Origin of the sequence: Streptomyces sp. NPDC048565, assembly GCF_040650935.1 — a bacterium.
Taxonomy (GTDB): domain Bacteria; phylum Actinomycetota; class Actinomycetes; order Streptomycetales; family Streptomycetaceae; genus Streptomyces.
Genome location: NZ_JBEZIH010000006.1, coordinates 56,924 through 113,961 on the forward strand (window position 1 = coordinate 56,924; position 57,038 = coordinate 113,961).

General features: G+C 70.7%; 51 protein-coding genes, 1 pseudogene and 1 riboswitch (2 of these 53 running past the window's edge). Of the genes and pseudogenes, 42 read left to right on the top strand and 10 right to left on the bottom strand.

Going from position 1 to position 57,038, the window contains the following annotated elements:
- The 6 genes from AB0C75_RS09655 to AB0C75_RS09680 form a co-directional block, all read left to right on the top strand.
- Positions 1–538, top strand: the 3' end of a protein-coding gene (locus AB0C75_RS09655) for a DUF4192 domain-containing protein (protein ID WP_362888770.1). 806 nt of this gene lie to the left of the window's left edge; the window shows 538 of its 1,344 coding nt (coding positions 807–1,344); its start codon lies off the left edge, out of view; it ends in the stop codon at positions 536–538.
- 74 nt (positions 539–612) lie between these two features.
- On the top strand, positions 613–1,377 hold the full coding sequence (locus AB0C75_RS09660; protein ID WP_362888772.1) for an NUDIX domain-containing protein: 765 nt from the start codon (positions 613–615) through the stop codon (positions 1,375–1,377).
- Positions 1,378–1,523: 146 nt separating this feature from the next.
- Positions 1,524–3,284, top strand: coding sequence for an ATP-binding cassette domain-containing protein (locus tag AB0C75_RS09665; protein WP_362888774.1), 1,761 nt, complete (start codon positions 1,524–1,526; stop codon positions 3,282–3,284).
- Between the two features lie 182 nt (positions 3,285–3,466).
- A complete protein-coding gene (locus AB0C75_RS09670; RefSeq protein ID WP_362889161.1) occupies positions 3,467–4,333 on the top strand; it encodes a FadR/GntR family transcriptional regulator in 867 nt (288 codons plus the stop codon).
- A 323-nt stretch (positions 4,334–4,656) separates the two neighbouring features.
- Positions 4,657–6,204, top strand: a complete 1,548-nt coding sequence (locus AB0C75_RS09675; protein WP_362888776.1) for an RNA polymerase sigma factor — start codon at positions 4,657–4,659, stop codon at positions 6,202–6,204.
- Positions 6,205–6,334: 130 nt separating this feature from the next.
- A complete protein-coding gene (locus AB0C75_RS09680) occupies positions 6,335–7,165 on the top strand; it encodes a serine protease (protein WP_362888778.1) in 831 nt (276 codons plus the stop codon).
- Between the two features lie 113 nt (positions 7,166–7,278).
- On the opposite strand, the gene AB0C75_RS09685 is transcribed toward AB0C75_RS09680, so the two are convergent.
- A complete protein-coding gene (locus tag AB0C75_RS09685; RefSeq protein WP_104789587.1) occupies positions 7,279–7,512 on the bottom strand; it encodes a hypothetical protein in 234 nt (77 codons plus the stop codon).
- Between the two features lie 433 nt (positions 7,513–7,945).
- On the opposite strand from AB0C75_RS09685, the gene AB0C75_RS09690 reads away from it, so the two are divergent.
- From AB0C75_RS09690 to AB0C75_RS09720, 7 genes are all read left to right on the top strand, one after another.
- Positions 7,946–10,072 carry a DNA topoisomerase IV subunit B gene (locus AB0C75_RS09690; protein ID WP_362888780.1) on the top strand — a complete coding sequence of 709 codons (2,127 nt, stop codon included), beginning with the start codon at positions 7,946–7,948 and terminating at the stop codon, positions 10,070–10,072.
- Between the two features lie 118 nt (positions 10,073–10,190).
- On the top strand, positions 10,191–10,730 hold the full coding sequence (locus AB0C75_RS09695) for a DUF1453 domain-containing protein (protein ID WP_362888782.1): 540 nt from the start codon (positions 10,191–10,193) through the stop codon (positions 10,728–10,730).
- Positions 10,727–11,890 carry a histidine kinase gene (locus AB0C75_RS09700; protein ID WP_362888784.1) on the top strand — a complete coding sequence of 388 codons (1,164 nt, stop codon included), beginning with the start codon at positions 10,727–10,729 and terminating at the stop codon, positions 11,888–11,890. Before AB0C75_RS09695 ends, AB0C75_RS09700 begins: the two co-directional genes overlap by 4 nt.
- Positions 11,887–12,570, top strand: a complete 684-nt coding sequence (locus AB0C75_RS09705; RefSeq protein ID WP_362888786.1) for a response regulator transcription factor — start codon at positions 11,887–11,889, stop codon at positions 12,568–12,570. The genes AB0C75_RS09700 and AB0C75_RS09705 overlap by 4 nt, the downstream gene beginning before the upstream one ends.
- A 129-nt stretch (positions 12,571–12,699) precedes the next feature.
- Positions 12,700–13,140, top strand: a complete 441-nt coding sequence (locus AB0C75_RS09710; RefSeq protein ID WP_362889163.1) for a DUF485 domain-containing protein — start codon at positions 12,700–12,702, stop codon at positions 13,138–13,140.
- Positions 13,137–14,729: a cation acetate symporter gene (locus tag AB0C75_RS09715; protein ID WP_362888788.1), complete on the top strand. Its 1,593-nt coding sequence runs from the start codon at positions 13,137–13,139 to the stop codon at positions 14,727–14,729. Before AB0C75_RS09710 ends, AB0C75_RS09715 begins: the two co-directional genes overlap by 4 nt.
- A 150-nt stretch (positions 14,730–14,879) precedes the next feature.
- Positions 14,880–15,899 (top strand): LacI family DNA-binding transcriptional regulator, encoded by a 1,020-nt coding sequence (locus AB0C75_RS09720; RefSeq protein ID WP_362888790.1) that lies wholly within the window; start codon positions 14,880–14,882, stop codon positions 15,897–15,899.
- A 19-nt stretch (positions 15,900–15,918) separates the two neighbouring features.
- Here the strand turns inward: AB0C75_RS09720 and AB0C75_RS09725 are convergent, their stop codons facing one another.
- A complete protein-coding gene (locus AB0C75_RS09725) occupies positions 15,919–17,232 on the bottom strand; it encodes a citrate synthase (RefSeq protein ID WP_362888792.1) in 1,314 nt (437 codons plus the stop codon).
- Between the two features lie 138 nt (positions 17,233–17,370).
- Here AB0C75_RS09725 and AB0C75_RS09730 point away from each other — a divergent pair, with 138 nt between their 5' ends.
- Together AB0C75_RS09730 and AB0C75_RS09735 are read left to right on the top strand one after the other, a co-directional pair.
- A complete protein-coding gene (locus AB0C75_RS09730; RefSeq protein ID WP_362888794.1) occupies positions 17,371–18,534 on the top strand; it encodes a citrate synthase/methylcitrate synthase in 1,164 nt (387 codons plus the stop codon).
- Between the two features lie 20 nt (positions 18,535–18,554).
- Positions 18,555–19,694, top strand: coding sequence for a GTP-binding protein (locus tag AB0C75_RS09735; RefSeq protein WP_362888796.1), 1,140 nt, complete (start codon positions 18,555–18,557; stop codon positions 19,692–19,694).
- Between the two features lie 31 nt (positions 19,695–19,725).
- Here the strand turns inward: AB0C75_RS09735 and AB0C75_RS09740 are convergent, their stop codons facing one another.
- Positions 19,726–22,176: a DNA topoisomerase IV subunit A gene (locus AB0C75_RS09740; protein ID WP_362888798.1), complete on the bottom strand. Its 2,451-nt coding sequence runs from the start codon at positions 22,174–22,176 to the stop codon at positions 19,726–19,728.
- A gap of 277 nt (positions 22,177–22,453) precedes the next feature.
- Between AB0C75_RS09740 and AB0C75_RS09745 the strand changes: the two genes are divergently transcribed.
- The 4 genes from AB0C75_RS09745 (at position 22,454) to AB0C75_RS09760 (ending at position 27,264) form a co-directional block, all read left to right on the top strand.
- Entirely contained in the window at positions 22,454–23,806 is a 1,353-nt protein-coding gene (locus AB0C75_RS09745; protein ID WP_362888800.1) for a pitrilysin family protein, read from the top strand.
- Between the two features lie 26 nt (positions 23,807–23,832).
- Positions 23,833–25,215: a pitrilysin family protein gene (locus AB0C75_RS09750; RefSeq protein ID WP_362889165.1), complete on the top strand. Its 1,383-nt coding sequence runs from the start codon at positions 23,833–23,835 to the stop codon at positions 25,213–25,215.
- Between the two features lie 190 nt (positions 25,216–25,405).
- Positions 25,406–25,574: riboswitch (cyclic di-AMP (ydaO/yuaA leader) on the top strand.
- A 12-nt stretch (positions 25,575–25,586) separates the two neighbouring features.
- Positions 25,587–26,375, top strand: a complete 789-nt coding sequence (locus AB0C75_RS09755; protein ID WP_362888802.1) for a M23 family metallopeptidase — start codon at positions 25,587–25,589, stop codon at positions 26,373–26,375.
- Positions 26,376–26,550: 175 nt separating this feature from the next.
- Entirely contained in the window at positions 26,551–27,264 is a 714-nt protein-coding gene (locus AB0C75_RS09760; RefSeq protein WP_362888804.1) for a GntR family transcriptional regulator, read from the top strand.
- Between the two features lie 170 nt (positions 27,265–27,434).
- Here AB0C75_RS09760 and AB0C75_RS09765 read toward each other — a convergent pair whose 3' ends face one another.
- The gene (locus AB0C75_RS09765; protein WP_018520603.1) at positions 27,435–27,716 is read right to left on the bottom strand and encodes an HPr family phosphocarrier protein; all 282 of its coding nucleotides are present in this window, start codon (positions 27,714–27,716) and stop codon (positions 27,435–27,437) included.
- A gap of 164 nt (positions 27,717–27,880) precedes the next feature.
- Here AB0C75_RS09765 and AB0C75_RS09770 point away from each other — a divergent pair, with 164 nt between their 5' ends.
- From AB0C75_RS09770 to AB0C75_RS09785, 4 genes are all read left to right on the top strand, one after another.
- Positions 27,881–30,871 (top strand): GNAT family N-acetyltransferase, encoded by a 2,991-nt coding sequence (locus AB0C75_RS09770; protein WP_362888806.1) that lies wholly within the window; start codon positions 27,881–27,883, stop codon positions 30,869–30,871.
- Between the two features lie 61 nt (positions 30,872–30,932).
- The gene (locus AB0C75_RS09775; protein WP_362888809.1) at positions 30,933–31,529 is read left to right on the top strand and encodes a DUF5998 family protein; all 597 of its coding nucleotides are present in this window, start codon (positions 30,933–30,935) and stop codon (positions 31,527–31,529) included.
- Positions 31,529–32,716, top strand: a complete 1,188-nt coding sequence (locus tag AB0C75_RS09780) for a nucleotide pyrophosphatase/phosphodiesterase family protein (protein WP_362888811.1) — start codon at positions 31,529–31,531, stop codon at positions 32,714–32,716. The genes AB0C75_RS09775 and AB0C75_RS09780 overlap by 1 nt, the downstream gene beginning before the upstream one ends.
- A 74-nt stretch (positions 32,717–32,790) precedes the next feature.
- Positions 32,791–33,441, top strand: coding sequence for a thymidine kinase (locus AB0C75_RS09785; RefSeq protein WP_362888813.1), 651 nt, complete (start codon positions 32,791–32,793; stop codon positions 33,439–33,441).
- A 134-nt stretch (positions 33,442–33,575) separates the two neighbouring features.
- On the opposite strand, the pseudogene AB0C75_RS09790 reads toward AB0C75_RS09785, so the two are convergent.
- Positions 33,576–34,745 (bottom strand): annotated as a pseudogene (locus AB0C75_RS09790) (family 16 glycosylhydrolase); the annotation flags it as partial.
- 434 nt (positions 34,746–35,179) lie between these two features.
- Between AB0C75_RS09790 and AB0C75_RS09795 the strand changes: the two are divergent.
- The 4 genes from AB0C75_RS09795 to AB0C75_RS09810 all read left to right on the top strand — a co-directional run bounded on the left by AB0C75_RS09795 (position 35,180) and on the right by AB0C75_RS09810 (position 38,992).
- Complete coding sequence (locus tag AB0C75_RS09795; RefSeq protein WP_362888815.1) at positions 35,180–36,079, top strand: alpha/beta hydrolase; 900 nt, start codon at positions 35,180–35,182, stop codon at positions 36,077–36,079.
- 204 nt (positions 36,080–36,283) lie between these two features.
- Positions 36,284–37,498, top strand: coding sequence for an MFS transporter (locus tag AB0C75_RS09800; RefSeq protein WP_362888817.1), 1,215 nt, complete (start codon positions 36,284–36,286; stop codon positions 37,496–37,498).
- 100 nt (positions 37,499–37,598) lie between these two features.
- Entirely contained in the window at positions 37,599–38,459 is an 861-nt protein-coding gene (locus AB0C75_RS09805) for an LLM class flavin-dependent oxidoreductase (RefSeq protein ID WP_362888819.1), read from the top strand.
- Positions 38,460–38,461: 2 nt separating this feature from the next.
- The gene (locus AB0C75_RS09810; RefSeq protein WP_362888820.1) at positions 38,462–38,992 is read left to right on the top strand and encodes a nucleoside deaminase; all 531 of its coding nucleotides are present in this window, start codon (positions 38,462–38,464) and stop codon (positions 38,990–38,992) included.
- A gap of 198 nt (positions 38,993–39,190) precedes the next feature.
- Here the strand turns inward: AB0C75_RS09810 and AB0C75_RS09815 are convergent, their stop codons facing one another.
- Positions 39,191–39,967: a VOC family protein gene (locus AB0C75_RS09815; protein ID WP_362888822.1), complete on the bottom strand. Its 777-nt coding sequence runs from the start codon at positions 39,965–39,967 to the stop codon at positions 39,191–39,193.
- 234 nt (positions 39,968–40,201) lie between these two features.
- On the opposite strand from AB0C75_RS09815, the gene AB0C75_RS09820 reads away from it, so the two are divergent.
- Positions 40,202–41,029 (top strand): sulfurtransferase, encoded by an 828-nt coding sequence (locus AB0C75_RS09820; protein ID WP_362888824.1) that lies wholly within the window; start codon positions 40,202–40,204, stop codon positions 41,027–41,029.
- A gap of 96 nt (positions 41,030–41,125) precedes the next feature.
- Here the strand turns inward: AB0C75_RS09820 and sepH are convergent, their stop codons facing one another.
- Positions 41,126–42,190, bottom strand: coding sequence for a septation protein SepH (sepH, locus tag AB0C75_RS09825; RefSeq protein ID WP_362888826.1), 1,065 nt, complete (start codon positions 42,188–42,190; stop codon positions 41,126–41,128).
- 497 nt (positions 42,191–42,687) lie between these two features.
- Between sepH and AB0C75_RS09830 the strand changes: the two genes are divergently transcribed.
- Complete coding sequence (locus AB0C75_RS09830; RefSeq protein WP_362888828.1) at positions 42,688–43,749, top strand: hypothetical protein; 1,062 nt, start codon at positions 42,688–42,690, stop codon at positions 43,747–43,749.
- A gap of 34 nt (positions 43,750–43,783) precedes the next feature.
- Here AB0C75_RS09830 and AB0C75_RS09835 read toward each other — a convergent pair whose 3' ends face one another.
- On the bottom strand, positions 43,784–45,103 hold the full coding sequence (locus AB0C75_RS09835) for a D-arabinono-1,4-lactone oxidase (protein WP_362888830.1): 1,320 nt from the start codon (positions 45,101–45,103) through the stop codon (positions 43,784–43,786).
- A 129-nt stretch (positions 45,104–45,232) separates the two neighbouring features.
- On the opposite strand from AB0C75_RS09835, the gene AB0C75_RS09840 reads away from it, so the two are divergent.
- Entirely contained in the window at positions 45,233–46,357 is a 1,125-nt protein-coding gene (locus AB0C75_RS09840; RefSeq protein ID WP_362888833.1) for a ferrochelatase, read from the top strand.
- Positions 46,358–46,409: 52 nt separating this feature from the next.
- A complete protein-coding gene (locus AB0C75_RS09845; protein WP_362888835.1) occupies positions 46,410–47,210 on the top strand; it encodes an inositol monophosphatase family protein in 801 nt (266 codons plus the stop codon).
- A 101-nt stretch (positions 47,211–47,311) separates the two neighbouring features.
- On the opposite strand, the gene AB0C75_RS09850 is transcribed toward AB0C75_RS09845, so the two are convergent.
- Positions 47,312–47,485: a hypothetical protein gene (locus AB0C75_RS09850; protein ID WP_167359495.1), complete on the bottom strand. Its 174-nt coding sequence runs from the start codon at positions 47,483–47,485 to the stop codon at positions 47,312–47,314.
- A gap of 381 nt (positions 47,486–47,866) precedes the next feature.
- Here AB0C75_RS09850 and AB0C75_RS09855 point away from each other — a divergent pair, with 381 nt between their 5' ends.
- From AB0C75_RS09855 to AB0C75_RS09870, 4 genes are all read left to right on the top strand, one after another.
- Positions 47,867–48,520, top strand: a complete 654-nt coding sequence (locus AB0C75_RS09855; RefSeq protein ID WP_031089418.1) for a response regulator transcription factor — start codon at positions 47,867–47,869, stop codon at positions 48,518–48,520.
- 6 nt (positions 48,521–48,526) lie between these two features.
- Positions 48,527–49,768, top strand: a complete 1,242-nt coding sequence (locus tag AB0C75_RS09860) for an ATP-binding protein (RefSeq protein WP_362889167.1) — start codon at positions 48,527–48,529, stop codon at positions 49,766–49,768.
- A 404-nt stretch (positions 49,769–50,172) separates the two neighbouring features.
- Entirely contained in the window at positions 50,173–50,469 is a 297-nt protein-coding gene (locus AB0C75_RS09865) for a DUF4193 domain-containing protein (RefSeq protein ID WP_003965732.1), read from the top strand.
- Positions 50,470–50,482: 13 nt separating this feature from the next.
- Positions 50,483–51,439, top strand: a complete 957-nt coding sequence (locus AB0C75_RS09870; protein ID WP_362888838.1) for a hypothetical protein — start codon at positions 50,483–50,485, stop codon at positions 51,437–51,439.
- A gap of 41 nt (positions 51,440–51,480) precedes the next feature.
- On the opposite strand, the gene AB0C75_RS09875 is transcribed toward AB0C75_RS09870, so the two are convergent.
- A complete protein-coding gene (locus tag AB0C75_RS09875; RefSeq protein WP_362888840.1) occupies positions 51,481–51,936 on the bottom strand; it encodes a DUF3093 domain-containing protein in 456 nt (151 codons plus the stop codon).
- A gap of 58 nt (positions 51,937–51,994) precedes the next feature.
- On the opposite strand from AB0C75_RS09875, the gene AB0C75_RS09880 reads away from it, so the two are divergent.
- The 7 genes from AB0C75_RS09880 to kdpB form a co-directional block, all read left to right on the top strand.
- Positions 51,995–52,579 carry a PaaI family thioesterase gene (locus AB0C75_RS09880; RefSeq protein ID WP_362888842.1) on the top strand — a complete coding sequence of 195 codons (585 nt, stop codon included), beginning with the start codon at positions 51,995–51,997 and terminating at the stop codon, positions 52,577–52,579.
- Positions 52,579–53,106, top strand: coding sequence for a dUTP diphosphatase (dut, locus tag AB0C75_RS09885; RefSeq protein ID WP_362888843.1), 528 nt, complete (start codon positions 52,579–52,581; stop codon positions 53,104–53,106). Before AB0C75_RS09880 ends, dut begins: the two co-directional genes overlap by 1 nt.
- 1 nt (position 53,107) lies before the next feature.
- Positions 53,108–53,878 carry a DUF3710 domain-containing protein gene (locus AB0C75_RS09890; RefSeq protein WP_362888845.1) on the top strand — a complete coding sequence of 257 codons (771 nt, stop codon included), beginning with the start codon at positions 53,108–53,110 and terminating at the stop codon, positions 53,876–53,878.
- Positions 53,879–54,097: 219 nt separating this feature from the next.
- Positions 54,098–54,235 (top strand): hypothetical protein, encoded by a 138-nt coding sequence (locus AB0C75_RS09895; RefSeq protein WP_362888847.1) that lies wholly within the window; start codon positions 54,098–54,100, stop codon positions 54,233–54,235.
- Positions 54,232–54,321: a K(+)-transporting ATPase subunit F gene (gene kdpF / locus AB0C75_RS09900; RefSeq protein WP_099176543.1), complete on the top strand. Its 90-nt coding sequence runs from the start codon at positions 54,232–54,234 to the stop codon at positions 54,319–54,321. The genes AB0C75_RS09895 and kdpF overlap by 4 nt, the downstream gene beginning before the upstream one ends.
- Before the next feature lie 8 nt (positions 54,322–54,329).
- Positions 54,330–55,994, top strand: a complete 1,665-nt coding sequence (gene kdpA, locus AB0C75_RS09905; protein WP_362888849.1) for a potassium-transporting ATPase subunit KdpA — start codon at positions 54,330–54,332, stop codon at positions 55,992–55,994.
- Between the two features lie 44 nt (positions 55,995–56,038).
- Positions 56,039–57,038, top strand: partial view of a potassium-transporting ATPase subunit KdpB gene (gene kdpB, locus AB0C75_RS09910; protein ID WP_362889169.1) — the beginning only. It continues 1,142 nt past the right edge of the window; the window shows 1,000 of its 2,142 coding nt (coding positions 1–1,000); it begins with the start codon at positions 56,039–56,041; the stop codon falls past the right edge of the window.

The following is a 57,038-nucleotide window of genomic DNA, read 5'->3' on the forward strand; positions in this document are numbered from 1 at the left end:
GGGCCTCCAGGACCGCGAGACCAGGGACCGGGCCGCCGAGTGGATGGAGGGCCCGGAGGCCGGGACCGCGCTGCGCCTGTGGCGTTCCCTCGCCCGCCGGTGCGTCGGCGCGTACGTGGAACACGCCGCAGCGCCGCTCACGCTGGCCGGCTGGGTCTCGTGGTCCACGGGTGACGAAGCGGGCGCCAGAGTGGCGCTCGGGCTCGCCCTGCGCGCCGACCCCGACTACACGTTCGCCCAGCTGCTGCACCAGGCGTGCAACCAGGGTCTGGACCCGGAAACGCTGCGCAGCTGCCTCCGCGGGGAGCGCACGCTGCGTGACGGCGAGAGCGACAGTACCCCTCAGGAACACGAAGAGCGTCGAGCGGACCGACGGACCGCGCCACGGCCCCCGCGCGCGCCGGCTGCACGGCGCAGGCGGAAGGCGGCGCAGCGGCCGTCGCCCGACGCCGCTCCCCGGCCTGGACCTGCCGTGAGTCGGGGCCGGGCCCGTGACACACGACGGCTGGGGCACCGTGGCGCCAGGAGCCGCGACTGACCGGCCGTGCCCCGGCGTGGAACCGGTGTTGCGAAGGGTGTGTTTATCGTCAGGAAGACGACTATGATTTCGGCATGCCGCGCTACGACCCGTCGACCTTCCCGCCCTTCGCTGTCACCGTCGACCTGGTTGTCCTCACGGTGCGACGTCACGCCCTCTGCGCGCTGGTGGTACGCCGTGGCGAATCGCCGTTCCAGGGGCGCTGGGCACTGCCCGGTGGATTCGTCAGGGCCGATGAGGACCTCGGAGCGGCCGCAGCGCGTGAACTCGTCGAGGAGACCGGGCTCTGCGCACACGACCCTTCGACCCCCGCCGTCGGAAACGGGGCCCATCTCGAACAGCTCGCCACCTACGGAGACCCGGGCCGCGACCCCCGGATGCGGGTCGTCAGCGTCGCTCACCTCGCGCTGGCGCCCGACCTTCCGGCGCCCCGCGCGGGCGGCGACGCGAACAGCGCCCGCTGGGCGTCGGTCGAGGACCTGCTCGGACCGGGGGGCAGCTTCGTTCGCGACGGAGAGCAGGCCGCGCCATTGGCCTTCGATCACGCGAGGATCCTCGACGACGGGGTGGAGCGGGCCCGCTCGAAGATCGAATACTCCTCGCTCGCCACGGCTTTCTGTCCGCCGGAGTTCACGGTCGGCGAGCTGCGCAGGGTGTACGAGGCGGTGTGGGGCGTGGTCCTGGATCCCCGGAACTTCCACCGCAAGGTCACGGGCACGCCCGGCTTCCTCGTGCCGTCCGGAGGGACGACCACGCGGCAGGGAGGCCGACCCGCGCAGCTGTTCAGGGCCGGTGCGGCGACCGTGCTCAACCCCCCGATGCTGAGGCCGGAGGTCTGACCCGAGCCCGCCGGGCTGGGCGGCGTCGTACGCACCTGCGGAACGCCCATAGATCCACCGATGCACAAAAAGTCTGAAATGTCGCGTTATCTTGCTGGGGTACCCCACCCTGCCGCCGAGCGGTCTCACCCTCAGCGAGAGAAGCGATGCTCCAGGCCATCGGACTCACCACCACCCCCCGCCGCGACGGTCCGCCCGTCGTGGACGACCTGACCTTCGAAGCGCCGCCCGGCAGCGTCACCGCGCTGCTCGGCGCTCCCGGCTCCGGCAAGACCACTGCCCTTCGTCTGATGCTCGAGCTCGAAGCGGGCAGAGGCGTCACCTATTTCAGGGGCCGCCCCCTGCACCGCATCGGCCACCCGGCCCGCGAGGTCGGGGTGCTGCTCGGCGATGTGCCGGGGCACCCGGCGCGCACCGCCCGTGGTCAGCTCCGCATGCTCTGCGCCGCAGCCGGGGTCCCCGCGTCCCGGGCCGACGAGCTGCTCGAGGTCGTCGGCCTCGCGGGGCTGGGGGACCAGCGCATCGGAACCCTCTCGGCGGGCATGGACCGACGGCTCGGCCTCGCCTCGGCGCTGCTCGGTGACCCCCACACGCTCGTACTCGACGAGCCGACCGAGGGGCTCTCGCCGCGTGAGAGGAGCTGGCTCCACGGTCTGCTCCGCGCGCACGCGGCCGAGGGCGGCACGGTCCTGCACACGACGAGCGACCCCAAGGAGGCCGCTCGCGCGGCAGACCGTGTGGTCACCATCGACGAGGGGCGCCTCGTCGCGGACCAGGACGTCGCGGACTTCTCCCGTACCCGCTTGCGGCCACGGGTCGCCGTGCGGACCCCGCACGCGGCCCGGCTGGCCGCGGTGGTCAGCCGTGAGGCCCGCGCCGCCCAGCGCTCCGTCGAGGTGGTCGCCGAGGACGGCAGCCGGCTGTCGGTGTACGGCAGCAGCTGCGCGGAGATCGGGGACACGGCGTACCGCCATGGCCTCCCCGTCCATCAACTCGCGGACGAGACCGGGGACGCCGGCCCGGTGGCCGCTCCGGGCAGGGGTCCGGCGGATGGGCCGGTGCGAGCCGTCCTGCCGGGCCCCGCCTCGGCCGTGGCGATCTCCGAGCTGCCCCCGCCGATCTCCGTACGGCCCGCCCGCGGTCCGCTCCGGCCCCTGCGCTACGAACTGCGCCGCCTCTTCGGTGTCAGGACAACGACCCTGATCATGGCGGCCGTTCTGGTTGTCTCGCCGGCTCTGTCCGTGCTGCTGGCCCGCTCCGGAGGGACTCCGCTGCCGCATCTGCTGGTCGCCTGGCCGGACCTGCTGCCGCTTCCCCCCGCCGCGTTCGCCGCCGGGCTGCTGGGAGCCCTCTCCTTCGGCGACGAGTTCCGCTACCCGGCGCTCGCCGCGGGGCGGGGGACGGTCCCTCGCCGCCTCGGCCTCCTGCTCGCCAAGCTGGTGGTCTCGGCGGGCGTCGCGTTGCTGCTCGCCCTGTTCTCCGTGCTGGCGGGCGCATGGGCCCTGCGCCTCGTGTACGGCGGTGACTTGGTGACGGCCCCGACGAACGGGCCGCAGCTCGCGGTGAGTTGGGTGGGCCTGTCGGTCGGGTGCGCCTGGGCGGGACTGCTGGGGGCCGGAGTGTTCAGGCTGGCCGTCGCCGGAGTGGCGGCCGTACTGGCGGTTCCGGTTCTCGTCGTACCGCTCATGCAGAAGCTTCTCGCGGGTCCGTCCGCCCGTTCGATCACCGGACTGCCGGGCCGACTGCGTGAACTGGGCGGTGCGCAGTGGCCGTACGAGACAGACCGCTGGGCCATGGCCGCCGTGCGGGTCGTGGCCCAGCCGGTGGGGCTGGCGCTTTCCTTGTCGTTGTCTGCCCTGATCTGCGCCTATGTGTTCACCAGCCTTCGCGGGAGAGCCCGTTGGTGATCATGTGGCCTCTTGCTCGACGGCCAGGGCCGGGCAACTCTCTTGAAAAGACATGATTTCTACCGATAACGCGTCAATTGAGGGGTGGGTGCCGATCACCCTTTCGTGTGCTTTTCAGCAAAGACCTCAAGGGTCGGGTGAGCGGCGCCGACAAAGGATGCGTGAGTACCCTTGCGCACACCATGATGACCGCCGCCCGCTCCGCCGACTCCGGCCTCGCCGGTCCGGGCGAACTCGACCGCTACCCGTACACGGAGGCGCCGGCCGGCGAGCGCGCCGCACTCCGTTCCTGGGGTGGTGCCGAATCCGAACTGGGGCGGGCGAGCCGACGCGGCACGGCCAGTCGTGGCCGTGGACTTCACGGCCAACTGGTCCAGCAGCTCGGCCAGATGATCGTTTCCGGTGACCTCGGTGCCGACCGTCCGCTCGTCCCTGAGGAGATCGGACAGCGATTCGAGGTCTCCCGCACCGTTGTGAGGGAGTCCCTGCGCGTTCTCGAAGCCAAGGGCCTGGTCAGCGCCCGGCCCAACGTGGGCACCCGGGTCCGTCCGGTGAGCGACTGGAATCTGCTGGATCCCGACATCATCGAATGGCGTGCCTTCGGCCCGCAGCGTGACGACCAGCGCCGCGAGCTGGACGACCTCCGGTGGACCATCGAGCCGCTCGCCGCCCGACTGGCCGCAGGCCATGGGCGTGATGACATTCAGCAGCGCCTCGGCGACATGATCGAGATCATGGGGCACGCGATGGGGCAGGGGGACGCCGTCACGTTCTCCCGGGCCGATGCGGAGTTCCACGCCCTGCTGATCCAGGCGGCGGGCAACCGCATGCTCGAACACCTCTCGGGCATCGTGTCGGCCGCCCTGCATGTCTCCGGAGGTCCCGTCACCGGCTGTGACCGGCCCGCCGAGGCGTCCCTCGGGCATCATGCGCGGATCGTGGAGGCCCTCGCGTCGGGCGATTCCGCCGGTGCCGAGGCCGCGATGCGGCAGTTGCTGGTCGGCCACAGCGACGGCGAGCGGGTGGTTCCCGCGCCTCGCGAGCACTGAACGCAGCAGGCCGGGGTATGCGGACCGTGTGCCGCCGGACCTTCGCGGTTCGGCGGCGTGTTTATACGGAGATGTGACCTCTGGTGCTGTTTGTCGCGAATGAGGTGTGACTGGGGCCACGTGGATTGGGCGTAACACTCCTCGAAACAGTGCGATGACCTAAGAGGTGACCGCCGCGGAAGGAATACAGCAGCCACACAGTGCGCTGTGCAGTTCTGAGGCCAAACCCGCGCCGTCGGCAACATCCCCAGCCGACGGTCGTCGGCTCCAGCCCTCTCCAGGGCAGGGCCGGAAGCCGTTTCCATCGTTCCGAGAGGTTGTTCGTGTCGGCCAGCACATCCCGTACGCTCCCGCCGGAGATCGCCGAGTCCGAGTCTGTGATGGCGCTCATCGAGCGGGGAAAGGCTGATGGGCAGATCGCCGGCGATGACGTGCGTCGGGCCTTCGAGGCTGACCAGATTCCGCCAACCCAGTGGAAGAATGTTCTGCGCAGCCTCAACCAGATCCTCGAGGAAGAGGGTGTGACGCTGATGGTCAGTGCCGCGGAGTCGCCGAAGCGCGCCCGCAAGAGCGTCGCAGCGAAGAGCCCGGTCAAGCGCACCGCCACCAAGACTGTCGCGGCCAAGACGGCCGTGACGCGGACCGTCGCGGCATCTGCCGCCCCGACGGCCGAGAGCGCGGCCGTGGTGGCCGACGACGCTGCCGTCGCCGCTCCTGCGAAGAAGGCGGCAGCCAAGAAGACGGTTGCCAAGAAGACCGCCGCGAAGAAGACCGCGGTCAAGAAGACCGCCGCGAAGAAGACCGGCAAGCAGGACGACGAACTGCTCGACGGTGACGAGGCGGTCGAGGAAGTCAAGGCCGGCAAGGGTGAGGAAGAGGAGGGCGAGGGCGAGAACAAGGGCTTCGTCCTCTCCGACGACGACGAGGACGACGCGCCCGCGCAGCAGGTCGCCGTCGCCGGCGCAACGGCCGACCCGGTCAAGGACTACCTCAAGCAGATCGGTAAGGTCCCCCTTCTCAACGCCGAGCAGGAGGTCGAGCTCGCCAAGCGCATCGAGGCCGGCCTCTTCGCCGAGGACAAGCTCGCGAACTCCGACAAGCTCGCGCCGAAGCTGAAGCGCGAACTGGAGATCATCGCCGAGGACGGCCGCCGGGCCAAGAACCACCTGCTGGAGGCCAACCTCCGCCTCGTGGTCTCGCTGGCCAAGCGTTACACCGGTCGCGGCATGCTCTTCCTGGACCTCATCCAGGAGGGCAACCTCGGTCTGATCCGCGCGGTCGAGAAGTTCGACTACACCAAGGGCTACAAGTTCTCCACGTACGCCACATGGTGGATCCGCCAGGCGATCACCCGCGCGATGGCCGACCAGGCCCGCACCATCCGTATCCCGGTGCACATGGTCGAGGTCATCAACAAGCTCGCCAGGGTGCAGCGCCAGATGCTCCAGGACCTGGGCCGTGAGCCCACCCCGGAGGAGCTGGCCAAGGAGCTCGACATGACCCCCGAAAAGGTCATCGAGGTCCAGAAGTACGGTCGTGAGCCGATCTCCCTCCACACCCCGCTGGGTGAGGACGGGGACAGCGAGTTCGGAGACCTGATCGAGGACTCCGAGGCGGTCGTGCCGGCGGACGCGGTGAGCTTCACGTTGCTCCAGGAGCAGCTGCACTCCGTGCTCGACACCCTCTCCGAGCGTGAGGCGGGCGTCGTCTCGATGCGTTTCGGTCTCACCGACGGCCAGCCGAAGACGCTGGACGAGATCGGCAAGGTCTACGGGGTGACGCGCGAGCGCATCCGTCAGATCGAGTCCAAGACGATGTCGAAGCTGCGCCACCCGTCGCGTTCGCAGGTCCTGCGCGACTACCTCGACTAGATCGCGGACAGACATGGGCCGGGGCCCGGAACCTGAAGAGGTTCCGGGCCCCGGCCCATGTCCGCGTGCGGGCGGCACCGGGCCGGATGACGCTGAGTGGGCACTGTTCACCTCGGCGTCAGGAGCCTCCATGCCCCGCGTTCTCGTCCGTGTCCTTCCCGTCGCCCTCACCCTGGCGGCCGCTGTGGCGGTGATACCCCTCGGCCCACCGTCCCCCGCCGCCGCGGACAGCATCATCGTCGGCGGGAGGCCGGCGGCCGTCGCGGACAGTCCGTGGGCGGTGGCCCTGTCGAGCCGTGACCGGTTCGGAGGAACCCGTGCGGGTCAGTTCTGCGGCGGGGTGGCGATCGCACCCACCAAGGTGATCACGGCCGCACACTGCCTCGGCGAGGACGTCCTGGGGGCGCCTGCCCCTGAGGTGGGGGACCTGCGGATCATCGCCGGACGGGACCAGCTGAGCGGACCGGGCGGCCAGGAGATCCCCGTGCGGTCGACGTGGGTCAATCCGGACTACGACCCGCGGACGAACGCGGCCGACCTCGCGGTGCTCACCCTGGCCAGGACCCTGCCCGAGGACAGCGTCATCCCGATGGCCGGGGAGGGGAACAAGGCGTACGAACCGGGCACCGAGGCCACGGTGTACGGCTGGGGGGACACGACCGGGTCGGGCGCCTACGCCGCCGGGCTGCGGGCCGCCTCGGTGAGCGTATTGCCGGACGGCGACTGTGCCCGGGCGTACCCAGGCGGCACACGGGGCGCGTACGACGCCTCATCGATGCTCTGCGCCGGTGACGCGGCCGGTGGGCGGGATGCCTGCCAGGGAGACAGCGGAGGGCCGCTGGTGGCCCGCGGGCGCCTCATAGGGCTGGTCTCGTGGGGCAGCGGCTGCGGGAACCCGGACAGCCCGGGGGTGTACACGCGTGTGTCCGCGGCGATCCGGTGGATGGCCGACCGGACCTGACCGCGGAGGACGCCTCGCGTCCGAGCCCATGAGAACGGGCGGCTCTCCCGATGGGAAGGCCGCCCGTCGGCCGGTCCGGGACCGTACCCATGGCTCGTCGTGGATGCGAGGTGTCAGTGTTGATCCTCGTCGGCGGCACTGGCCTGCACGGCAGTGAGCCGATCTGTCTCATCCTGTATTTCCGCGGCGATCTTCTTGAGTTCCGGCTCGAACTTGCGCCCGTGGTGGGCACAGAAGAGCAGTTCACCGCCGCTGATGAGGACGACGCGCAGATATGCCTGGGCGCCGCAACGGTCACAGCGGTCTGCTGCGGTCAGCGGGCTCGCGGGGGTCAGAACAGTAGTCACGTCGCCTCTTCTCTAGCTCGACGAGCTGTCGTACCAGGGTCAACATCCAACCAGGCCGAAAACGTTCCCGCTCGTGGCATTTCTTCGAAACTTCTTCTCGGGATGGCTGTCTGTTGACGGTTGGCGGCGAATGTGCCGTATTGCGTAGCGCTACGGTTTCGCGTTGCTTGTGTGGGCCGGTCCGCCGGCTGGCTTGCCGGTTGTTCATGAGGACGTGCCCGGAGCCTAAATGGTTCATGCCTCGATGGGAACGTGATGTGCGAGTCACTCCAACGAATGATCGAACGCGTATGCGAGGCTGGACTAGCATAAGGATTCCCCCTGGGTGGCGTTACAACCGCTCTACCAGGCCTCTGTAGGCTCTCAGCGGCTACCGAGGCCGAGCCCGATACCCACCGGGCCCCCGATTGAAATTCAGCGAGGAGCGAACCGCGTGACCGCCGATTCCGTGCCGTCCACTGCGCTGCTGACCGGAGCAGACGGCGCAGACAGGGACAGCTCCAACTACACCGCGCGGCACCTTCTCGTCCTGGAGGGGCTCGAGGCGGTCCGTAAGCGCCCCGGGATGTACATCGGGTCCACGGACAGCCGAGGACTGCTGCACTGCCTCTGGGAGATCATCGACAACTCGGTCGACGAGGCTCTCGGCGGCTACTGCGACACCATCGAGGTCATCCTCCACGACGACTCCTCCGTCGAGGTCCGCGACAACGGCCGGGGCATCCCGGTCGACGTGGAGCCCAAGACCGGGCTCTCCGGCATCGAGGTCGTCATGACCAAGCTGCACGCCGGCGGAAAGTTCGGCGGCGGGTCCTACTCGGCGTCGGGCGGCCTGCACGGCGTCGGTGCCTCCGTGGTGAACGCGCTTTCGGCCCGGCTGGACGTCGAGGTCGACCGCAACGGTGCCACGCACTCCATCAGCTTCCGGCGCGGTGTCCCGGGCATGTTCACCGAGCAGGGGCCCGACAGCCCCTTCGACCCCGCCAACGGCCTCCGCAAGAGCAAGCGCATCCCCAAGACGCGTACGGGTACCCGTACGCGTTACTGGGCCGACCGCCAGATCTTCCTCAAGGACGCGAAGCTCAGCCTGGAGACGCTGTACCAGCGGGCACGCCAGACCGCGTTCCTCGTGCCCGGGCTCACCATCGTCGTACGCGACGAGCGGGGCCTGGACGGCGAGGGAAAGACCGAGGAGACGTTCCACTACGACGGTGGGATCAGCGAATTCTGCGAGTACCTCGCGCAGGACAAGGCGGTCTGCGACGTCCAGCGCCTGAGCGGCACGGGGACGTTCAAGGAGACTGTGCCGGTCCTCGACGACCGCGGGCACATGACGGCGACCGAGGTCACCCGTGAGCTGGGCGTCGACATCGCCCTGCGCTGGGGCACCGGCTACGACACGACCCTCAGGTCCTTCGTCAACATCATCGCCACCCCCAAGGGCGGCACCCACGTCAGCGGCTTCGAGCGCTCGCTCACGAAGACCGTGAACGAGGTCCTGCGGTCCGCCAAGCTGCTGCGGGTCGCCGAGGACGACATCGTCAAGGACGACGCCCTGGAAGGCCTGACCGCGGTCGTCACCGTGCGGCTCGCGGAGCCGCAGTTCGAAGGGCAGACCAAGGAGGTGCTGGGCACCTCGGCGGCCAACCGGATCGTGGCGAATGTGGTCGCCAAGGAGCTCAAGGCGTTCCTGACGTCCACGAAGCGCGACGCCAAGGCTCAGGCCAGGGCGGTGCTGGACAAGGCGGTGGCGGCCGCGCGCACCCGGATCGCCGCCCGCCAGCACAAGGACGCACAGCGCCGCAAGACCGCGCTCGAGTCCTCCTCGCTGCCCGCGAAGCTCGCGGACTGCCGGAGCGACGACGTGGAGCGCAGTGAGCTCTTCATCGTGGAGGGCGACTCGGCCCTCGGTACCGCGAAGCTCGCCCGCAACAGCGAGTTCCAGGCCCTGCTGCCGATCCGCGGAAAGATCCTCAACGTCCAGAAGTCGTCCGTCTCGGACATGCTCAAGAACGCCGAGTGCGGTGCCATCATCCAGGTCATAGGAGCAGGGTCGGGGCGCACCTTCGACATCGACGCCGCTCGCTACGGCAAGGTGATCATGATGACGGACGCCGACGTCGACGGTTCGCACATCCGCACCCTGCTGCTCACGCTCTTCCAGCGCTACATGCGGCCGATGGTCGAGGCGGGGCGCGTCTTCGCCGCCGTGCCGCCGCTGCACCGGATCGAGCTCGTCCAGCCCAAGAAGGGCCAGGACAAGTACATCTACACATACTCCGACAACGAGCTCCGGCAGACCCTGCTGGAGCTGCAGCGCAAGAACGTCCGGTTCAAGGACTCGATCCAGCGGTACAAGGGCCTCGGTGAGATGGACGCGGACCAGCTCGCGGAGACCACGATGGACCCGCGCCACCGCACACTGCGCCGGATCAACATCGGCGACCTGGAATCCTCCGAGCAGATCTTCGATCTGCTGATGGGGAACGAGGTCGCGCCGCGTAAGGAGTTCATCACCAGCTCCGCGGCCACCCTGGACCGCTCGCGCATCGACGTCTGACGCTCCACCCGTGGGTGGAGACCCTTTTCCACCCACGGTCAGCCCCTGGGCCGATCCCATGATCCCCGCGCCTCCGTAGCGTCGGAGACATCGGATCCTCACGCCTTCGGAGGCTGTCATGACAGAGCTCGTCAACGTCTCGGTGACCGTCGCGGTTGTCGCGCTCGTCGTCGTGCGCCAGTTCTCGGCCCAGCGGGTCGGCGACCGGAAGCGGTGGTGGGTGCTGCCGGTGGTCCTGTGCGTCATCGCCCTTCGCGGCGACGACGTCCTCGATGCCCATCACGAAACCTTGTCGGCGGCGCTGCTCGGCGCGGGCCTCGTGGTGGGGCTGGTCACCGGCGCGGGATGGGGCTGGACCGCCCGGTTGTGGCAGGAGCCGGACGAGTCCTTCTGGAGCCGGGGCACCAAGGCCACCCTCTTCGTCTGGGCGGGAGGGATCGGGCTGCGGGTCTCGCTGGCGGTGACCGCTGTCCTCCTCGGTGTGCACCAGGGGACGGCGTCCGTGCTCGTGTCCCTCGCGGCGATGCTGTTCGCCCGCAGCGGTGTACTGGCCCTGAGGGCCGGGGGCATACGCGGGCAGTACGGTGTCACCGCAGGGTTTCCGGCCGGCGGCACGCCTTCGGAGGCCGCGTCGGGCTGGTCGAGGGGCGGGGCGTGAACCGCAGGACGTGGACCAGCTGGCCTTCCAAGGAGGCCCTCACCCCGGCGCCCCGCACCCGGGGACGGGTCCTGATCGGCCGATCCGTCAGGACGGTGGTCCTCGCCTGGTTCCTCTGGGACGCCTTCAGGGACGGGCGCTTCGCCCTCTGGCAGGTGGCGGTCGGCCTGGTGGTGACAGCGTGCTGCGCGGTGGTCGGCCGAGCGTTCTTCGTGACGACCAGGGAGCACCGCCTCGGGCCGTCGCTCGGGCTGATGGTGCTGCTCATCGCAGTGGCGTTCTTGGCTCTTCAGGTGGGTGGCGGCGCACTCGCCGTCGTGCTGTGGTGCGGTTGTGCCGTGGTCGCCATGGAGCGGCTCCCGCTCTTCACGGCGGTTCCTCTCACCGCGGTGGCGCTCATCGCCTACGCCGTGGTCAAGGGCGACGGCTGGCTGACGACGGTGATCACCACGGGTGGTCTGTGCCTGGGCGGGTATGTGCTGAGGCTCGATGCCGAAGCCCGGGGCAGCTCGCAGCGTCTGCTCGCCCAGGAGCGGGCAGCGAGGGAGGCGGAGGCGGGGACCGCCGCGCTGGCGGAGAGGTCCCGGATCGCCCGCGAGATCCACGATGTTCTCGCGCACAGCCTCTCCGCCCAGCTGGTGCACCTGGAAGCGGCCCGGCTGCTGATCGAACGAGAGCCTCCCGCGGAATTCCGTGATCAGGTGCTGGAGAGAGTGGTGGCGGCTCGCTCCATGGCGCTCGAGGGCCTCACGGAGACGCGTCAGGCGCTCTCGGCGCTGCGCGGGGAGATGACGCCGGTGGAGGACTTCCTGCGGCAGCTGGTGGCCGGTCAGCCCGCCGAGGTGGCTGTGGCGGGGGAGCGCAGGGAGCTGACCGCGGAAGCCTCGCAGACGGTGCGCAGGGTGGCGCAGGAGGCGCTGACCAACACCCGGAAGCACGCTCCGGGAGCGGTCGTCTCCGTCCGGCTCGAGTATCAGCCGGACGCGGTGGCCCTGGAGGTCCGGGACTCCGGTGGGCGCCGTCCGGCGGGCGAGCTCGCTGTCAGTGGCTCCGGATACGGTCTGGTGGGGATGCGGGAGCGCGCCGAGCTGCTCGGCGGGACGCTGCTGGCAGGGCCGGACGAGGAGGGGTTCGTGGTGAATCTGCGGGTGCCCGCGTGAGTGCGCGGGTGGTGGTCGCCGATGACCAGTCGGTGGTGCGTGAGGGCATCGTCATGTTGCTGGGGCTGCTCCCCGGCATCGAGGTGGTCGGGGCGGCGAAGGACGGCGACGACGCGGTCGCACTGGTCGCCGAGACCGACCCCGACGTGGTCCTGATGGATCTGCGAATGCCCCGCTGCGACGGTGTCGAGGCCACGCGCAGGATCCGTAGCGAGTACCCCCGGACCCAGGTCGTGGTCCTCACCACCTTCGCGGACGACGATTCGCTGTTCACGGCGCTGCAGGCGGGTGCGCGGGGCTATCTGACCAAGGACGCCCGGGGCGAGGAGATCGCCCAGGCCGTCGAGGCTGTGATCTCCGGCGATGCGGGCCTCTCGCCGAAGGTGCAGAGCAGACTGCTGGCGCGGGTCACCGCCCAGGCGGCCGAGGCCGAGGCGGGGACACCGCCGTCGCCGGAGTTGCCCGACGGGATCACCCCCCGGGAGGCGGAGGTGCTGGTCCTCATCGCGGACGGACTGTCCAACGCGGAGATCGCACGGGCACTGCACATCTCCCGGGCCACGGTGAAGACCCACATCAACAACCTCTTCGCCAAGACGGCGGCGCGCGACAGGACCGGAGCCGTGCGCTATGCGTACCAGCGAGGGCTCGCACACCCACCTGGCACTTCCTTCACCTGAAAAGGTGAAGCAGAGCGAATGAAGTGCCCGGGATCTTCCCGATCTGCCCATTCTTGGCTACGCGGCTGAAAAGGCGCGTGGACAAGGGAGTTGTCGGTGGAGAAGGAAGCAGGACCGGACGCGGCAGCGATGCGGCTCGTCGACCCGTGGGACGAGGCGCCGGCTTCCGTGTGGGGCGAGCCGGGCGGTGCGGGGGCCGATGTGCCCGACCAGTGGTTCCGGCCGGTGGAGCGCCGCGGCGACAGTGCGGCCGAGATCTATCTGGAGGTGCAGAGCAGTCCGGCATTCCGCGAAGTGCGCCGTCGCTACCGGCGGTTCGTGGTCCCAGCGACGGTCGCCTTCCTGCTCTGGTACCTCGGCTACGTCATCGTCGCCACCACCGCACACGACCTGATGGCGCGTCCCGTCGTCGGCGCGCTCAACGTGGCCATGGTCGCGGGGCTCGGCCAGTTCCTCACCACCTTCCTGCTCACCTGGGCCTACGCCCGGCATGCGCGTCTGCACCGCGACCGCGCGGCGCTGGAACTGCGCTGGGACACCCAGGAGATGACCAGAGGGGCCGGCCGGTGAGAGGCGACCATCAGACACTGGCGCTGCTGCTGTTCAGCGTGTTCATCGCCGTGACGCTCGGCATCACCACCTGGGTCAGCCGCAACAGGCAGGGGTCGGCCGAGGAGTTCTACGCCGGCGGACGGCTGTTCTCCCCGATGGAGAACGGGTTCGCCATCGCCGGTGACTACATGTCCGCCGCCTCCTTCCTCGGCATCTCGGGGCTGATCGCCCTGTTCGGCTACGACGGCATGCTCTACTCCGTCGGATTCCTCGTCGCCTGGCTCGTGGTCCTGCTCCTCGTCGCCGAACTCGTACGCAACTGCGGACGGTTCACGCTCGCCGATGTGGTCGCCGCCCGGATGGCGGAGCGCCCGGTGCGTACGGCGGTGGGCACCTCGTCCGTCACCGTCTCGGTGCTCTATCTGGTGGCCCAGATGGTCGGCGCCGGGAGCCTCGTCGCGCTGCTGCTCGGGGGCACGAGCGACACCGCCCGATCGTGGACGGTGGTCGGGGTGGGTGCGCTCATGGTGATCTACGTGTCGCTCGGGGGTATGCGCGCCACGACCTGGATCCAGATCGTCAAGGCGGTCCTGCTGATGGGCGGCGCCGTCGCGCTCACCGTGCTCGTCCTCCTCCGCTTCCACGGCGACATCAACGCCCTGCTCAATTCTGCGGCCGAACGCAGCGGTCACGGACGGGACTTCCTGTCGCCCGGACTGCGGTACGGCGGGAGCTGGACGGCGCGTTTCGACTTCATCAGCCTCGGGGTGGCGCTCGTCCTCGGCACGGCCGGACTGCCGCACATCCTCTCGCGCTTCTACACCGTCCCCACGGCCCGCGCGGCCCGGCGCTCGGTCGTCTGGTCCATCGGGCTCATCGGCAGCTTCTACCTGATGACCATCGTGCTCGGGTTCGGAGCCGCCGCGCTCGTCGGGTCCGAGGATGTCCGGGCGTCCAACGCCTCGGGGAACACGGCGGTTCCGCTTCTGGCGCTCGTCCTGGGAGGTGGCGAGGGCTCCACGGGAGGCACCGTGCTCTTCGCCGTCGTGGCAGCCATCGCCTTCGCGACGATCCTCGCCGTCGTCGCCGGGATCACTCTCGCCTCATCGGCCTCAGTGGCCCACGACCTCTACGCCTCGTTCCGGAGGGCGGGCGCCAAGCAGCGGAGTGAGGTCGGCGTGGCCCGGGTGGCCGCGGCGGGCATCGGGGTGGTGGCCATCGCCCTCAGCCTCCTGGCCCAGAATCTGAACGTCGCGTTCCTGGTGGGGCTCGCTTTCGCGGTCGCGGCCTCCGCCAACCTCCCGGTGCTGCTCTACTCGTTGTTCTGGCGGAACTTCACCACCAGGGGAGCGGTCTGGGCCGTCTACGGCGGACTGGTCCCCGCCGTCCTGCTCGTCGTTCTCTCGCCGGTCGTCTCGGGGAGCCCCACCTCGCTCTTCCCCGGCGTGGACCTCGCGCTCTTCCCCCTGGAGAACCCGGGGCTGGTGTCGATCCCGGCAGGCTTCCTGGCCGGCTGGATCGGCACGGTCACCTCACCCGAGCCGCCGGACCCGGCCAAGCACGCGGAGACCGAGGTCCGGTCGCTCACCGGGGCGGGCGCGGCGTGAATGCGGGGGCGGCGGCACCAGCCGGCGGTGCGCGTGGACGACCGGTCGGTCGAACCAGGGCCCTTGCCCTCCCGCTCTGCATCTGTGAGCGTTGTACGGGCTTCCGCACCCACGCAATCTTTTTGCGTTTCTTGCGCTAATCTTGCGTTCATGACGCGACGACTTGCTCAGGTTGCCCAGAAGGTAGGAGTCAGCGAGGCCACGGTCAGCCGCGTGCTGAACGGCAAGCCCGGCGTCTCGGACGCCACGAGGCAGGCCGTCCTCTCGGCCTTGGACGTGCTCGGTTACGAGCGTCCGACCCAGCTTCGAGGAGAGCGCGCCCGGCTGGTCGGACTGGTCCTGCCCGAGCTGCAGAACCCGATCTTCCCGGCGTTCGCCGAGGTGGTCGGAGGCGCGCTCGCCCAGCAGGGGCTGACGCCCGTGCTCTGCACGCAGACCAAGGGCGGGGTCTCCGAGGCCGACTACGTCGAGCTCCTGCTCCAGCAGCAGGTGTCAGGAGTCGTGTTCGCCGGTGGGCTGTACGCCCAGGCCGACGCCCCCCACGACCACTACAAGGTGCTCGCCGACCGCAAGATCCCGGTCGTCCTGATCAATGCCGCCATCGCCCGTCTCGGATTCCCCGGGGTCTCGTGCGACGACTCGGTGGCCGTCGAGCAGGCCTGGCGTCATCTCGTCTCGCTGGGCCACGAACGGATCGGGTTCGTCCTCGGCCCGGCCGACCACGTGCCCTCGCAGCGCAAGCTCGCCGCCGCCCGTGCCCTGGCCGCCCGGTCGGGGGTCGGCGTGCCGGACGAGTGGGTCGCACGTGCCATGTTCTCGCTGGAGGGCGGCCAGGCCGCCGCCACGCGGCTGCTCGACGAGGGCGTCACCGGCATCATCTGCGCGAGCGACCCGCTGGCCCTCGGGGCGGTGCGCGCCGCGCGCCGCCGAGAACTGTCGGTGCCCGGGGACGTCTCCGTCGTCGGCTACGACGACTCGGCGTTCATGAACTGCACCGAGCCGCCGCTCACCACGGTGCGTCAGCCGATCGAAGCGATGGGCAGGGCCGCGGTCGAACTGCTCTCGGTGCAGATCGGCGGGCGCACGGTGCCGTCCGACGAGCTCCTCTTCGAGCCCGAGCTGGTCGTCCGTGGATCCACCGCCCGACCGCCCAGGCCGCAGGCCCGGTGAGAATTGCCGTCGGCTGTAGCTAATTTGCACGGTCCGGCAGGGGCTGGGGTGGACGCGGGCCGGTGTACTGCCCGCTGGGCCGCATCCGCAGTGGCCGTTCCGTGTACTCCTCCATCGCGTGGGCGATCCAGCCCACCGTGCGGGACACCGCGAACACCGTCTCGCCCGTCTCGGCGGGCATGCCGTAGGTGACCGAGAAGACGGCCAGAGCCAGGTCGACGTTGGCGTGCAGAGGCGTGTGGCGCGCGGTGGTCGCCACCACGTCACGCGCCGCCGCCATCGCGGGTGCCGCCTGCGGCAGGGCGTCCAGCAGTGCGAACAGGGTGACGGCCCGCGGGTCCTCGTCCGCGTAGAGGCGGTGACCGAGCCCCGGCACCCGTCGTCCGGTGCGCAGGTGGTCGGCGACGACCGGGGCGGCGCCGCCCCGGTCCAGCACCTCGGACAGCATGCGGTGCGCCAGCCCGCTCGCGGCGCCGTGCAGCGGGCCCTCCAACACGCCCAGGCCCGCGGAGACCACTGCATACGGATGCGCGTGGGCCGAAGCGGCGACGCGGGCCGCAAGCGTCGAGGCTGCGAGATCATGGTCGGCCAGCAGTGCCAGAGCGGTGTCGAGCACGGCCACCGATGCCCCGTCCGCCGCCCGGGCGGTGAGTTTCGGCCACAGCCGCGCGGCGAGAGCGTCACTGCCCTCCTCGGGGTCCCCGACTGCCGGCCGCCCGGCCGGCTCCCCGGCTGTCGGCAGCGCACCCACCAGGGTGGGGATCAGGCTGCGTGCGCTGTTCAGTACCCCCTCGGGGGAGAGGTCGAACCGCAGGGGATCGGCGGACGCGGCCGCTGCGACAGCGGCCCGCAGCCGGTCCGTCGAGCTGCTGTGCCGTGGCATGGCGGCCGCCGTGCGCCGGGCCGCCGCGAGGGGTTCGCGCGCCGCGGTGAAGCGGGTGCCGGGGTGGAGCTCGCCGGTCCAGATCCACTCGGCGACCTCCTCGTAGCCGTGGCGGCGGGCGAGCTCGGTCGCGTCGACACCTCGGTAGAAGTAGCGGTCCGGCTCGATGAGCGTGATGCCGGTACGGAAGACCAGGTCGCCCGTCACGGACTGCGACGGCTCCCTGCGCCCGGTGCGGCGGGCCAGGGCGTCGACCTCGGCTGTGTCGAACGTACTGCCGCGGCCGCCGGGGGTCCGCCTGCTGGCGAGCTGGCCCCTGCTCACATACGCGTACACGGTCTCGGGCTTCACCCCGAGGCGTTCGGCCGCCTCCCGGGTGGTGAGCCTGTGGGCCGCCTCTTCGGGCCGCGCGTTCTGCGTGCCGGGTCCGTGCGCCGAGTCATGCGTCATGGCACCCACCGTATCCATATCCATGGATGCCGGATCACTCTCAGCGGGACTTCATGTTGATGCAATCAATATTGACAGCTCGCGAGTCAAGCATGGACAGTCGAATCAATGTTCATCTCAGGTGGAGGAGAGACCGCCATGCCTGCCTCGCACATGGAAACCGCCCCGCTCGACGTGCCCCGGGGTCTCGCCGGTGTGATCGTCACGGACACCGCGCTCGGAGACGTACGAGGACGCGAGGGCTTCTACCACTACCGCCAGTACTCGGCGATCGAACTGGCGGAGAACCGCAGCTTCGAGGACGTCTGGTATCTGATGGTCCACGGCGACCTGCCCGACCGGGCGGCGAGCGACGGCTTCGCCGGTCGCACCGCCGGTCTGCGCCGGCTGCCCGCCGAGGTGCGGGAGGCGCTGCCCGCCATCTCCCGGGCCTGTGTGCTCTCCGGCCCGCTCGCAGGACTGCGTACCGCGCTCTCGCTGTTCGGGGCCTCGGCCGGGTTCCGCCCGGTGTACGACATCGACGCCGACCGCCGCCGCGAGGACGCGCTCGCCGTGTGCGCGGCGGTGCCCACCGTGCTGACCGCCCTCCACCGCCTCGGCCAGGGCCTGGAGCCGGTCGAACCGCGTGACGACCTGCCGTTCGCAGCGAACTACCTGTACATGCTCACCGGCGAGGAACCGGACGTCGACCGGACCGCGGCCGTCGAGCGGTACCTCGTCTCCACCATCGACCACGGCTTCAACGCCTCCACGTTCACCGCTCGGGTGATCGCCTCCACCGGCGCCGACATCGCCGCCTGCCTCGGCGGAGCCGTCGGTGCGCTCTCCGGCCCGCTGCACGGGGGCGCGCCCAGCCGGGCCCTGGACACCCTGGACGCCATCGGCACCCCTGAACGGATCGACAGCTGGATCCGCGGACGGGTCGTCGCGGGGGAGCGGATCATGGGGTTCGGGCACCCCGTCTACCGCACCGAGGATCCTCGCTCACGCATGCTCCGCTCGGTGGCGCAGAGCTTCGGCGGCCCGCTCGTCGACTTCGCGGTGGAGGTGGAACGCCAGGTGGAGGCGATCCTCGCCGAGCTCAAGCCGGGACGCGAGCTGCACACGAACGTGGAGTTCTACGCCGGCGTCGTCATGGAGCTCTGCGGACTGCCGAGGGAGATGTTCACGCCCACCTTCTGTGCCGCGCGCACGGTCGGCTGGAGCGCCAATATCCTGGAGCAGGCGGAGGACTCGAAGATCATCCGCCCGGCGGCCCGCTATGCGGGACCGCAGCCCCCGCAGCCCGTACCGGCGCTCTGACCGACCCGAGGAAGGCCCCGTTGACCCCGACCCAAGCCCCGCAGATCCCGGTCGTCGTCCTGGCGGGGTTCCTCGGATCAGGCAAGACGACGCTGCTCAACCATCTGCTCCGCAACCGGTCGGGCAACCGGATCGGTGTCATCGTCAATGACTTCGGGGCTATCGAGATCGACGCCATGACCGTGTCGGGCCAGGTCGGTTCGACGGTCTCGCTCGGAAACGGCTGTCTGTGCTGCGCCGTCGACGCGAGTGAACTCGACACCTACCTGGAGACGCTGACGGGGCCGGCCGCTCGTCTCGATGTGATCGTCATCGAGGCGAGCGGTCTCGCCGAGCCCCAGGAGCTCGTACGGATGCTGCTGGCCAGCGACAACCCGCACATCAGGTACGGGGGCCTGGTGGAGGTCGTCGACGCAGCCGAATTCCCTGCCACCCGGGAGCGCCACCCCGAGATCGTCCGGCATCTCGCGGTCGCCGACCTGATCGTCCTGAACAAGACCGACCGGGTCGGGGACGCGGAACTGCGGGCCGTGCGGGAGGCGGCCGGCGCCGCGGGCGGCAGGGCCGCGGTCATCCACTCCACGTACGGCAGGATCGACCCGGAGCTGCTCTTCGACCCGGTGCTCAAGCCCGACGGCGACGACGACGCGTTCCGCCAGCTGACGTTCGAGGACCTGCTCCCCGAGGCCGACCGCACGTACGAGGAGCATCTGCACACGGCGTACGAGAGCGTCTCCTTCACGGCCGACGCGCCGCTCAGCCCCCGCCGCTTCATGGCATTCCTCGACTCCAGGCCCACGGGCCTCTACCGGATCAAGGGATTCGCCGACTTCGGTGCGGGTGACCCCGCCAACCGATACGCGGTGCACGCCGTCGGCCGGTTCCTGAGCTTCGTGCCGCAGCGCTGGGCCCGTGCGGAAGCGCGACGGACCCAGCTGGTGCTGATCGGCTCCGGCATCGACGCCGAAGCGCTGCACAAGGAGCTCGACGGCTGCCGGGACACGGCGCAGGGCACGTCGCAGAACCCGGCGCAGGGCACGTCGCGGAACCCCGCGCAGGACACAGGCCGCGACGCGGTGCAGGACGCCACCGACGAGCTGGAACGCGGCATGTGGGGCGTCCTGCGGTACGTGCGGCAGCCGGACGGCGACGAGGCCTGAGGGCCCCCCGCCGTCCGGTGGTGTCCGTGTCCTACAGCGGTCCCGCGATCACCGCCACCGGGCTCGTCAGCGGGGTGCCCGAACCGTCACGACGTGGATCGGGGGCCGGCAGCTGAGCCGGTGCGCCGTTCTTCTGGGACGCCCGTGCCGGGGTGCCGCCCGCCCAGGCGAACACCAGGACGTCCTCCCCCTTGAGGAAGCGCTGGCAGCGCACCCCGCCCGTCGCCCTGCCCTTGCGTGGGTACTGGTCGAACGGAGTGAGCTTCCACGTCCGCTCGGAGTCGTCCAGCGTGCCGTGCGAACCGGCGACCGTGAACACCGCGGCATCCGCGGAGGGATCCACCGCGCCGAACGAGAGGACAGTGGCGTCCGCGGAGAGCTTGACGCCCGCCATACCGCCCGCGGCGCGCCCCTGCGGACGCACCGACGAGGCCGGATAGCGCAGCAGCTGCGCGTCGGACGTGATGAACACCAGGTCCTCCTCGCCCGTACGCAGTTGCTTGGCGCCGACGATCCGGTCACCGTCCTTCAGCGAGATGACCTCCAACTCGTCCTTGTTGGCCGGGTAGTCGGGCACCACTCGCTTCACCACCCCTTGCAGGGTGCCGATGGCCAGGCCCTGTGCCTCCTCGTCCAGGGTGGTGAGACAGATCAGCTCCTCGTCCGCCTCCAGCGTCAGGAACTCCGAGATCTGGGCACCGCCCGACAGGTTCGGAGCGGCGTGGGTGTCCGGCAGCTGCGGCAGGTCGATCACCGAGAGCCGGAGCAGCCGTCCACCGGACGTCACCGCGCCCACCTCGCCGCGTGCCGTCGCGGGGACGGCCGAGACGATCGCGTCGTGCTTCGTGCGCTTGGTGTCCTCGGACTGGTTGACCGGCTCGGCGTTGGCCGTACGGGCCAGGAGTCCGGTCGAGGAGAGGAGCACCTGGCACGGGTCGTCGGCGACCTCCAGCGGCACCGCGGCGATCTGCGAACCCGCCGACTCCAGCAGCACCGTGCGCCGCTCCGTGCCGAATTTCTTGGCCACCGCGGCGAGTTCCGACGAGACCAGCTTGCGCAGCTCGGCGTCGGACTCCAGGATCGCGGTCAGCTGGGCGATCTCCTCGGTGAGCTTGTCACGCTCGGACTCCAGCTCGATCCGGTCGAAGCGGGTGAGTCGGCGCAGCGGGGTGTCCAGGATGTACTGGGTCTGGATCTCGCTCAGCGAGAAACGCTCCATCAGGCGCTCCTTCGCCTGCGCCGAGTTGTCGCTGTCCCGGATGAGGCGGATGACCTCGTCGATGTCGAGCAGGGCCACGAGGAGCCCCTCGACCAGGTGCAGCCGGTTTCGGCGCTTGGTCCTGCGGAACTCGCTGCGTCGGCGCACCACATCGAAGCGGTGGTCGAGATAGACCTCCAGGAGCTCCTTGAGCCCCAGGGTGAGCGGCTGTCCGTCGACCAGTGCCACGTTGTTGATGCCGAAGGACTCCTCCATCGGCGTCAGCTTGTAGAGCTGCTCGAGCACGGCCTCCGGTACGAAGCCGTTCTTGACCTCGATCACCAGACGCAGACCGTGCGCCCGGTCGGTGAGGTCCTTGACGTCGGCGATGCCCTGGAGCTTCTTCGAGCCGACCAGGTCCTTGATCTTGGCGATTACCTTCTCCGGACCGACGGTGAACGGCAGTTCGGTGACGACGAGACCCTTACGGCGGGCCGTGACGTTCTCTATGGCGACCGTGGCGCGGATCTTGAAGGTGCCGCGCCCCGCGGCGTAGGCGTCCTTGATGCCGCCGAGGCCGACGATCCTGCCGCCGGTCGGCAGGTCGGGGCCGGGGACGAAGCGCATCAGCGTGTCGAGGTCGGCGCCCGGGTGCCGGATGAGGTGGCGGGCGGCGGCGATGACCTCGCCGAGATTGTGCGGGGGCATGTTGGTGGCCATGCCGACCGCGATCCCGGAAGCGCCGTTGACCAGGAGATTCGGATACGCCGCCGGGAGGACGACCGGCTCCTGCTCCTGGCCGTCGTAGTTGGACTGGTAGTCGACGGTGTCCTCGTCGATCGACTCCGTCATCAGGGACGTGGCGTCGGCCATCCGGCACTCGGTGTACCGCATGGCGGCCGGCGGGTCGTCGTTGCCCAGCGAGCCGAAGTTGCCGTGCCCGTCGACGAGGGGCAGGCGCATCGAGAACGGTTGTGCCATCCGCACCAGTGCGTCGTAGATCGACGCGTCACCGTGCGGGTGCAGTTTGCCCATCACTTCGCCGACGACGCGTGCGCACTTCACGTAGCCGCGGTCGGGGCGGAGCCCCATCTCGTTCATCTGGGACACGATGCGGCGGTGTACGGGCTTCATGCCGTCGCGGGCGTCGGGCAGAGCCCTGGAGTAGATCACCGAGTACGCGTACTCGAGGAAGGAGCCCTGCATTTCGTCGACGACGTCGATGTCGAGGATCTTCTCCTCGAAGTCGTCCGGCGGCGGGGTCTTCGTGCTGCGGCGGGCCATCGCGGCTGCGACTCCTTCACAGATTCTGTCGGGCAACCTCAGGTTCTGACGCCGACCATTGTGGCCCGCCGTACTGACAACGCTGACCTCGACCCGTCCGAAGCGGTCCACCGGGCCTTGACGGAGCCCCGTCGACGGCAGTGTCTACGACAACATTCACCCGGCGGGAACTTCGCCAGGTGCCCGTGCCCGGCCCCGCGACGCTGCCCACCATGGGCCGGACGGTCCTAGAGTGGCAGGTCCGGCAGGAAAACCTGTACCGATCGAAGGGACGTACATGCCCATGGGTCACACGGCCACAGCCCAGGCCGGCTCCGGCGGCTTGACGGCGACCGAGCACCGTCTGGCCAATGGCCTGCGCGTGGTGCTCTCCGAGGACCATCTGACCCCCGTCGCCGCGGTCTGCCTCTGGTACGACGTAGGCTCGCGCCACGAGGTCAAGGGGCGCACGGGCCTGGCTCACCTTTTCGAGCACCTGATGTTCCAGGGCTCGGGCCAGGTCAAGGGGAACGGGCACTTCGAGCTCGTGCAGGGAGCCGGCGGTTCCCTGAACGGCACGACCAGCTTCGAGCGCACCAACTACTTCGAGACGATGCCCACGCACCAGCTGGAGCTCGCCCTGTGGCTCGAGGCCGACCGGATGGGCTCACTGCTCGCCGCGCTCGACGAGGAGTCCATGGAGAACCAGCGGGACGTCGTGAAGAACGAGCGGCGCCAGCGCTACGACAACGTCCCGTACGGCACGGCCTTCGAGAAGCTCACCGCCCTCGCCTACCCGGACGGCCACCCGTACCACCACACGCCGATCGGCTCGATGGCCGACCTGGACGCCGCGACGCTGGCGGACGCACAGGCGTTCTTCCGCACGTACTACGCGCCGAACAACGCGGTGCTCTCCGTGGTCGGGGACATCGACCCGGAGCAGACGCTCGCCTGGATCGAGAAGTACTTCGGCTCCATCCCGTCCCACGACGGCAAGCAGCCGCCGCGCGACGGCACCCTGCCGGGCACCATCGGCGAACAGTTGCGCGAAGTGGTCCAGGAGGAGGTTCCCGCGCGTGCGCTGATGGCCGCCTACCGGCTCCCGCACGACGGCACGCGCGAGTGCGACGCCGCTGACCTGGCGCTGACGGTGCTGGGTGGCGGCGAGTCGTCCCGCCTGCACAACCGGCTGGTGCGCCGCGACCGTACGGCGGTGGCCGCGGGGTTCGGGCTGCTCAGGCTGGCCGGCGCGCCCTCGCTCGGCTGGCTTGACGTCAAGACGTCCGGGGGCGTCGAGGTGCCGCAGATCGAGGCGGCCGTCGACGAGGAGCTGAACCGCTTCGCCGATGAGGGCCCCACGCCCGAGGAGATGGAGCGCGCCCAGGCGCAGTTGGAGCGCGAGTGGCTGGACCGTCTCGGCACGGTCGCCGGCCGCGCGGACGAACTCTGCCGGTATGCCGTCCTGTTCGGCGACCCGCAGCTCGCCCTGACCGCGGTGGGCCGGGTGCTCGACGTGACGGCCGACGAGGTCAAGGCCGCCGCCCGGGCGCACCTGCGCCCCGACAACCGCGCGGTCCTGGTCTACGAGCCGGTCGAACCGGCCGACGAGACAGAGGGCACCGACGCGCCCGAAGGGGCCGACAAGTGACCGACGCCGCCGTGACTGGAGTAGCGATGGAGTACCACCCGCAGCCGACCGCAGGCGAGGCCAGGCCCTGGGCCTTCCCCGCGCCCGAGCGCGGCGCCCTGCCCAACGGGCTGACCGTGCTGCGCTGTCACCGCCCTGGCCAGCAGGTCGTCGCCGTGGAGATCTTCCTCGACGCCCCGCTGGACGCCGAGCCCGATGGCCTGGACGGGGTGGCCACGATCATGGCGCGCGCGCTGTCCGAGGGCGCGGACAAGCACTCCGCGGAGGAGTTCGCCGCCGAGCTCGAGCGATGCGGCGCCACGCTGGACGCCCACGCCGACCACCCGGGTGTCCGCGTCTCCCTCGAGGTCCCGGTCTCCCGGCTGACCAAGGCGCTCGGCCTGGTCGCCGAGGCCCTGCGGGCTCCTGCCTTCGCGGAGAGCGAGGTCGAGCGTCTGGTGGGCAACCGCCTCGACGAGATCCCGCACGAGCAGGCCAACCCGGCCCGGCGGGCCGCCAAGCAGCTCTCCAAGGAGCTCTTTCCCGCCACGGCACGGATGTCGCGTCCGCGCCTGGGCACGGAGGAGACGGTCCGGCGGATCGACGCCGCCGCCGTACGCGCCTTCTACGACGCCCATGTGCGCCCGTCCACGGCGACGGCGGTCGTCGTCGGTGACCTCACCGGGGTGGACCTGGACGCGCTGCTCTCCGAGACCCTCGGGGACTGGTCGGGCAACGCGGGCCAGGCCAGGCCGGTGCCTCCGATCACCGCGGACGACACCGGCCGTGTGGTCATCGTGGACCGCCCCGGAGCCGTCCAGACGCAGCTGCTGATCGGCCGTATCGGCGCGGACCGCCACGACAGCGTGTGGCCGGCCCAGGTGCTCGGCACGTACTGCCTGGGAGGCACCCTCACCTCCCGGCTGGACCGCGTGCTGCGTGAGGAGAAGGGCTACACCTACGGTGTCCGGGCCTTCGGACAGGTGCTGCGCTCGACGGCGCCCGGCTCCTCGTCCGGGACGACGGGCGCCGCGATGCTCGCGATCAGCGGCTCCGTCGACACGGAGTCCACCGGGCCCGCGCTCGACGACCTCTGGAAGGTCCTGCGCACCCTGGCGGCCGAGGGACTCACCGACGCCGAGCGTGAGACGGCCGTGCAGAACCTCGTGGGCGTCGCCCCGCTGAAGTACGAGACGGCGGCCTCCGTCGCCGGCACCCTGGCAGACCAGGTGGAGCAGCACCTCCCGGACGACTACCAGGCCGAGCTGTACGCACGCCTGGCCGGCACCGGCACGGTCGAGGCGACCGCCGCCGTGGTCAGTGCCTTCCCGGTCGACCGTCTGGTCACGGTCCTGGTCGGGGACGCCGCGCAGATCGCCGAGCCGGTGAAGGCGCTCGGCATCGGCGAGGTGTCGGTCGTCAGCGGCTGACGGAACGGGACATGACGGACCCCGGCGGGTGGTTTCCGCCGGGGTCCTGCTGTTTGTCTGATTTGTAGAGAAGTGCGGCGTTCATCCTGTGGGATGTGCGACAAAAGACCCTTTCCGTTTGGCGGCGCGAAGCGGCCCGCTCTAGCGTCGGCCCGGCTGTCCGCCGGACGAATGCCGCATCCGCGGCGCCGGACAGCCATCGCCGAGTCCCCGTCAGGCGCGAGCCTGGGGAGCCGGGGACCCATGAAGTCCCTGGGGTGAATCGGATCTCTGCGCCTCGTCGGAGGTGTGGAGGCCCGTAGGAGACCTTCCTGCTCCGAACCCGTCAGCTAACCCGGTAGGCGAGAAGGAAGGAAAGGACCAGCCCCTCCATGGCGTTCATCCGTGCCACCGGGAAGCACCGTGCCCCGAGCCGCCTGACGCGCAAGAGCGCCAAGGTCGCCGGCGTCGCCGCCCTGGCCACCACCGGCGTCATCGGCGCCACCGCCTCTCCGGCCCTCGCCGCTGACTCCCAGACCGTCACCGGTACCGGTCTGACCCAGACCGTCGCCCTCGACGCCACCCTCGCCGACCAGATCGCCGCCCAGGCGACGGCCCAGCAGCACCAGGCCGACGTCGCCGCGAAGGCCGCGGCCGAAGCGAAGGCCAAGGCGAAGGCGAAGGCGGAGGCCGAGCGCAAGGCCGAGGCCCGCGCCAAGGAGGTCGCCGAGGAGAAGGCGCGCGCCGCCCGCGCCGCCGAGCGTGCCCGGCTCAACGCCTTCCACCTCCCGGTCGCCGGCTCGCACGTCACCACCGGATACAAGTCCGGCGGCGCGCTCTGGTCCTCCGGCACGCACTCCGGCGTGGACTTCCAGGCCGCGTCCGGCACCTCCGTCGTCGCCGTCGGCGCCGGCACGGTCGTGGAGGCCGGCTGGGGCGGCGCGTACGGCAACAACATCGTGCTCAAGATGAAGGACGGCACGTACACCCAGTACGGCCACCTCTCCTCGATCGGCGTGTCCGTCGGTCAGGTCATCGGCTCGGGCGAGCAGATCGGCCTCTCCGGCTCGACCGGCAACTCCACCGGGCCGCACCTGCACTTCGAGGCCAGGACCACCCCCGCCTACGGCTCGGACATGGACCCCGTCGCCTACCTCCGCGCCCACGGCGTCCAGGTCTGACCCCACCCCGCCGCTCCCGACGGGGCGCGTGCCGCACTCCTCGCCGAGTGTCTCGACGGCCAAAAGATATCCATGGATTCCACCCCGCCATCGGAAATTCTGGCTGATTGCAATAGAGTCACGGAACAGGCGTCGATCGGCCGCGTTTCGCGGTGATTAAGGCGGAGGTTCGGACATGCGTATTCCCGCGCATTCGGTATGCACGGCAATCCGTGACGACATCGTCTCCGGTGTCTTCGAACGGGGCAGCCGCCTCACCGAAGAGGTGCTCGCGCGCCGCTACGGTGTCTCGCGTGTGCCCGTGCGCGAGGCACTGCGCACCCTGGAGTCCGAGGGGTTCGTCGTCACCCGCCGGCACGCCGGCGCCTGTGTCGCCGAGCCCACCGGGCAGGAGGCCGCCGACCTCCTGGAGATCCGCATGCTCCTGGAGCCCCTCGGCGCCGCCCGCGCGGCCCAGCGCCGCACCGAGGCGCATCTCAAGGTGCTCCGTGGCCTGGTCAAGCTGGGCCAGGAGCGCGTGCGTCGGGGGGAGGGGGAGGATCTGCGCGCCCTGGGAGGCTGGTTCCACGAGACGCTGGCGCAGGCCTCGGGGAGCCCCGCACTCATCGCGCTGCTCACCCAGCTCCGGCACAAGATCGCCTGGATGTACGCCGTCGAGCAGCCGCTGACCCCCGCGGACTCCTGGGCCGAGCACGGCGCCCTCGTCGACGCGGTGGCGCGCCGTGACGCGGAGCGGGCCAGGGCGCTCGCCGTCCAGCACGCGGAGCGGGCCACCGCGGCGCATCGGCTGCGGCGTACTCCGGGGCAGGCGGTGGGCGGCCGGACGGCGGGCGCCACCGGGGTGAGGACTTCGCAACACCCCGTCAACATCGCGGGAGCCCGCCATTAACAAAAGCGCCGTATACAAAGAGAGTAATTATCGCAGGGCTTTCTTTCTGCTGCCCTGATCCACGTTTTACCGGGCTCTGTGTGCGTCGTTGTGGAATACAGAAAGGCCGCGGCTCCCGGTGAGGGTGCCGCGGCCTTTCCGCAGAGAACTCCGTTGCGAAGCGACCGGAGTCAGACGGTCTCCGGGAGCTCCTCGAGCCCCTCGGCGACCAGCTTCGCCAGGCGGTCGAGGGCGGCCTCGGCGTTGTCGGCCTCGGATGCGAGCACGATCTCCTCGCCGCCCTGGGCTCCCAGGCCGAGCACCGCGAGCATGGAGGCGGCGTTCACCGGGTTGCCGTCGGCCTTGGCGATCGTCACGGGGACGCCGGAGGCCGTGGCGGCACGGACGAAGATGGAAGCGGGGCGGGCGTGCAGGCCCTCGGCCCAACCGACGTTGACGCGGCGCTCAGCCATGGTTCTGCCCTTCACGAAGCTATGGGTTGTCTAGACCAGTCTCTCATGCAGTGCGTACTGCTGTGCCCGCCACCGTCACCGGCCGCTCACCGCCCGTCGGCTCCCTCAGCGTGCCCCCGCCGAGGTCCCGCCGCGACCGGTGCCCCGGGTCGTAGTCTTGGCCCATGGAGCCCACTCCGGAGCAGAGTCCGCCTCACGTGTACCCCGACCACTGGGAGGCGGACGTGGTGCTCCGCGACGGCGGCACCGCGCGCATCAGGCCGATCACCACGGACGATGCCGAACGGCTGGTCAGCTTCTACGAGCAGGTGTCCGACGAGTCGAAGTACTACCGCTTCTTCGCGCCGTACCCGCGTCTGTCCGCCCGGGACGTGCACCGCTTCACCCATCACGACTACGTCGACCGGGTGGGACTGGCCGTCACGGTCGGCGGCGAGTTCATCGCCACCGTCCGCTACGACCGGATCGACGCGCGGGGCAGGCCCGCCTCCGCCCCGGCGGACGAGGCCGAGGTCGCCTTTCTCGTGCAGGACGCCCATCAGGGCCGCGGCGTGGCGTCCGCCCTTCTCGAACACATCGCGGCGGTGGCACGGGAGCGGGGCATCCGCCGCTTCGCCGCCGAGGTGCTGCCCGCCAACAACAAGATGATCAAGGTGTTCCGGGACGCCGGGTTCACCCAGCAACGCAGCTTCGAGGACGGCTCGGTCCACCTCACCCTCGACCTGGAACCCACAGCCAAGTCCCTCGCCGTCCAGCGCGCCCGTGAACAGCGGGCCGAAGCGCGGTCCGTCCAGCGGCTGCTGGCCCCCGGGTCCGTCGCGGTCATCGGCGTCGGCCGCACGCCCGGCGGAGTGGGCCGGACCGTGCTGCGCAACCTCCTCGGCTCCGGCTTCACCGGAGGCGCGTACGCGGTGAACACGTCGTTCGCCCCGGGCACCGGCACGGTCGAAGGGGCGTCCGCCCACCGCTCCGTGGGTGAGATCGGCGAGCAGGTCGACCTCGCGGTCGTCGCCGTCCCCGCCGACCGGGTGCCCGAGGTCGTCGCCGACTGCGGAGAACACGGGGTCCAGGGCCTGGTCGTCCTGTCCGCCGGTTACGCGGAGCGCGGCGCCGAAGGCAGGGAACGACAGCGGGAACTGGTCCGGCAGGCGCGCTCGTACGGCATGCGGATCATCGGTCCGAACGCCTTCGGCATCATCAACACCTCCGAGGCGGTACGCCTCAACGCCTCCCTCGCCCCCGAGTCGCCCGAGGCAGGGCGCATCGGACTCTTCACCCAGTCAGGCGCCATCGGGATCGCCCTCCTGTCGGGCCTGCACCGCAGGGGCGCAGGACTGTCGTCCTTCATCTCCGCGGGCAACCGCGCCGATGTCTCCGGCAACGACTTCCTGCAGTACTGGTACGAGGACCAGGACACCGATGTGGCCCTGCTGTACCTCGAATCACTGGGCAATCCGCGCAAGTTCACCCGGCTCGCCCGCCGGACGGCCGCCGTGAAGCCGGTGGTCGTGGTGAAGGGCGCCCGGCACAGCGGTTCCAACCCGCAGGGGCACGCCGTGCCCGTCAGCCGTATCCCCGACGCGACGGTCTCCGCGCTGATGCGCCAGGCGGGCGTGATCCGCGTCGACACCGTGACGGAGATGGTCGACGTCGGTCTGCTCCTCGCGGGCCAGCCCCTGCCGGACGGCCCCCGGGTGGCGATCCTGGGCAACTCGGAGTCGCTCGGTCTCCTCACCTATGACGCCTGCCTGGCGGAGGGGCTGCGCCCGCGCCCGCCCCGCGACCTCACCACGGTGGCGAGCCCGCAGGACTTCCGGGACGCCCTGGCCGAGGCGCTCGCCGACGGCGCGTGCGACGCCGTGGTCGTGACCGCGATCCCGTGGGTGGGGGAGAACGGCGAGGCGGAGACCGGCGAAGGCGAGGTTCTGGGGGCCGCGCTGCGCGAGGCGGTGGCCGGTGGCCCGGCCAAGCCGGTGGCGGTGGTCCACGTGGAGATGGGCGGCCTGGCGCAGGCCCTCGCCGCCGCCACGGGCACGGCCACCGGGCCAGGGTCCGGGGCCGCGTCCCGGCCGGCCGTGTCCGCTGCCGCCCCGGATCCACAGCCGCCCCCCACCTCCGCACCCGGCACCCAGCCCCCCGGCGGATCGGCACCCGGCACCCAGCCCCCCGGCGCCCCCCGGCCCGGCGCGCCCGTCACGGGCGGCGAGTCCCCGATCGGCGCCCCCGCCCCCGACGCACCCGGCGCCCCCGCAGGTCCAGCGACCCCCGGCCCTTCCGCCGGGCGGATCCCCGCCTACCCCGCCGCCGAGCGAGCCGTCCGCGCGCTCGCCGAAGCGGTGAAGTACGCCCAGTGGCGGCGCCAGGCGGCCACCCCGGGCAAGGTGCCCGAATTCCTGGACGACACCATCGACGAGCACGGCACCGCCGCGCTGATCGAGACGCTGCTCGGCCCGAGCCCCGACCCCCGTGGCCGCCCGCTCACCCACGACGAGGCACGCGAGCTGCTCGCCCGCTACGGCGTCACCGTCCGGCCGGCGCTCCCCGCCCCGGACCCCGAGGCCGCCGTCGCCGCCGCGGCGAAGCTCGGCTACCCGGTGGCGCTCAAGACCACCGCGCCCCATCTCCGGCACCGCGCCGACCTCGGTGGTGTCCGGCTCGACCTCGCCGGCGAGAACGCCCTGCGCCGTGCGTACGACGAACTGACCGGCCTGCTCGGCGCGCCCGCCGAACTCCGGCCCGTAGTCCAGGCCATGGCACCCAGGGGCGTCGACACCGTCGTCAGGGCATCCATCGACGCGGCGGCCGGTGCCGTCCTCTCCTTCGGCCTGGCCGGCGCGCCCTCCGAGCTGCTGGGCGACACGGCCCACAGGCTCGTGCCCGCCACCGACCGCGACGCCGCCGAACTGATCCGCTCCATCAAGGCGGCTCCGGTGCTGTTCGGCTGGCGCGGCTCCGCGCCGGCGGACACCGCGGCGCTCGAAGAGCTCCTGCTGCGGGTGTCCCGGCTGGTCGACGACCACCCCGAGGTGGTCTCGGTCACCCTGGAACCCGTGGTCGTCGCCACGCACGGACTGACGGTGCTCGGGGCGAGCGTCCGGCTCGCGCCGCCGCCCGCCCGCAACGATCTCGGCCCCCGCCGGCTCCCCAGCTACTGACCGCCCGGAGACCCGTGCACGGCGTCCCCGGCAGCCACCGGCCCCCCGTAGGATGGTCCCCATGGCAAAGACCGGTACGACGACCCAGGGGCTGCGCACGGCGATCGAGCGCAGCGGCTACTACCCGGCCCTCGTGGCCGAGGCGGTGGAGGCCGCCGTCGGCGGAGAGCCGGTCGCTTCGTACCTGGTGCACCAGGAGACCACCTTCGACTCCAACGAGGTCCGCCGCCATGTCACGGTCCTCGTCCTGACGGACACCCGCTTCATCGTCAGCCACACCGACGAGCAGGCCGCCGACACCAGCTCCCCGACGCCGTACGCCACGACGTCCACCGAGTCGGTCAAGCTCGACCGGATCTCGTCCGTCGTGGTCAGCCGCGTCGTCGCCAACCCCGAGAAGTACGTGCCCGGCACGCTGCCCCGCGAGGTCGTCCTGACCATCGGCTGGGGCGCCGTCTCCCGCATCGACCTGGAGCCCGCGGCCTGCGGTGACCCCAACTGCGAGGCGGACCACGGCTACACCGGCAGCTCCACCGCCGACGACCTGAGCCTTCGTGTCAGCGAGGCCGGGGACGGTCTGGACACCGTGCGCCAGACCCTCGCCTTCGCCCAGTCGCTCTCCGAGGCCACGGCCGCGACCGCGGCGACCGGCCGCTGATGGTCCAGCCCGCCTGGCAGGACCCCGTTCTGCTCGCTCCCGAGACCGCACCCGTTCCCGAGTACGGCATCGGCTCGCTCGCCGATCTGCTGCCGACGCTCGTCGCGGGCCAGGGCGTGCCCGGCTTCGGCGCGGTGATCCCGGAGCTCACCCCCGCCGACCGGAACTGCGTCTTCCTGATCGACGGACTCGGCTGGGAGCAGATCAACGCCCACCCGGACGAGGCGCCCTTCCTGCACTCCCTGCTCCCCACCTCCCGGGGCGGCACTGGCCGGCCGATCACCTCGGGGTTCCCGGCGACCACGGCGACCTCGCTCGCCTCCGTCGGTACGGGCCTGCCCCCCGGCGAGCACGGTCTTCCCGGCTACACGGTGCGCAACCCCGGGACGGGCGCGCTCATGAACCAGCTCCGCTGGAAGCCGTGGACCGACCTCAAGGCCTGGCAGCCGTACCCGACGGTCTTCCAGCTCGCCGACGCGGCCGGCGTGCGCACGGCTCAGGTCTCCGCCCCCGGCTTCGAGCAGACCCCTCTGACGAAGGTCGCGCTCAGCGGCGGTTCCTTCCTCGGCCGGCTCACGGGCGAGGAGCGGATGGACCTCGCGGCCGAGCGGCTCGCCGCGGGTGACCGGTCCCTCGTCTACACGTACTACAGCGAGGTCGACGGCCAGGGGCACCGCTTCGGCGTCGACTCCGACGCCTGGCGGGGCCAGCTGATGTACGTCGACGGGCTCGCCCGGCGCCTCGCCGAGCAGCTGCCGCCCCGCACGGCGCTCTACATCACCGCCGACCACGGCATGATCGACATCCCGTTCGACGAGCACTCCAGGATCGACTTCGACGAGGACTGGGAGCTGGGCGCCGGTGTCGCCCTGCTGGGCGGCGAAGGCAGGGCCCGCCATGTGTACGCGGTCCCCGGGGCCGAGGCGGACGTGCTCACCGTATGGCGCGAGGTGCTCGGCGAGCAGTTCTGGGTGGCGAGCCGTGACGAGGCCGTCGCGGCGGGCTGGTTCGGCCCGCGGATCGACGAGCGGGTGTACGGCAGGATCGGCGACGTGGTGGCGGCTGCCCACGACGACGTGGTGATCACCGCGTCGGCCAAGGAGCCCCACGAGTCCGCGATGGTGGGGATGCACGGCTCGCTCACCCCCCTGGAACAGCTGGTCCCACTCCTCGAAGTACGCTCGTAGCCGACGTTTTCCGCCCCCGCACTGCCCCTGCTGCTCCCGCACCCGATCCACCTCCGAAAGGCGCGCACCCTCCGATGCCCGAGCTCGTGTTCTTCTCCGGGACGATGGACTGCGGGAAGAGCACACTGGCTCTCCAGATCGGACACAACCGCTCGGCCCGGGGGCTCCAGGGCGTGATCTTCACCCGGGACGACCGGGCCGGCGAAGGCAAGTTGTCCTCGCGCCTCGGCCTGGTCACCGAGGCCGTCGAGGTCAGCGAGAGCATGGACGTGTACGGCTATCTGGTCGACCAGTTGTCCACGGGCGGCCGGGTGGACTACGTGATCGTCGACGAGGCGCAGTTCCTCGCGCTGGAGCAGATCGACCAACTGGCACGGGTCGTGGACGACCTCGGGCTCGATGTCTTCGCCTTCGGGATCACCACCGACTTCCGCACCAAGCTCTTTCCCGGCTCGCAACGGCTGATCGAGCTGGCCGACCGGATAGAGGCCCTACAGGTCGAGGCGCTGTGCTGGTGCGGCGCGCGGGCGACGCACAACGCCCGTACGCTCGGCGGGGAGATGGTGGTCGAGGGCGCCCAGGTGGTCGTGGGTGACGTCAACCACCCGGTGGAGGACACCGGTTACGAGGTTCTGTGCCGTCGGCACCACCTTCGCCGGATGACCGCCGCCTCGGCCCGCGCGGGCGCGCTGTCCCCCGACGTCCTGCCGGTGACACAGGCCTGAGATCTCGGGGGCGGTACCCGGACCGGTGGCGCCCGCACCCGGCGGGGAGACCAGGTGCGGGCGTCTTCATTACTTGACGGCGCGTCGCCACACCGAAACAGGCGTGCTGTCGCCGTCGTTTCTCTGCCTGCTCGCTACTGCGAGACCCGCACGTAGTCGATCAGCATCCGCTGCGGGAAGACGCTCGAGTCGTCCGGGGCTCCGGGCCAGTCACCGCCGACCGCGTTGTTGAGGATGATGTAGAACGGGTGGTCGTAGACCCAGGGCCCCCGGGTCGACTCCACCGTCTCCTTGTCCGCCGTGAAGAACTCGTTGCCGTCCACGGAGAACGTCAGGTGGTCGGCGTCCCAGTCGACTGCGTAGACGTGGAAGTCCGAGGCGAAGTCGCTGCCCGCCACGGTGTACGGAGATCCGTAGCCGCCGCCGCCGTTGTAGGCCGGCGCGTGCAGCGTGGAGTACACGGAGTCGGCGACGCTGCCGACGTGCTCCATGATGTCGATCTCACCCGAGTTCGGCCACGGTGTGCCGGTGTTGAAGTTGGATCCGAGCATCCAGAACGCGGGCCACAGACCCTGCGTGCCGCTCACCTTGATCCGGGCCTCGACATGGCCGTAGGCGAAGTTCAGCGACTGCGAGGTGTTGATACGGCCCGAGGTGTACGAGCCGTCGGCCTCCTTCCTTGCTTCGATGACGAGGTTGCCCTCGCCGTCCATGTCGGTGTTCTCGCCGTCGGTGTATTCCTCCAGCTCGCCGTTCTGGCCCCTGCCGGTGTCCTGCGTCCACTTGCCGGTGTCGGGCTTACTGCCGGCCGGGCCGTCGAACTCGTCGCTCCACACCAGCTGCGGCGGGTCGTTGGGCGCCGGCGGCGCGGCGGGCGGCGGGGTCGGGTCGCCGCCGGTGCCGTACACGTCGAAGTCCCACAGCGAGTATCCGTAGCCGTTGCTGCGCGCGGTGCCGTACATCCGCACATAGCGGCCGTCACCCTCGACGTCCAGGGTCTGCTTGTAACCCTCGCTGGTGGTCGTGGAGTAGACGCTGGTCCAGTCGTTGCCGTCGGGCGACGTCTGGATCTCGTAGGACGTCGCGTACGCCGGGTCCCACTGGAGCACGACCTGCGTGATGTGTGCGGTGGCCCCCAGGTCGACGCTGATCCAGCCGGGGTCGACCCAGCCGTCGCTGTCACTGGTGGCCCAACGGGTGGCCGGGTCGTGGTCGAACGCCTTGGCCGGGGTGCAGCCGACGCAGCTGTTGGCGTCCTGGTACGTCGAAGCCGTGGCCGGCTTGTCGTACGACAGCAGGGTGGAGTCCGCGGCCTTGGCAGGGGTGTTGCCGTTCAGGGCGAGAGCCAGGCTCGCGAGGACAGCGACGACCACGGCCAGAACCAGGGATCTTCTGTTGTTGGTCACCGGGAGGGATGGACTGCTCTGCATGGCGTCTCCTAGTTGGTCGCCAAAATCTCCGAGAGAGCGCTCTCTCGGTGAGCAGATGATTGCGGCGTTGTTGCTGACACGTCAAGAAGTTGAACGCGATTCACCGGAACCCGCACAGCGGGCCGCGTCCCGACGTCAACCGTTGAAGAGCGCGATCGGCCGCTGTCCCCCTGGGGAGCTACGGGGTTGTGTCCACCGCAGGGTGACGACCCATCGGCCCCCGGATCCATAGAGTCCTGTCAGTCGCACCTTCCGGAGTGTTCCGCCCTCCGCGTCCTGCCCCGCCCACGCTTCCTGGAGTTCCCCCCATGGTCCGCACCATCGTCAAGTCCATCGCCGTCATCGCCGTCTGCTGCGTCGTGGGCGGTGTGGGGCTTGTCGCCTACGAGGAGTACGTCAAGGACGACTCCACCTCGGCCGGGAAGGGCTCCCTGGGGGACCCGTTCACCGGGACCAAGAAGATCACCGTCGGCGGCAGTTCGGTGAACGTCTCCTGCGCAGGCGACGGGGCCGAGGGCGGCCCGCTGGTCATGCTGATGGCCGGCGGGGGAGACGGGCTCGACACGATGGCGCCGCTGCAGAAGAGCCTGAGCGGCAAGGCCCGGGTCTGCTCCTACGACCGGCTCGGCGAGGGCAAGAGCGACAAGCCGAAGGGTATGCAGGGCATCAACGACACCGGGGAGATCCTCACTTCGGTGCTCGACCGGCTCGCGGGCGACCGCCCCGTCGTGCTGGCAGGCCACTCGCTGGGCGGCTACATCGCCGCCCGCTACGCCCCCGACCACAAGGACCGGATCCAGGGCCTGGTCCTGATGGACGCCACCATTCCGACGCTGACCGCCGATGTCTCGAAGGCGATCCCGGAAGACGCCACCGGGATCGGCGGCCAGCTGCGTGAGCAGACGATCGGGGTAAACGAGGGGCAGAATCCGGAGAAGTACGTCATCGCCGACGGTGAGGTCCACTCCGCCGGTGACATTCCCGTCGAGATACTCAGGCACGAGTCCCAGTACGCCCAGGCCCCCGAGTACGAGACCGCGCTCGAGAAGATGTGGGCCGACGGGCAGAAGGAGTGGCGCGCCATCTCCAGCCGCAGCACGCTCAGCATGGCGCCCAAGACCGGCCACTACATCCACACCGACCGCCCCGACCTCGCGCTCAAGGCGATCCAGAAGGTCACGGCCGAGGTCACCGACCAGCAGAAGTAGCCCGGACGGCACGTGGGCCCGGCTCCTTCCTCCGAGCCGGGCCCCGTTCGTGCGCCGTACTGTGAACTCCTCATGTACGGAGGCCGTTTCGCCGCCCGGCGGGGGTACCTTCGTCCACGTGCCCGAGAAGACGTCCCACGGCTCACACCTGATCCACGGCCTGCGCCGGCCCCACGCCCTGCCCCTGCGCGGGGCCCGGTCGCGGTGATCACGCCGGCGGATCCGGCCGCGCGGACCGGCCGTGGCCTGGTGTCGTCCGACCTGCGCAGACGTTCGGCTTTCGGCGGCGCGCTGATCGCGGCGTTCGGCGGCTTCGCAAGCTTCAATCTGCTGCTCTCCGCGCTGCCGGCCTACGCCGTCCGCTCCGGCGCGGGGCCGTCGGGCGCCGGAGCGCTCACCGCCACCCTGATGGCGTCGACCCTGGCCGTCCAGCCCTTCACCCCGTGGCTCTTCGCCCGGCTCGGGCGCCGCAACTCCCTCGCGCTGAGCGGTGCGCTGCTGGGGCTGCCGTCCCTGGCCCTGCCGGCCGCCTCCACGCTGACCGCGCTGAACGGCCTCGCGGCCGTGCGCGGGCTGGGCTTCGGGATCTTCGTCGTCGCCGGTGTCACCTTCACCACGGAGCTGTTCCCGGCCGCCGGCCGGGGGCGGGCCATCGGCTGGTACGGCGCCGCGGTCGGTGTCGCCGGTGTGCTGGGAGCTCCGCTGGGCATCGCGCTGGCCCGGCAGGAGGCGTACACGCTCACCTTCGCCCTCGCGGCGGGAACGGCCGGTCTGGTGGTGGCCGGCTCGTTCGGCTTCCCGCGGGGAACCGGGCCCGCGCGGCCGGCCGGACCGAGGGCCGCACGGTCATGGACCGTGCGCGGGGCATGGCGGTCGTTGCGTCCGATGACCGGCCCCCTGCTGGTGGAGATCGCCTCCACCACGGCGTACGGCGTCGTCTTCACCTTCGTTCCGCTGACCGCGTCGGCCGCACCGCAGGCGCTGCTCGCCGCGCAGGCCTCCTCGGTGCTCGCCAGGCTGGTCGCCGGGTGGCTCATCGACGGGTACGGCGGCCGAAGGGTGCTGGTGCCCGCCGTTCTCGTCACCGCGCTCGGTACCGCCGCGGGCTCGGCCTCCGATGAACCGGCGCTGCTGCTGGCCGGTGCGGTCCTGTTCGGAGCGGGCTTCGGCGCCGTCCAGAGCGCCACCCTGGTGCTGGTCATGCAGGCGGCCGACGAGGGCTCCGCCGGGCTCGGCCGGGCAGGAGTCGCGTGGAACATCGCCTTCGACGCCGGCACCGGGATCGGCTCGCTCGCGGGCGGCCCGCTGCTCTCCGCCGGCGGCCCGTCCGCCCTCTTCCCGACGACCGCGGCCGCACTGGCCGCATTGCTCCTCGTCCCCTCGACACGACGTCCCCGGCACTCGGATGAAGGGAAATGACCGGAATGCACGGACCGCATGTCACTCCCTTTTCATTCGGGACGGCGTGGCCCTCGCCGGTAACTCCACACCGGTGCCCGGGAGTTGTTATTCTCGGAGTATGCGGATAGGCGTAAATGTTCCAAACTTCGGCCCAGGCACGACGCCGGACAATCTTGCCCGATGGGCCAAAACAGTGGAAGGTCTCGGTTTTGACCTGTTGATGGTCTCCGACCATGTCGCGATCACACCGGATGTCGCCAAGCAGTATCCCGCCCCGTTCTACGAGCCGTTCACCACGCTTGCCTGGCTGGCCGGAATCACGACCAGGATCCAGCTGGGGACCACGGTTCTCATCCTCCCCTACCGGCACCCCCTGCTGACTGCCCGAATGGCGGCCAACCTGCATGAACTCTCCGGCGGACGGCTGGTTCTCGGGGTCGGCGTCGGCTGGGCGCGGGAGGAATTCGAGGCGCTGGGAGTCCCCTTCGAAAAGCGCGGCGCACTGACCGACGAATACCTTCGGGCGCTACGCACCGCATGGGACGACGAAGCCGACTACCGGAGCGGGCAGATTCCCATCTGGATCGGCGGCAACAGCGATGTCGCATTGCGTCGGGCGGCACGCCTCGGTATGCCATGGCATCCCCTGCGTTTCACGCTGCCCTGGTTCCTTCAGGCGGTCGACCGTCTGAAGGGTATTGCGGCCGGACTCGAGCGGCCGGTGCCCGATCTGGTGCCGCGCATCACTTTGCGGCTCACGGAAAAGCCCGTCGTTCACCCGGACCGCCGTGCCGGCGAAGGCACGATCGAGCAGATCTTCGACGACATCGAGCAATTGCGCCTCGCCGGCGCGGAAACCGTGCTGCTCGACCCCTACAACGGCGACCCGGAAGAGACCCTCAGGCCCGAAGCGGCCTGGCAGGCCCTGGCCACCGTGGCCGCGCACCGGGCGCACCGATACCCCACAGAGACGGAGTGACAGTGGCCGACGACGACCTTCCCGAGGGTGACGGCGGTCGCGCCGCAGGCGTCACCGAAGCCGACCTGACCTATCTGCGCCGTTGCGTGGAACTCGCGGCCGAGGCGGTGGACGCCGGCGACGGGCCGTTCGGCTCCGTGCTCGTCGACGCGGACGGGAAGATCCTGGCGGAGGACCGCAACCGCGAGTCCACCACAGGTGACCCGACCAAGCACCCCGAGTTCGAACTCGCCCGCTGGGCCGCCACCCACCTGACCCCCGAGGAGCGGGGCACGGCGACCGTCTACACCTCGGGTGAGCACTGCCCGATGTGCGCGGCCGCGCACGGGTGGGTCGGACTCGGCCGCATCGTGTACGCGAGCTCGTCCCAGCAGGCCCGGGACTGGAAGGCCGAATGGGGCGCGCCCATCACCTCGCCCCTGAGCCCGCTGTCCATCCGGGAGGTGGTCCCGGCCCAGGAGACGGCCGGCCCCGTCCCCGAACTTGCCGCGCAGGTCAAGGCGTTGGCCCTCCGCGCCCGTACGGCGAGCTGACAGAGAGGGCGCCGGGGCCCGGCAGCGGATGTTCTCGCTGCCGGGCCCCGGCCGTTCCCGGAGTGACGGGATCACACCATGAACTGGTCGTACTTGGCCATGTGCTCCTGCAGCTCCTCCACCTGCGAAGGGAATCAGCCACCGTATGCAGTCGCTTCCCGCGGTGACATCGAAGTGACGAACGGGGGTGACCCGAGGTCAGCTGCCGGGCGGCCGCACGATCGTGAACACCGCGCCCTCGGGGTCCGACACCGTGGCCAGCCGCCCGCTGGAGGCCTCCCGCGGCGGCTGCAGTACATGGCCGCCGAGCTCCACGACGCGTGCCGTCGCCTCGTCCGCGTCGGCGACCTGGAAGTACGTCATCCAGTGGGGGCCGCGGTCACGCGGCAGGGCGTGCCCCACGCCGTGCAGGGCGGCCACCGGACGGCCCTGGATGTGCAGTGTCTGGTAGTCGAAGTCGGCGGAGACGACGGCCTCCGTCTCGAACCCGAACACGGCCTGGTAGAACTTGGCGACCGAGGCGGTCTCCCGGGTCAGGAGCTCGTTCCACACGGGGGTGCCCGGCGTGCCCGCGAGAGCCGCACCGAGGTGCTCGGCGGGCTGCCAGGCGCCGAAGACGGCGCCGGTCGGGTCGGACGCCAGCAGGAGCCGGCCCGCGTTGCCGGCGACGAGGGGGCCGACGGCCACCGTCCCGCCGCAGGACCTGATCGACTCCGCGGTGGCATCCGCGTCCTGGGTGGCGAAATAGGTCGTCCAGGCGATCGGGAGATGCCGGCCGGGCGGCAGCTGACCGATGCCGGCCACTTCCTTGCCGCACAGCAACGCCCGGACGTACGGCCCCAGCTGTTCGGGCCCCGGCCCGAACTCCCAGCCGAACAACTGGCTGTAGAAGTCCTCGGTCGCGGTCAGACCGTGCACGATCAGACTCACCCAGCACGGTGCTCCAGGCAGGCGCCGGGTGGCAGCCTCGGTCATCTTCTCTCCTCGCACCTTCGGGTGGCCGTACGGGGGACGGAGCCCACACGGTGTCCGGCGGTACGGATACGAGTGCGTACGCTCCGTGCAGATGCTCGCACCACTGAGCCCCGCAGGCACCCCGGCCGCGCCGCGTTTTCCGGCTTCCCGTCAGGCCGTAGCCCGTTTTGATGCGGTACATCCATTTAGCGGATACGTCACCGGGCCGGCCGCCGCTGCGCGAGGATGGCACCCATGAAGCCCATCATCACCGCATCCGAATACGTGAGCGAGTCGGCGGGGCCGCGTCCGCCGGTGCTCCTGGACGTCCGCTGGCAGCTCGGCGGACCGGACGGTCGCACCGAATACGAGGCAGGGCACATCCCCGGGGCGGTGTTCATCGACCTCGAATCCGAGCTCTCGGGACCGGCCGGCAGCGGCGGCCGTCACCCACTGCCCGACCCGGAGGCCTTCGGGGCCGTCATGCGCAGGGCGGGCGTCGGCCAGGACACCCCCGTGGTGGTCCACGACGGCGCCCAGGGCTGGGCGGCGGCCCGCGCCTGGTGGCTGCTGCGCTGGACCGGGCACGACGACGTCCGGGTGCTGGACGGCGGCCTCGCGGCATGGACGGGCGAGCTCACCACCAGCGTCCCGGAGCCCGACCAGGGCGACTTCCGGCCCCGCCCGGGCGCGCTCGCCCTCCTCGACGCGGACGGGGCCGCGAAGCTGGCCCGCTCCGGTCTGCTGCTCGACGCCCGGGCGGCTGAGCGCTACCGCGGGGAGGTGGAGCCGATCGACCGCGTCGGCGGCCACATCCCCGGCGCCGTGTCCGCCCCGACCACGCAGAACCTCGACGATGACGGGCGCTTCCTGTCCGCGGCCTCGCTCGCCTCACGCTTCTCCGACCTGGGTGCCGACGCCGGCACCCAGGTCGGCGTCTACTGCGGTTCCGGCGTCTCGGCCGCCCAGGAGGTGCTGGCGCTGGAGCTCGCCGGACACCCGGCCGCCCTGTACGCGGGATCCTGGTCGCAGTGGACGGCGGACGCCTCCAGGCCCGTCGCCACGGGCCCGGACCCGGCCTGAACCCTCGGGTGTCAGTTATCGGATATCGGGACAGAGCGAGGGCCCGTACGCGGTCGCGTACGGGCCCTCCTCGTGTCACGGGTGCAGGGGCGCCTCTCAGTCCTGCTTCTTCCGGCGGGTACCGAAGACGATCTCGTCCCAGCTCGGCACCGCGGCGCGGCGGCCCGGACGCACGCCGTCCGCCTCGGCCTGGCGATCAGTCGTCCCGGTCAGCCGGTCGCGGTGACCTGCCACCGCGCGCGGCATCAGCACATCGGCGTAGGCCGAACCCGCACCGGCGGACGCCGCGGCGGCCGGGGGCTCGTCGGCCTCGGGCTCCTGCTGCGGTGCGGGCTCGATCGCGGGCGGCTCGGGCTGCGAAGGCCGCTCCGGGACGACCATGTCACCACGGAAGCTCGGCACCGCCTCCAGCAGGCTGGTCAGCGAATCGCGCTCGCCCGCCGACACGCCGCCGACGCGCTCCTCCGGCTCCGGCGCCGGGGGAGCGGGGCGCTCGATCTGCCGGTCGAGCGCGCGATCCAGCGGCCGGTCGCGCGGCAGCCGTGCGATCCGGGGCACGAACGGGAAGCTCGGCTCGGGAGCCGCGACATCGTCGGTCTCACCGATCAGTGAGCGCGCCTCTTCGTCCAGTGCCTGGACGAGCCGCCGCGGAGGGTCGTACGTCCAGCTCGCGGCGTGCGGTTCGCCGGCGACGCGGTAGACGAGGAGGACCTCCCAGGTGCCGTCGTCCCGGCGCCAGGAGTCCCACTGGACGGTTTCCCGGTCGGCTCCGCGCAGCAGCAGCCGTTCCTGCACCGCCTCACCGAGCTGGGGTCCGGTGTTCTCGCCGGGACGGCGCACAGGAGTCTTCCGGGCGCGCTCGGCCATGAACGCACGCTCCGCGAGCACGGGGCCCTCGAAGCGGCGTACCCGGTCCACCGGGATGCCGGCGAACTGGGCGACCTCCTCGGCGGAGGCGCCGGCGCGTATACGCGCCTGGATGTCACGCGGGCGGAGATGACTCTCCACCTCGATCTCGATCTGGCCGAGCCGAGCGCGGTCGTTGCGCACCGCGGCACGCAGCCGCTCATCGATCGGAAGCGTGTACTCCGTGCTGTCCGCAGCTTTGAGCACCAGTCGTGTGCCGTCGTTTGAGACGGCCACGACACGCAGTTCGGGCATGGGAACCTCCCGGGTGGTGCCTGCCGACGTCACGTGCGTCGCTGCTTCCGCTAGTCGAGTGTGACCTGCCCGGCTTCAGCCTGCCACAACCTTGCCAAGTTACCCGCGTGTCGGGCGTTGGTCCTGGAACGCCACGATGACACGGTCACCTGTTCGCGACGTGCAGTGACCGGATGATCACTCCATGCGGCGGGCGTCCGTGCGATGCCGCGGCGCCGCCGGTTCGAGTGCCGTCCTTCGGCCCCCTCCCGTAGGTCCCGGATACCCGTGTGGGAGTCCGGCCCCAGGGCTCGCCACAGTACTCCATTCGGGCCACCGGGGTGGACCGGCGCGCCGCCGAAGTTCTCGCCGGGTACGGGAGTTGAGTCGCCCCGATGCCCGCGGTATGTCCGCGGTGCGTTAGCTGCTTCACATAATCTCCAGAATCGGAACCATCTGGTTCGCTCAAATGTCCTTTCCTGGTGCAAGGTGGGGTAGTTGTCTAGCAGGGGCTGATCATGGTTCAGAAGCCGCAGAATGATGCGGAACGCAGAGAAAGGCGCATAGATCTGAGCCTCCCGCAGGTCGCGGGCAGTGCGGTCGCGGCAGTCGCGGCGGCGGTCATGGCCTCGCAGCTCGGTGTGTACGGAACCATCGCCGGGGCCGGCGTGATGAGCGTGGTCGCCACCTGCGGCGGCTCGGTCTTCCAGCACTTCTTCCGTCGTACCGGGGAACAGATCCGCGAGGTCACCGTCCAGGCGAAGAGCCCGGCAGGCCGTCAGGTGAGCGTCCGGACGCGGGAGACGCCCCTCAGGTCGCAGCAGCCGCAGCAGACACGCCAGCCGCAGGACGACGCGACGCGGGTTCTGCGGCAGGTCGGCGTCGAGGACGACGCGACGCGGGTCCTGCGCACGGCGGAGACCGGCACCGACCGCACCACGATGCTCAGACAGGTCCGGCCGGGCGAAGCGCGTCCGGGCGGCAAGGACCCGGGAGCCCCGCCGGACCCGCGCCCGGGCGACGCGCTCAAGGACGACTCCTGCTCCGACTACTCCGAAGCCCTTACGCACGGCACCCCCGTCCGCGGCTGGAAGCGGTCGGCCCTCGCGGCCACCGGGGTCTTCGTCCTGTCGATGGCCGGCATCACCGTGTACGAAATGGTCTCCGGGCACGACCTCGGGGGCAACGGAGGCACGACCATCGGCTCCGTCGTGAGCGGCGAGCGCCACGGGGGCACGACCTCACCCTCGCCCTCGGACGGCACGGACCGGAAGGACGACGGGAACGAGGGGGGCCAGCAGGACGACGGGGACGTGCCCGGCAGTGGGACCACGACCTCGCCCGGTACCGACGAGGGCACGGGGCACAGCACCGGTCCCGACCCCGCGGCCACCGACGGCGCGGTCACCGGTCCCACTCCCACGCCCTCGGCGTCCGACGGTGACACGACGCCGGACACCACCGCCCCGACCACTCCGGGCGACGCCGCCACCACGCCGGCCGCACCGGACCCGACCGGTGCCGGCGAGGCCCAGGAACAGCAGGGCGGGGCCGAGTCCGGTACCGGAACCGACCGGTGAGCCTCCCCGGCGGCGTGCGCGAAGGCCCGGGGGCTCAGTCCCCGAGCACGCGGCGCAGGTAGTCGTTGGCGAAGAGCCGGTCCGGGTCGAGACGGTCGCGTACGGCGGTGAACTCGCCGAAGCGTGGATACACCCCGGCCAGATAGCCGGAGTCCCGGGTGTGGATCTTGCCCCAGTGCGGGCGGCCTGCGTAGCCCGTCATGATCCGCTCGACGGCCGTGAAGTACGCCTGATGCGGTGTGCCCCGGTACATGTGCACCGCGATGTACGCGCTCTCCCGGCCCGAAGCCGTGGAGAGAGCGATGTCGTCCGCGGGCGCGGTGCGGACCTCCACCGGGAAGCTGATGCGCAGCGGCGAGCGCTGCACCATGGCCTTGACCTCACGCAGCGCCTCGACCGCGGCCTCGCGCGGCAGGGCGTACTCCATCTCGACGAAACGCACCCGCCTCGGGCTGGTGAAGACCTTGTACGGGATGTCGGTGTACGTACGGGCCGACAGCGCGCGGCTGGAGATTCTGGCGAGGGAGGGGATGGCCGCGGGGACCGCACGGCCGAGCAGACAGGCGGCCTGGAAGACGCCGTTGGACAGGAGCTCGTCCTCGATCCAGCCGCTGACCCGCCCGGGCGGAGCGGCGGGGCCCGCGCTGCGGTTGTTGCGCTTGGTGTTGCAGTTGCCGGTGTGCGGAAACCAGTAGAACTCGAAGTGCTCGTTCTCCGCGACCAGCTGATCGAAATCGGCTGTGACCCGGTCGAAGGCCATCGGCTCCTCGCGGGCCGTCAGCAGGAAGACCGGCTCCACCGCGAACGTGACCGCCGTGACCACACCGAGCGCACCCAGGCCGATCCGGGCCGCCGCGAAGATGTCCGGGTGCTCGTCGGCCGAGCAGTGCAGCAGCGTGCCGTCGGCGGTGACCAGCTCCAGCGCGCGGATCTGCGCGGAGACCGACGCCGAGTCGCGGCCGGTTCCGTGGGTGCCCGTCGAGGTGGCCCCGGCGACCGTCTGCTCCATGATGTCGCCCATGTTGGTGAGGGAGAGCCCCTCGCGGGCGAGCACGGCGTTGAGCCGCTTCAGCGGGGTGCCGGCCTCGACCGTGACGGTCATCGCCCGGCGGTCGATGTCACGGATGCCGGTGAGCAGATCAGGGCGTATGAGGACCCCGTCGGTCGCCGCGGTCGCGGTGAACGAGTGACCCGTGCCGGCCGGCTTGACCCTGAGGCCGTCCTCGGACGCTCTGCGGACCACATCGGCGAGCTCGTCGACCGAGGCGGGTGACTCCACACGCGTCGGCCGGGCGGTGACGTTGCCCGCCCAGTTGCGCCAGGTGTGCGCCGTCCGTGCGTAGGTGTCGGTCATCTTCCGCGCGCCTCCCGCCACGGCCGGGAAAGGCAGGCTCCCGGCCAGTTGGAGGGGGATCATACTCAGTGCCTCCTGGGCAGGAACCCAGGGAGTGGTCCGCGAGCACAGGGTGGCAGGATCGGGGGCATGTCCGATCTGCGTGATCCCGCTCCCTACGACGCCCTGCTGCTGCTCTCCTTCGGCGGCCCCGAAGGACCCGACGACGTGGTCCCGTTCCTGGCGAACGTGACGCGCGGCCGGGGCATCCCCGAAGAACGGCTCAAGGAGGTCGGCAAGCACTACTTCCTCTTCGGCGGCGTGAGCCCGATCAACGCGCAGAACAGGGCGCTGCTGGACGCACTGCGCAAGGACTTCGCGGAGCACGGCCTCGACATCCCGGTGTACTGGGGCAACCGCAACTGGGCCCCGTACCTCACCGACACCCTCCGCCGGATGATCACGGACGGCCACCGCCGGATCGCCGTGCTCGCCACCAGTGCCTACGCCTCGTACTCCGGCTGCCGTCAGTACCGTGAGAATCTCGCCGAGTCGCTGTCCGTCCTGGCGGCGGAGGGGCTCCCGGTGCCACGGGTGGACAAGCTGCGGCACTACTTCAACCACCCCGGCTTCGTACGGCCCATGGTCGACGGTGTGCTGGCCTCGCTGGCCGAGCTGCCCGAGGACGTCAGGGCGGGTGCGCACCTCGCGTTCAGCACACACTCCATCCCGACCTCGGCCGCCGACACCTCGGGGCCTGTGGAGACGCACGGCGACGGTGGCTCCTACGTGGCCGAGCACCTGGACGTCGCCCGGCTGATCACCGAGGCCGTACGCGAGGAGACGGGCGTCGACCACCCGTGGCAGCTCGTCTACCAGTCGCGCAGCGGCGCCCCGCACATCCCGTGGCTCGAGCCCGACATCTGCGACCACCTGGAGACGCTCCACGGCGACGGTGTCCCCGCGGTCGTCATGGCCCCCATCGGCTTCGTCTCGGACCACATGGAGGTGCTGTACGACCTCGACACGGAGGCCACCGCGAAGGCCGCCGAGCTCGGACTGCCGGTGCGCCGCTCGTCGACGGTGGGCGCGGACCCGCGGTTCGCCGCCGCGGTGCGCGAGCTCCTGCTGGAGCGGGCCGCCGCCGAGCAGGACCGCGCCGTCGCCCCGTGCGCCCTGGGCGCTCTCGGCCCCTCCCACGACCTCTGTCCGGTCGGCTGCTGTCCGGCCAGGGTCGCCAAGCCCGCAGCCGCGGGAGCGGACAGCCCGTACTAGCCAAGCCGCCGGCACGACCCGTTCCGGCCACCCGAACCACCTCTGGAGCGTTGTGACCGACCCCCTCCTGTCCGAACTCCTCGACCTCGCCCTGGAGGCGGCCCGCCGGGCGGGCGCGCTGCTGCGTGACGGCCGTCCCGCCGATCTCGGGGTGGCCGCGACGAAGTCCAGCCCGATCGATGTCGTCACCGAGATGGACATCCGGGCGGAGAAGCTCATCACCGGCTATCTCTCGGAGCAGCGCCCCGCCGACGGCTTCCTCGGCGAGGAGGGCGCCAGCGCCGAGGGCACCAGCGGCATCCGGTGGGTCATCGACCCGCTCGACGGCACGGTGAACTATCTCTACGGTCTTCCGACCTGGTCCGTCTCCATCGCCGCCGAGCGCGACGGCGAACGGGTCGTCGGCGTGGTCGAGGCCCCGATGCGGCGCGAGACGTTCCACGCGGTGCTCGGCGGCGGCGCGTACGGGAACGGCGACGCGCTGCACTGCCGCCCCACCGCCCCTCTCGACCAGGCACTGGTGTCGACCGGGTTCAACTACGTCACCGAGGTCCGCACCCATCAGGCCGCCGTGGCCCAGCAGCTGATTCCGCGGCTGCGTGACATCAGACGCGGGGGTTCGGCCGCCGTCGACCTCTGCGACCTGGCGGCGGGCCGCCTCGACGGCTACTACGAGCGGGGACTGCACCCCTGGGACGTCGCGGCCGGCGATCTCATCGCCCGGGAGGCGGGTGCTCTCACCGGTGGACGGCCCGGAAGGCCGGCGGACGGAGACCTGACGGTCGCGGCGACCCCCGGCGTCTTCGAGCCGCTGCAGGCGATCCTCGACGAGCTGGGCGCCTGGCACGACTGACGTCAGTCCTCTCAGGGCCCGCCGCGGCCCCAGGAGGCCCGTCGGCACGAGAAGAGGGCCCCGGAGAGCCTTGACGGCTCCCGGGGCCCTCCCATGGCGGCTCAGACGCTCGTGGCGCTGATTTCCACTCCGTGCTCGGCGGCGAGGCGGTGCAGGTCGTCCAGCTCTCCCTGCTCGACATCCGCGAGGAAGTCGTCACCCGTCTCGCGAGCCCTCGTGAGGTCGGACTCGGTGGTCTTGATTCGTTGCAGCAGACCTGCGGTGAAAGCGTCCATGAAGCGCCCCCTCGTCGTGAGTCGGTGGCACGGGGGTGTGCCCGGTGGTTCTCCGGCCGGGGAGCCGGAGCGCGGTTGGTTCACGCAGCCCTCCGATCACGCAGTCCCTCTGGATGCAGGACGGGCTGTGGTACGCCACATGCAGGGCGTGATCGCGGGGTGTGAGAGCGTCCTCCCCGGCGTCGGCCCGCGAGAAACCTCAACTGGCCCAGGAATCCGATCAATTCCCTGGAGCGGCGGACCGTGACGCGCCGTCTTACCGCCGGTTTATGCGCGTTACGGGCAGGATGGACGCGCACAGTCGGTGCGCTGACGTGCGACGAGCGGCCGGAACGAGGGCCGCTCGCCGAATTCTCCGAAGATCTACGGAAGGACTGCGCCGTGCGCGTACTCGTCGTCGAGGACGAGCAGCTGCTCGCCGATGCGGTGGCGACCGGGCTCCGCCGGGAGGCCATGGCCGTCGACGTCGTGTACGACGGGGCGGCGGCCCTGGAGCGGGTCGGGGTGAACGACTACGACGTCGTCGTGCTGGACCGGGACCTCCCGGTGGTGCACGGCGACGACGTCTGCCGCAAGATCGTCGAGCTCGGCATGCCCACCCGGGTGCTCATGCTGACCGCCTCAGGCGATGTCAGCGACCGGGTCGAGGGCCTGGAGCTCGGTGCGGACGACTACCTGCCCAAGCCCTTCGCCTTCAGCGAGCTGACGGCGCGGGTGCGCGCCCTGGGGCGCCGCACCACCGTGGCGCTGCCCCCCGTCCTCGAACGGGCCGGCATCAAGCTCGACCCCAACCGCCGCGAGGTCTTCCGGGACGAGCAGGAGATCCAGCTCGCTCCCAAGGAGTTCGCCGTCCTGGAGGTCCTGATGCGCAGCGAGGGCGCGGTCGTCTCGGCCGAGCAGCTGCTGGAGAAGGCCTGGGACGAGAACACCGACCCCTTCACCAACGTGGTGCGGGTGACGGTCATGACCCTGCGCCGCAAGCTCGGTGAGCCGCCCGTCATCGTCACCGTCCCCGGCTCCGGATACCGGATCTGAGGGATGATGGCAGCTTCCCCGTCCCCCACGAAGGCACCCCCGAAGCCGACCTGGGAACCCAAGGCCCAGGAGTCCCCGTACCCCTGGCTGCGGCCGACCATCCGCATACGGCTCACTCTGCTGTACGGCGGCATGTTCCTGATCGCGGGCATCCTCCTGCTGTCGATCATCTACATGCTGGCGGCACAGGCCCTGCACGACGCGGGCGGCCCGGCCTTCCAGGTCTCCGGCACGAACGTCCAGATCTCCAGCGACACCTGTCCGCAGCTCGGCTCGGCCCAGAACAACGGCCAGCTGAACGAGGCGATCAAGAACTGCACCGCAGCCCAGCGCCAGCACGCGCTCGACTCCCTCCTGAACAGGGCGCTGCTGGCCCTCGTCGGCCTCAGTGTCATCGCCTTCGCCTTCGGCTACGCCATGGCGGGCCGCGTCCTGTCCCCGCTGGGCCGGATCACCCGCACCGCCCGCAGGGTGGCCGGGACGGACCTGTCCCGCCGGATCGAGCTGGACGGCCCCGACGACGAGCTGAAGGAGCTCGCCGACACCTTCGACGAGATGCTGGACCGCCTGGAGCGCGCCTTCACCGCCCAGCAGCGCTTCGTGGGGAACGCCTCGCACGAGCTGCGTACGCCCCTCGCGATCAACCGCACGCTCCTCGAGGTCCATCTCTCCGATCCGGAGGCCTCACCCGAGCTCCATCAGCTCGGCAAGACGCTCCTGGCCACGAACGAGCGAAGCGAACAGCTGGTCGAAGGGTTGTTGCTGCTGGCCCGCAGCGACAACCAGATCGTCGAGCGCAAGCCGGTGGACCTGGCCGAGGTCGCCGACCGCGCCATCGACCAGACCAGGGCAGAGGCGGCGGCGAACGGGGTCGAGGTCCGCGGCGAGCGGAGCCAGGCGGTCGTCCAGGGCAACGGGGTACTCCTGGAGCGGATCGCCCTGAACCTCGTGCAGAACGCCGTGCGCTACAACGTGGCGGAGGGCGGCTGGGTCGAGGCCACCACCGAGCTCCAGCACGGTCAGGCGCTCCTGACCGTCTCCAACACCGGTCCTGTGGTGCCTGCCTACGAGATCGACAACCTCTTCGAGCCGTTCAGGCGGCTGCGTACGGAGCGCACGGGCAGCGACAAGGGCGTGGGGCTCGGCCTGTCGATCGCGCGATCAGTCGCGCGGGCACACGGAGGCCGTATCATCGCGGAGCCCCGCGAGGGCGGTGGTCTCGTGATGCGCGTCACCCTTCCGGTCTGAGACGCTTCACGGTGTGAAGCCGCATTGGATCGCTCTGTTCGCTTTGGGCGGAATTTTCGAACCTCGCTCCCGCTCTGCCCCTGTGTGATCGATCACAAGAGCGATTTCGGGGCTCTCTACTCTCCGTGATCACAATTCTGCCCGAAAGCCTGGAAACGTCCGGGTTTCCGGGGTGCGATATCACGGGAAGTACACGGGGTGGCGCCCGTGAACTGCAGCAATCGGACCGTGTACGGTCCCCATCGCCACCCAAGCTGATCGCTCACGAGGGATCCGGTTGGGTGTCGATTGAGTAACAGACCTTGATGTGAGGCAAAATCTCCGCCTCAGGTCGGGCACAAGTCCGGCCTCTCACGCGTTACGTGCGCTGAGACACCGCAGACACCCATGAGGGGGAGAGCGACATGGCAACGGATTACGACACCCCACGAAAGACCGACGACGACGTCGATCAGGACAGCCTCGAAGAGCTCAAGGCTCGTCGGAGCGACAAGACGGCATCCGCCGTCGACGTGGACGAGTTCGACGCGGCAGAAGGACTGGAGCTCCCCGGAGCCGACCTGTCCAACGAAGAGCTCGCCGTGCGGGTCCTGCCCAAGCAGGCCGACGAGTTCACGTGCATGAGCTGCTTCCTCGTGCATCACAGGAGCCAGCTGGCGCGCGAGAAGAACGGCCAGCCCATCTGCCGCGACTGCGACTGAGGGGGCTCCGGCCGTGGCAGGCGACACACCGTTCCGGAAGCGGCGCTTGCGGCGCACGAAGTCGTCGGAGGCACATCAGGGCGGCGCAGGCCCGGCAGAGGGCGAGAACCCCACTGCCGCGCACCAGGCCGCCCTGCCTGCCTCTCCCGGCACACCTGACGACGAGCGAGGCCGTCCGGCCTCGCTCGAAGCCGTGAGGGCGGCGGATTCCTCACCCGCGCCCACGCAGGACGGACCGGCAGGGTCCCCGAAGGACTCCGGCCGCCTGCACACACTGAGACGAGGCGTGAGCAGGAGCAAGGACGGCGCCGTAGTCGTGGTGGGCATGGTGGCCGACCGCATCATCGACATGGCGCCCCGTGTCCCCGTGCGGGACCTCGCCACCCTGCGCGCACAATTCCCGGAGCTGGGCCCCGAAGAGCTTGCCGACAAGCTCGTCGCGGGCGCCCGCAAGGCCACCGCCACCGTCGGCGCGGGCATCGGGGCGGCGGCGATGATGCCCGTACCGCCCGCCATGCTCGCCGAGCTGGCGACCGAGATCACCGCAGTGGCCGCCGTCGAGATGAAGCTCGTCGCCGAGCTCCACGAGGTCTACGGCCGGCGACCGCCGGGCAATGTCGGCCAGCGCAGCAGCGCGTATCTGACGGCATGGACGGAAGAGCGCGGCATCGACGTCTCACGCCCCACCACGCTCAACGCGGCGCTGGGCGGTCAGATGAAGCGTGAACTGCGCCAGCAGATCATGAAGCGCACCGCGCGCGACCTGCCGAATCTCATCCCGTTCATGATCGGTGCCGCCGTCGGCGCGCTGATGAACCGACGGGACACCGGAAGGCTCGCCGACCGGGTCAGGAAGGACCTGCGAAAGGGGCAGGTCCCCTGGGACCGCCTCCCCGAGCTTCCCCCGCTCGAACAGCCCGCACAGCCCGCCGAGGAGCTTCCCGAGGGCCTGGACGACCCGGGCCGCTGACCCCGGGGTGCTTCCTCCGCCCGGATCGGGCGGACGCCGTCTCAGGCAGGCACGGGCACGAGAGCCGCCACCAGTGCCTGCGGCTCCCTGGTCGACAGATAGACGTACGGCGTCGGGTCCGCCGGATCCGTGACCTTCACCCGCACCGCCGTCGGGATGTAGCTGCGCAGCAGCATGAACGCCCGGGGATCCGCCTTGTACGAACGCCAGGCGCGCGCCTCGTCCCCGTCCAGCACCTCGGCGTCACCGAGCGCTTCCAGAGGGATCCGTGCATCGCCCGCGACCAGGGAGCCCGCCACGACCCGGACGCGCGCGGAGCCGTACGAGCTCACGCCCACGCACGCCGCGGCCGTGCCGGCGACCAGGCCGCCGAGCATCGGAACGGCGCCGAGCGGCAGGAACATCAGCGCGCACGCGACGCCGAGCCCGAAGGCGATGAGCCACCACGAACGGGGCGCGGTGAGACGTTCGTCGAAGGGAGGTGCGGAAGGCTGCATGAAGGCAAGCTTGGCACGGCGTGCCCCGGGATCGGCCGCGCGGGTAAGGTCTGCGGCTGTGAGTGGAACATCTGCACGCCTGACACCCCCGCCCGGAGCGGTGAAGCCCGTCCGTCATCCCGACGCTCCCGCACCGGGTGAACTCCTCGGGTCGCACTACGAACACTGTTTCGGCTGCGGTGGCGGACAGCCGCACGGACTGCATCTGCGGGCTACGGCGGGCGAGGGCGTGAGAGTCACCGCCGAATTCACCGTGAAGCCCGCCCACCAGGGCGCTCCCGGGCTCGCGCACGGCGGTGTCCTGGCCACGGCGATGGACGAGACACTCGGCGCGCTCAGCTGGCTCCAGCGGGTCATCGCGGTGACCGGGCGGCTGGAGACCGACTACGTCCTGCCGGTGCCGGTGGGCACGGTGCTCTTCCTGGACGCCGAGGTCACCGCCGTGCAGGGCAGGAAGATCTACTGCCGCGCGACGGCGCGGACCGGCAGCTCGCAGGGGCCCGTCGCGGTCCGTGCCGAGGCCCTCTTCATCGAGGTCAAGGTGGACCACTTCATCGACAACGGGCGGCCGGAGGAGATCCGGGCCGCGATGTCCGACTCCGACCAGGTCAGGCGCGCCCGCGCCTTCGAGGTGAACCCCTGATGCGCCACCCCGTCGACGTTCTCGTCCGCCGCGTCGACCCGGACGTGCCGATTCCCGGCTACGGGCACCCGGGTGACGCCGGTGCCGATCTGGTCACCACCGAGGCCGCCGCGCTCGCCCCCGGCGAGCGGGTGACGCTGCCCACCGGGGTGTCGATCGCGCTGCCCGACGGCTACGCAGCCTTCGTGCACCCCCGTTCGGGCCTCGCAGCCCGCTGTGGAGTGGCCCTGGTGAACGCCCCAGGGACGGTCGATGCCGGGTACCGTGGAGAGATCAAGGTCATCGTGGTCAATCTCGACCCACGCGAGACCGTGAGATTCGAACGGTTCGACCGGATTGCCCAACTGGTCGTCCAGCAGGTCGAGAAGGTGCGCTTCCACGAGGTGACGGAACTCCCCGGCTCGGCGCGGGCCGAGGGGGGTTTCGGATCCACCGGCGGTCACGCCGCCGTGGACGGCGTCACGGGCGGTAACACCCAGGGTGGGAACAGCTACGCTTCGGTCGTATCCGACCGGGAAGGACATTGACGTGTTCGGACGTCGCAAGAACAGTGGTTCCGCCGAGGACACGGCGGACGAAGCGCGCGAGGCCGAGCAGGTCGCCGACGAGCTCGACGACACCGCGGCCGAGGACGGCTCGCGCCGCACGAACCTTCCGCCGGCCCCCCGCCCCGACGGGCCGTGGGACATCTCCGAGGTCTCCCAGCCCGGCGAGGGCCGGGTGGACCTGGGCGGCATCTTCGTGCCCGGAGTCGAGGGCATGGAGCTCCGCGTGGAGGTCGCCGGTGACGCGATCGTGGCGGCCACCGTCGTGCTGCGCGACAGCGCGGTCCAGCTCCAGGCCTTCGCCGCTCCCAAGAAGGAGGGCATCTGGGGTGAGGTGCGCGAGGAGATCGCCTCGGGCATCACCCAGCAGGGCGGGATCATCGACGAGGTCGAGGGCCCGCTCGGCTGGGAACTGCGCGCCCAGGTCCCCGTACAGCTTCCGGACGGGAAGAACGGCGTACAGGTGGTGCGCTTCGTCGGCGTCGACGGACCGCGCTGGTTCCTGCGCGGAGTGATCTCCGGCCAGGGCGCGGTGCAGCCGGAGACCGCCGGCCTGCTGGAGACGATCTTCCGGGACACCGTCGTCGTGCGCGGTGACGGCCCGATGGCCCCGCGTGACCCGGTCGTCCTCAAGCTCCCCAACGACGCGCAGATGGTGCCCGAGGGCGTGCAGCAGGAGGACCAGGAGAGCTCGAAGTTCTCCGGCGGCATGGGCCAGCTCCAGCGCGGGCCCGAGATCACCGAGGTGCGCTGAGAGACTGTCGGGCGACGTCTGATCGGGCGGACGCGGTCACCCGACAGGCTCTGAGGCGCACGACGACTCGCACGAGGCCGGTGGGCCGCACCCTGCACGGGGTGCGGCCCACCGGCCTTCGCGTGGGTACGTCAGGGGCGCGTATCGGGGGCGTACGGGCGACGTCAAGGGGTGACCCGGGGGCGTAGGGAAGCCGTCAACGCGGGCGGCGGGGGCCGTGTGCGGGGGTTTGCTCAGGAGGTCCCCGAAACCGACCTCACCCAGGAGCACACGATGGCCGACCTGGCCTTCGTCATCACCACGATCGCGGTGTTCGCGCTGGTGGCCCTCGTCGCCCGGGGGGTGACCAGGCTGTGACCGCCGAGAACATCGCCGGCCTCGTCGTGGCCGTCGCCCTGCTGGGCTACCTCGTCCTCGCCCTCCTCCGCCCGGAGAGGTTCTGAGCGCCGACATGAGCCCCGTCCTCGCCGGTGCCCTCCAGATGCTCGCGCTCGTCGCGGCGCTGGCACTGGCCCACCGTCCGCTCGGCGACCACATGGCCCGGGTCTACTCCTCGACCGAGCACCTGCGGATCGAGAAATGGATCTACCGGGCCGTCGGCGCCGACCCCGCCACCGAGATGCGGTGGCCCGCCTATCTGCGCGGCGTCCTCGCGTTCTCGGCGGTCGGCGTCCTGTTCCTCTACCTCCTGCAGCGGCTCCAGGGCTCGCTGCCCGGCTCGCTCGGCTTCGCGTCGATCGACCCCGACCAGGCGTTCAACACGGCGGCTTCCTTCGCCGCCAACACCAACTGGCAGTCGTACTACGGCGAGCAGGCCATGGGCCACGTCGTGCAGACCGGCGGCCTCGCGGTGCAGAACTTCGTCTCGGCCGCGGTCGGCATGGCCGTCGCCGTGGCACTCGTACGGGGCTTCGCCCGGTCCCGTACGGGCGAACTCGGCAACTTCTGGTCCGACCTGGTGCGTGGCACCGTGCGCGTCCTGCTGCCGGTCTCCGTCGTCGGCGCACTCGTCCTGGTCGCCACCGGTGTCATCCAGAACTTCTCCGGCATCCACGAGGTCGGACAGTTCGGCGGCGGCACCCAGCAGTGGAACGGCGGCGCGGTCGCCTCCCAGGAAGCCATCAAGGTGCTGGGCACCAACGGCGGCGGCTACTTCAACGCCAATTCCGCCCACCCCTTCGAGAATCCCGACGGGCTGTCCAACCTCTTCGAGGTCTTCCTGATCCTGCTCATCCCTTCCGCGATGACCAGGACGTTCGGTCGGATGGTGGGCTCCCTGAAGCAGGGGTACGCGATCCTCGCGACCATGGCCACGATCTGGCTGGGCTTCACCGCCCTGATGATGTGGACCGAATTCGGTCACCACGGGCCGGCCTTCGACCTCGCGGGCGGGGCCACGGAGGGCAAGGAGACCCGCTTCGGCATCGCCGGATCGTCGATCTTCGCGGTGGCCACCACCCTGACCTCGACGGGGGCGGTGAACTCCTTCCACTCCTCGTACACGGGCCTCGGCGGCGGCATCACCATGCTCGGCATGCAATTCGGCGAGATCGCCCCCGGAGGGGTGGGTTCAGGCCTCTACGGCATGCTGATCATGGCGGTCGTCGCCGTGTTCCTCGCGGGGCTGATGGTGGGCCGTACCCCCGAGTACCTGGGCAAGAGGATCGGCACCCGGGAGATCAAGCTCGCGGCCTGCTACATCCTGATCACCCCGGCCCTGGTGCTCGGCTTCACCGCCGCGGCGATAGCCCTGCCCACCCCGGGCGATTCCATGACCAACACCGGGGCGCACGGATTCTCCGAGATCCTCTACGCCTACACCTCGGGCGCCAACAACAACGGCTCCGCCTTCGCAGGACTGAACGCGGACACCCAGTGGTTCAACACCACCCTCGGCATCGCGATGCTGCTGGGCCGGTTCCTGCCGATGGTGTTCGTCCTCGCGCTGGCGGGATCCCTGGCCCGGCAGAGCCCCGTACCCACGACCGCCGGGACCCTCGGCACGCAGAAACCACTCTTCAGCGGGCTGCTGCTCGCCACCGTCATGATCGTCACCGGTCTGACCTACTTCCCGGCCCTCGCCCTGGGGCCGCTGGCGGAAGGACTGGCGTCATGAACGCCCTGCCGAGGTCCGCGAAGTCTCCGAAGCGAGAGGACCCGATGTCCGCCGTCACCCACGCACCCCGCCGCTCTCAGGACGCACCCACCGGGCGGCCCGCCGGCGGCCTGTTCGACCCCGCCCAGCTGGTCAGGTCCCTCCCCGACGCGCTACGCAAGCTCGACCCCCGGATCATGGTCAAGTCCCCGGTGATGTTCGTGGTGCTCGTCGGGTCCGTGCTCACCACCGTCCTGGCGGCCCTGCACCCGACGGACGGGTTCGGCTGGGCGATCACCGCCTGGCTGTGGCTGACCACGCTCTTCGCCAATCTCGCCGAGGCCGTGGCCGAGGGCCGCGGCAAGGCCCAGGCCGACACCCTGCGCAAGGCGCGGACCGGCACCGTCGCCCGGCGCGTCGTCGGCCCGAACGAGGAACGCGTGCCCGGCACCGAGCTGCGCGTCGGTGACCTGGTGGTCTGCGAGGCCGGCGACCTCGTCCCCGGCGACGGTGACGTCGTCGACGGGGTGGCGAGCGTCGACGAATCGGCGATCACCGGGGAGTCCGCCCCGGTGATCCGGGAGTCGGGCGGCGACCGCAGCGCCGTCACCGGCGGCACGAAGGTGCTCTCGGACCGGATCGTCGTCAAGATCACCGCGAGGCCGGGCGAGACGTTCATCGACCGGATGATCGGCCTGGTGGAGGGGGCCGCCCGGCAGAAGACGCCCAACGAGATCGCGCTCAACATCCTGCTGGCGTCCCTCACCGTCGTCTTCCTGCTCGCGGTCGTGACCCTCCAGCCGTTCGCGGCCTACGCGGGCCGGCAGCAGTCGATGACCGTACTGACCGCCCTGCTGGTCTGCCTCATCCCGACGACGATCGGCGCCCTGCTGTCCGCGATCGGCATCGCCGGCATGGACCGGCTGGTGCAGCGCAACGTGCTCGCCATGTCGGGCCGGGCCGTCGAGGCCGCGGGCGACGTCTCCACGCTGCTGCTCGACAAGACGGGCACTATCACCGTGGGCAGCCGGCAGGCCGCCGAGTTCCTGCCCGTCGAGGGCGTCA

Bases quoted from the DNA above. Each gene is read 5' to 3' on its own strand.
- AB0C75_RS09660 (WP_362888772.1), top strand. From the start codon at position 613: ATGCCGCGCTACGACCCGTCGACCTTCCCGCCCTTCGCTGTCACCGTC.
- AB0C75_RS09665 (WP_362888774.1), top strand. From the start codon at position 1,524: ATGCTCCAGGCCATCGGACTCACCACCACCCCCCGCCGCGACGGTCCG.
- AB0C75_RS09670 (WP_362889161.1), top strand. From the start codon at position 3,467: ATGATGACCGCCGCCCGCTCCGCCGACTCCGGCCTCGCCGGTCCGGGC.
- AB0C75_RS09680 (WP_362888778.1), top strand. From the start codon at position 6,335: ATGCCCCGCGTTCTCGTCCGTGTCCTTCCCGTCGCCCTCACCCTGGCG.
- AB0C75_RS09695 (WP_362888782.1), top strand. From the start codon at position 10,191: ATGACAGAGCTCGTCAACGTCTCGGTGACCGTCGCGGTTGTCGCGCTC.
- AB0C75_RS09710 (WP_362889163.1), top strand. From the start codon at position 12,700: ATGCGGCTCGTCGACCCGTGGGACGAGGCGCCGGCTTCCGTGTGGGGC.
- AB0C75_RS09720 (WP_362888790.1), top strand. From the start codon at position 14,880: ATGACGCGACGACTTGCTCAGGTTGCCCAGAAGGTAGGAGTCAGCGAG.
- AB0C75_RS09725 (WP_362888792.1), bottom strand. From the start codon at position 17,232: ATGACGCATGACTCGGCGCACGGACCCGGCACGCAGAACGCGCGGCCC.
- AB0C75_RS09730 (WP_362888794.1), top strand. From the start codon at position 17,371: ATGCCTGCCTCGCACATGGAAACCGCCCCGCTCGACGTGCCCCGGGGT.
- AB0C75_RS09740 (WP_362888798.1), bottom strand. From the start codon at position 22,176: ATGGCCCGCCGCAGCACGAAGACCCCGCCGCCGGACGACTTCGAGGAG.
- AB0C75_RS09745 (WP_362888800.1), top strand. From the start codon at position 22,454: ATGCCCATGGGTCACACGGCCACAGCCCAGGCCGGCTCCGGCGGCTTG.
- AB0C75_RS09750 (WP_362889165.1), top strand. From the start codon at position 23,833: ATGGAGTACCACCCGCAGCCGACCGCAGGCGAGGCCAGGCCCTGGGCC.
- AB0C75_RS09755 (WP_362888802.1), top strand. From the start codon at position 25,587: ATGGCGTTCATCCGTGCCACCGGGAAGCACCGTGCCCCGAGCCGCCTG.
- AB0C75_RS09760 (WP_362888804.1), top strand. From the start codon at position 26,551: ATGCGTATTCCCGCGCATTCGGTATGCACGGCAATCCGTGACGACATC.
- AB0C75_RS09765 (WP_018520603.1), bottom strand. From the start codon at position 27,716: ATGGCTGAGCGCCGCGTCAACGTCGGTTGGGCCGAGGGCCTGCACGCC.
- AB0C75_RS09770 (WP_362888806.1), top strand. From the start codon at position 27,881: ATGGAGCCCACTCCGGAGCAGAGTCCGCCTCACGTGTACCCCGACCAC.
- AB0C75_RS09775 (WP_362888809.1), top strand. From the start codon at position 30,933: ATGGCAAAGACCGGTACGACGACCCAGGGGCTGCGCACGGCGATCGAG.
- AB0C75_RS09780 (WP_362888811.1), top strand. From the start codon at position 31,529: ATGGTCCAGCCCGCCTGGCAGGACCCCGTTCTGCTCGCTCCCGAGACC.
- AB0C75_RS09785 (WP_362888813.1), top strand. From the start codon at position 32,791: ATGCCCGAGCTCGTGTTCTTCTCCGGGACGATGGACTGCGGGAAGAGC.
- AB0C75_RS09795 (WP_362888815.1), top strand. From the start codon at position 35,180: ATGGTCCGCACCATCGTCAAGTCCATCGCCGTCATCGCCGTCTGCTGC.
- AB0C75_RS09805 (WP_362888819.1), top strand. From the start codon at position 37,599: ATGCGGATAGGCGTAAATGTTCCAAACTTCGGCCCAGGCACGACGCCG.
- AB0C75_RS09815 (WP_362888822.1), bottom strand. From the start codon at position 39,967: ATGACCGAGGCTGCCACCCGGCGCCTGCCTGGAGCACCGTGCTGGGTG.
- AB0C75_RS09820 (WP_362888824.1), top strand. From the start codon at position 40,202: ATGAAGCCCATCATCACCGCATCCGAATACGTGAGCGAGTCGGCGGGG.
- sepH (WP_362888826.1), bottom strand. From the start codon at position 42,190: ATGCCCGAACTGCGTGTCGTGGCCGTCTCAAACGACGGCACACGACTG.
- AB0C75_RS09830 (WP_362888828.1), top strand. From the start codon at position 42,688: ATGGTTCAGAAGCCGCAGAATGATGCGGAACGCAGAGAAAGGCGCATA.
- AB0C75_RS09835 (WP_362888830.1), bottom strand. From the start codon at position 45,103: ATGACCGACACCTACGCACGGACGGCGCACACCTGGCGCAACTGGGCG.
- AB0C75_RS09840 (WP_362888833.1), top strand. From the start codon at position 45,233: ATGTCCGATCTGCGTGATCCCGCTCCCTACGACGCCCTGCTGCTGCTC.
- AB0C75_RS09850 (WP_167359495.1), bottom strand. From the start codon at position 47,485: ATGGACGCTTTCACCGCAGGTCTGCTGCAACGAATCAAGACCACCGAG.
- AB0C75_RS09860 (WP_362889167.1), top strand. From the start codon at position 48,527: ATGGCAGCTTCCCCGTCCCCCACGAAGGCACCCCCGAAGCCGACCTGG.
- AB0C75_RS09865 (WP_003965732.1), top strand. From the start codon at position 50,173: ATGGCAACGGATTACGACACCCCACGAAAGACCGACGACGACGTCGAT.
- AB0C75_RS09875 (WP_362888840.1), bottom strand. From the start codon at position 51,936: ATGCAGCCTTCCGCACCTCCCTTCGACGAACGTCTCACCGCGCCCCGT.
- dut (WP_362888843.1), top strand. From the start codon at position 52,579: ATGCGCCACCCCGTCGACGTTCTCGTCCGCCGCGTCGACCCGGACGTG.
- kdpA (WP_362888849.1), top strand. From the start codon at position 54,330: ATGAGCCCCGTCCTCGCCGGTGCCCTCCAGATGCTCGCGCTCGTCGCG.